General features: G+C 46.0%; 42 protein-coding genes (1 of these 42 running past the window's edge). 18 read left to right on the top strand and 24 right to left on the bottom strand.

The features are described from left to right. Window positions 1-231, top strand: the 3' portion of a protein-coding gene (locus QUA53_RS05330) for a HEAT repeat domain-containing protein (protein ID WP_333095515.1). The gene continues 426 nt to the left of window position 1, outside the view; the window shows 231 of its 657 coding nt (coding positions 427-657); its start codon lies off the left edge, out of view; its stop codon occupies window positions 229-231. Between the two features lie 38 nt (window positions 232-269). Here the strand turns inward: QUA53_RS05330 and QUA53_RS05325 are convergent, their stop codons facing one another. After that, complete coding sequence (locus QUA53_RS05325) at window positions 270-848, bottom strand: phycobilisome protein (protein WP_333095517.1); 579 nt, start codon at window positions 846-848, stop codon at window positions 270-272. Window positions 849-1,093: 245 nt separating this feature from the next. On the opposite strand from QUA53_RS05325, the gene QUA53_RS05320 reads away from it, so the two are divergent. Then, window positions 1,094-1,828 (top strand): 15,16-dihydrobiliverdin:ferredoxin oxidoreductase, encoded by a 735-nt coding sequence (locus QUA53_RS05320; RefSeq protein ID WP_333095518.1) that lies wholly within the window; start codon window positions 1,094-1,096, stop codon window positions 1,826-1,828. Window positions 1,829-1,835: 7 nt separating this feature from the next. After that, complete coding sequence (locus tag QUA53_RS05315; RefSeq protein WP_333095519.1) at window positions 1,836-2,588, top strand: phycoerythrobilin:ferredoxin oxidoreductase; 753 nt, start codon at window positions 1,836-1,838, stop codon at window positions 2,586-2,588. A 2-nt stretch (window positions 2,589-2,590) separates the two neighbouring features. Here QUA53_RS05315 and QUA53_RS05310 read toward each other — a convergent pair whose 3' ends face one another. Next, window positions 2,591-3,421: a pentapeptide repeat-containing protein gene (locus tag QUA53_RS05310; RefSeq protein ID WP_333095520.1), complete on the bottom strand. Its 831-nt coding sequence runs from the start codon at window positions 3,419-3,421 to the stop codon at window positions 2,591-2,593. Between the two features lie 218 nt (window positions 3,422-3,639). Here QUA53_RS05310 and QUA53_RS05305 point away from each other — a divergent pair, with 218 nt between their 5' ends. The 4 genes from QUA53_RS05305 (at window position 3,640) to QUA53_RS05290 (ending at window position 6,051) form a co-directional block, all read left to right on the top strand. Then, entirely contained in the window at window positions 3,640-4,248 is a 609-nt protein-coding gene (locus QUA53_RS05305; protein WP_333095521.1) for a phycobiliprotein lyase, read from the top strand. 157 nt (window positions 4,249-4,405) lie between these two features. Further along, entirely contained in the window at window positions 4,406-4,675 is a 270-nt protein-coding gene (locus tag QUA53_RS05300; protein WP_333095522.1) for a hypothetical protein, read from the top strand. Between the two features lie 9 nt (window positions 4,676-4,684). After that, window positions 4,685-5,566 (top strand): HEAT repeat domain-containing protein, encoded by an 882-nt coding sequence (locus QUA53_RS05295; protein WP_333095524.1) that lies wholly within the window; start codon window positions 4,685-4,687, stop codon window positions 5,564-5,566. An 8-nt stretch (window positions 5,567-5,574) separates the two neighbouring features. Further along, entirely contained in the window at window positions 5,575-6,051 is a 477-nt protein-coding gene (locus QUA53_RS05290) for a DUF2656 domain-containing protein (RefSeq protein WP_333095525.1), read from the top strand. A 509-nt stretch (window positions 6,052-6,560) separates the two neighbouring features. Here QUA53_RS05290 and QUA53_RS05285 read toward each other — a convergent pair. The 7 genes from QUA53_RS05285 to QUA53_RS05255 all read right to left on the bottom strand — a co-directional run bounded on the left by QUA53_RS05285 (window position 6,561) and on the right by QUA53_RS05255 (window position 17,746). Next, on the bottom strand, window positions 6,561-8,342 hold the full coding sequence (locus tag QUA53_RS05285) for an ATP-binding protein (RefSeq protein ID WP_333219190.1): 1,782 nt from the start codon (window positions 8,340-8,342) through the stop codon (window positions 6,561-6,563). Further along, window positions 8,330-9,331, bottom strand: coding sequence for an ABC transporter substrate-binding protein (locus QUA53_RS05280; protein ID WP_333095529.1), 1,002 nt, complete (start codon window positions 9,329-9,331; stop codon window positions 8,330-8,332). Before QUA53_RS05280 ends, QUA53_RS05285 begins: the two co-directional genes overlap by 13 nt. Before the next feature lie 711 nt (window positions 9,332-10,042). After that, window positions 10,043-11,854, bottom strand: coding sequence for a DUF4209 domain-containing protein (locus tag QUA53_RS05275; protein WP_333095532.1), 1,812 nt, complete (start codon window positions 11,852-11,854; stop codon window positions 10,043-10,045). A gap of 311 nt (window positions 11,855-12,165) precedes the next feature. Next, window positions 12,166-13,752 carry a photosynthetic/respiratory NAD(P)H-quinone oxidoreductase subunit D1 gene (gene ndhD1 / locus QUA53_RS05270; protein ID WP_445304918.1) on the bottom strand — a complete coding sequence of 529 codons (1,587 nt, stop codon included), beginning with the start codon at window positions 13,750-13,752 and terminating at the stop codon, window positions 12,166-12,168. Between the two features lie 448 nt (window positions 13,753-14,200). Then, window positions 14,201-16,246, bottom strand: a complete 2,046-nt coding sequence (locus QUA53_RS05265; RefSeq protein WP_333095564.1) for an NAD(P)H-quinone oxidoreductase subunit 5 — start codon at window positions 16,244-16,246, stop codon at window positions 14,201-14,203. 363 nt (window positions 16,247-16,609) lie between these two features. Continuing rightward, the gene (locus QUA53_RS05260; RefSeq protein ID WP_333095533.1) at window positions 16,610-16,987 is read right to left on the bottom strand and encodes a thioredoxin family protein; all 378 of its coding nucleotides are present in this window, start codon (window positions 16,985-16,987) and stop codon (window positions 16,610-16,612) included. Window positions 16,988-17,032: 45 nt separating this feature from the next. Then, on the bottom strand, window positions 17,033-17,746 hold the full coding sequence (locus tag QUA53_RS05255) for an NnrU family protein (RefSeq protein WP_333095535.1): 714 nt from the start codon (window positions 17,744-17,746) through the stop codon (window positions 17,033-17,035). Window positions 17,747-17,975: 229 nt separating this feature from the next. Between QUA53_RS05255 and QUA53_RS05250 the strand changes: the two genes are divergently transcribed. From QUA53_RS05250 to QUA53_RS05240, 3 genes are all read left to right on the top strand, one after another. Then, window positions 17,976-18,980 carry a LysR family transcriptional regulator gene (locus QUA53_RS05250; protein WP_190663891.1) on the top strand — a complete coding sequence of 335 codons (1,005 nt, stop codon included), beginning with the start codon at window positions 17,976-17,978 and terminating at the stop codon, window positions 18,978-18,980. 125 nt (window positions 18,981-19,105) lie between these two features. Next, the gene (locus QUA53_RS05245; protein WP_333095536.1) at window positions 19,106-20,551 is read left to right on the top strand and encodes a serine/threonine-protein kinase; all 1,446 of its coding nucleotides are present in this window, start codon (window positions 19,106-19,108) and stop codon (window positions 20,549-20,551) included. A gap of 91 nt (window positions 20,552-20,642) precedes the next feature. Then, window positions 20,643-22,316: an asparagine synthase-related protein gene (locus QUA53_RS05240; protein ID WP_333095537.1), complete on the top strand. Its 1,674-nt coding sequence runs from the start codon at window positions 20,643-20,645 to the stop codon at window positions 22,314-22,316. A gap of 451 nt (window positions 22,317-22,767) precedes the next feature. Here the strand turns inward: QUA53_RS05240 and QUA53_RS05235 are convergent, their stop codons facing one another. Beyond that, the gene (locus QUA53_RS05235; protein WP_333095565.1) at window positions 22,768-23,772 is read right to left on the bottom strand and encodes a zinc-dependent alcohol dehydrogenase family protein; all 1,005 of its coding nucleotides are present in this window, start codon (window positions 23,770-23,772) and stop codon (window positions 22,768-22,770) included. An 89-nt stretch (window positions 23,773-23,861) separates the two neighbouring features. Between QUA53_RS05235 and QUA53_RS05230 the strand changes: the two genes are divergently transcribed. Both QUA53_RS05230 and QUA53_RS05225 read left to right on the top strand, forming a co-directional pair. Further along, entirely contained in the window at window positions 23,862-25,115 is a 1,254-nt protein-coding gene (locus QUA53_RS05230; protein ID WP_333095538.1) for a transposase, read from the top strand. Window positions 25,116-25,271: 156 nt separating this feature from the next. Then, window positions 25,272-28,817: an EAL domain-containing protein gene (locus QUA53_RS05225; RefSeq protein ID WP_333095541.1), complete on the top strand. Its 3,546-nt coding sequence runs from the start codon at window positions 25,272-25,274 to the stop codon at window positions 28,815-28,817. Window positions 28,818-29,024: 207 nt separating this feature from the next. Here QUA53_RS05225 and ilvN read toward each other — a convergent pair whose 3' ends face one another. The 4 genes from ilvN to QUA53_RS05205 form a co-directional block, all read right to left on the bottom strand. Beyond that, on the bottom strand, window positions 29,025-29,543 hold the full coding sequence (gene ilvN, locus QUA53_RS05220; RefSeq protein ID WP_333095566.1) for an acetolactate synthase small subunit: 519 nt from the start codon (window positions 29,541-29,543) through the stop codon (window positions 29,025-29,027). Between the two features lie 480 nt (window positions 29,544-30,023). Beyond that, complete coding sequence (locus QUA53_RS05215; protein ID WP_333095542.1) at window positions 30,024-30,836, bottom strand: carbon-nitrogen hydrolase family protein; 813 nt, start codon at window positions 30,834-30,836, stop codon at window positions 30,024-30,026. A 245-nt stretch (window positions 30,837-31,081) separates the two neighbouring features. Beyond that, on the bottom strand, window positions 31,082-31,210 hold the full coding sequence (gene psaJ / locus QUA53_RS05210; protein ID WP_333037175.1) for a photosystem I reaction center subunit IX: 129 nt from the start codon (window positions 31,208-31,210) through the stop codon (window positions 31,082-31,084). A 117-nt stretch (window positions 31,211-31,327) separates the two neighbouring features. Next, window positions 31,328-31,816 (bottom strand): Photosystem I reaction center subunit III, encoded by a 489-nt coding sequence (locus tag QUA53_RS05205; protein WP_333037176.1) that lies wholly within the window; start codon window positions 31,814-31,816, stop codon window positions 31,328-31,330. Window positions 31,817-32,146: 330 nt separating this feature from the next. On the opposite strand from QUA53_RS05205, the gene tsaD reads away from it, so the two are divergent. Together tsaD and QUA53_RS05195 are read left to right on the top strand one after the other, a co-directional pair. Then, on the top strand, window positions 32,147-33,220 hold the full coding sequence (gene tsaD / locus QUA53_RS05200) for a tRNA (adenosine(37)-N6)-threonylcarbamoyltransferase complex transferase subunit TsaD (RefSeq protein ID WP_333095543.1): 1,074 nt from the start codon (window positions 32,147-32,149) through the stop codon (window positions 33,218-33,220). Window positions 33,221-33,273: 53 nt separating this feature from the next. After that, entirely contained in the window at window positions 33,274-33,765 is a 492-nt protein-coding gene (locus QUA53_RS05195; RefSeq protein ID WP_333095545.1) for an N-acetyltransferase family protein, read from the top strand. 46 nt (window positions 33,766-33,811) lie between these two features. Here the strand turns inward: QUA53_RS05195 and QUA53_RS05190 are convergent, their stop codons facing one another. The 8 genes from QUA53_RS05190 to QUA53_RS05155 form a co-directional block, all read right to left on the bottom strand. Then, window positions 33,812-34,552: an HAD family hydrolase gene (locus QUA53_RS05190; RefSeq protein WP_333095548.1), complete on the bottom strand. Its 741-nt coding sequence runs from the start codon at window positions 34,550-34,552 to the stop codon at window positions 33,812-33,814. 240 nt (window positions 34,553-34,792) lie between these two features. Continuing rightward, a complete protein-coding gene (locus QUA53_RS05185) occupies window positions 34,793-39,010 on the bottom strand; it encodes a chemotaxis protein CheB (RefSeq protein WP_333095549.1) in 4,218 nt (1,405 codons plus the stop codon). Window positions 39,011-39,247: 237 nt separating this feature from the next. Continuing rightward, entirely contained in the window at window positions 39,248-40,657 is a 1,410-nt protein-coding gene (locus QUA53_RS05180) for an adenylate/guanylate cyclase domain-containing protein (RefSeq protein WP_333095551.1), read from the bottom strand. 530 nt (window positions 40,658-41,187) lie between these two features. Next, window positions 41,188-42,264 carry a 30S ribosomal protein S1 gene (locus QUA53_RS05175; protein ID WP_333067149.1) on the bottom strand — a complete coding sequence of 359 codons (1,077 nt, stop codon included), beginning with the start codon at window positions 42,262-42,264 and terminating at the stop codon, window positions 41,188-41,190. 266 nt (window positions 42,265-42,530) lie between these two features. Next, window positions 42,531-43,088: a transcriptional regulator NrdR gene (gene nrdR / locus QUA53_RS05170; RefSeq protein WP_333095567.1), complete on the bottom strand. Its 558-nt coding sequence runs from the start codon at window positions 43,086-43,088 to the stop codon at window positions 42,531-42,533. 194 nt (window positions 43,089-43,282) lie between these two features. Further along, on the bottom strand, window positions 43,283-43,378 hold the full coding sequence (locus QUA53_RS05165) for a photosystem II reaction center protein T (RefSeq protein ID WP_006635641.1): 96 nt from the start codon (window positions 43,376-43,378) through the stop codon (window positions 43,283-43,285). Between the two features lie 143 nt (window positions 43,379-43,521). Further along, on the bottom strand, window positions 43,522-45,051 hold the full coding sequence (psbB, locus tag QUA53_RS05160; protein ID WP_333073814.1) for a photosystem II chlorophyll-binding protein CP47: 1,530 nt from the start codon (window positions 45,049-45,051) through the stop codon (window positions 43,522-43,524). A 198-nt stretch (window positions 45,052-45,249) separates the two neighbouring features. Next, the gene (locus QUA53_RS05155) at window positions 45,250-45,579 is read right to left on the bottom strand and encodes a hypothetical protein (RefSeq protein WP_039887994.1); all 330 of its coding nucleotides are present in this window, start codon (window positions 45,577-45,579) and stop codon (window positions 45,250-45,252) included. Between the two features lie 215 nt (window positions 45,580-45,794). On the opposite strand from QUA53_RS05155, the gene QUA53_RS05150 reads away from it, so the two are divergent. Both QUA53_RS05150 and mnmG read left to right on the top strand, forming a co-directional pair. Then, window positions 45,795-46,148 (top strand): transcriptional regulator, encoded by a 354-nt coding sequence (locus tag QUA53_RS05150; RefSeq protein WP_333095556.1) that lies wholly within the window; start codon window positions 45,795-45,797, stop codon window positions 46,146-46,148. 83 nt (window positions 46,149-46,231) lie between these two features. Then, on the top strand, window positions 46,232-48,148 hold the full coding sequence (mnmG, locus tag QUA53_RS05145) for a tRNA uridine-5-carboxymethylaminomethyl(34) synthesis enzyme MnmG (protein ID WP_333095558.1): 1,917 nt from the start codon (window positions 46,232-46,234) through the stop codon (window positions 48,146-48,148). A 688-nt stretch (window positions 48,149-48,836) separates the two neighbouring features. Here mnmG and glgP read toward each other — a convergent pair. After that, window positions 48,837-51,395, bottom strand: coding sequence for an alpha-glucan family phosphorylase (gene glgP, locus QUA53_RS05140; protein ID WP_333095568.1), 2,559 nt, complete (start codon window positions 51,393-51,395; stop codon window positions 48,837-48,839). A 381-nt stretch (window positions 51,396-51,776) separates the two neighbouring features. Next, the gene (locus QUA53_RS05135) at window positions 51,777-54,674 is read right to left on the bottom strand and encodes an EAL domain-containing protein (protein ID WP_333095559.1); all 2,898 of its coding nucleotides are present in this window, start codon (window positions 54,672-54,674) and stop codon (window positions 51,777-51,779) included. 790 nt (window positions 54,675-55,464) lie between these two features. Here QUA53_RS05135 and QUA53_RS05130 point away from each other — a divergent pair. Together QUA53_RS05130 and QUA53_RS05125 are read left to right on the top strand one after the other, a co-directional pair. Beyond that, window positions 55,465-56,043, top strand: coding sequence for a hypothetical protein (locus tag QUA53_RS05130; protein WP_333095560.1), 579 nt, complete (start codon window positions 55,465-55,467; stop codon window positions 56,041-56,043). Between the two features lie 352 nt (window positions 56,044-56,395). Beyond that, window positions 56,396-57,433: a M28 family peptidase gene (locus QUA53_RS05125; RefSeq protein WP_333095561.1), complete on the top strand. Its 1,038-nt coding sequence runs from the start codon at window positions 56,396-56,398 to the stop codon at window positions 57,431-57,433. Window positions 57,434-57,671 lie beyond the last annotated feature (238 nt).

Raw genomic sequence — 57,671 nt, 5'->3', positions numbered from 1 at the left:
ACCCAGGAAGCGGCTGTGGATGCACTTGGTACATTAGCCGGAACTAATCAGGAACAGGCTGCACTTTCTCAGTTATTAATGCTGGCTAATTCTGAGTATGAACGTATGCGTCAGCACGTCGCATCTGCTTTACAGCATTTTGATGCTCCGCAGGCTAAGGAAATTTTAGGTCAACTTCGTCAAGACTCAAATCATCGAGTTGTGGCTACAGCTTTAGAAAACCTGCTTTAGACAATAAATAGTAAGGAATCTGATACTGTGAGAGTTGATTAAGCTTGACTAAAAGTTTTTAACTCACTGATTAAATGGTCAAAAGAGAGACTCAATAAATCCCGATCTTCAGAATTAAATTGCTGCAAGCTAACTTCTTTCAACTGTTCTAGTCCACAGAGCATCGCCGAAACAGGAACCCGCAATTCTTGATAGAGTAGCTCCATGTTTTTGAGCCCTTCTTGGCTAGTAAATTGAGGACTGTCACCTGCAATTCCATAGGTGATACAGCGTAGGAACTGCCAAAAATCTCGCCAACAGGCTTCAGCACGTTCGGGAGGATAAAGGTCATTACCAGGCTCAGTTATATCGGGAAAGTCCGCTAATACCTTTTTTCTGGCATCAGCAACAATATTAGGAGCTTGCTCTCGCAATAATCTGGCTTTTTCTAGCATTAAAGAGAGAGGAGGATGAAGATTTTTAATAAGTTCTAACTCTTCATCTGTGAGATATCGACTTTGATTGTCAGCATTTTGAAAAATTGCAATTACTTCATCTGAGTATAAGTTTTTCCAAGTAGCAAAACTGACAATTCTTGCTTGGGGAATTAATTGCTTGGCTCTTTCACTTAATTGCATATTTATTAAATTACACTAACTTAATTTACTAGGATAGACTAAAATTATGAGCGAGTTGGTTAAGATTTATTACAAAGCTAGCCGTTTAATGATGGCTGGTACGCGGTTTTTGTGGGGAATCCTGAGTACACAGCAGATTTGTGTAACGAAATATTACTTTGTTTGTCAAATACAGAGACAAGATTTAAGGTAATCCCGTATGATCTTGTTTTGAGGGAAAGATTGAAGGAGCTAAATTTTAATCTATGTTTAAGCCGTTTCAGGAATTCTTAGAAAAAGAACTGTTTGGACGTTTTGCTCTAGAGAGTCGTCCTATTCCCTCTGGGTTGGAATCGGTGGTGAGTGAAAGAGGAAAAAATCCCGCCACGATTCAAAGTTGGTGCTATCAATGTCCCGAATTGCGAAAGATTCGTTACACTTACATTGATGCTGGAGAAACGGCACAAATTTTCAATAGTGTCATTTATCCGAATTATAATTACGACCTGCCTTTGCTAGGAATTGATTTTTTAGCCTTTGGGCAGAAGAAAATCTTGGTTGTCTTAGATTTTCAACCTTTATTCCGCGATCGAGCCTATATAGACAAATATATCGGGCCCATGAGCGCACTTAAGGAGAAATACAAAGATTTAACGCAAGACTTAGAAATGAAGTTTTACGATGCGAACCAGTATTTTTCTAAGAACTTGCTATTTGCTAAAACAGATGCTGAAACGGTTGTAACTCGTTTGTTTCCAGCCTATAAAGAATATGTCCAGTTGTATTGGCAAATGCTAGAGCAAGCCTCCCCGCTTAACAGTCCAGAAGAGATGCAGCGAATTGTGAAGGCACAGAAAGATTACGACCAGTATAGTGCGGAACGCGATCCAGCATCAGGGCTATTCAGCAGCTATTTTGGGCATGAATGGTCAGAGCGATTTCTGTACGAATTTTTGTTTGAAGATGCTGTTCCCTTAGCAGTTCCAGCGGGAGTAAGATAAGTTCAACATGACTCTTTATCAGCCTTTTTTAGATTACGCTCTCCCAGTTCTAAAAGCACGACTTGACTGGTCGCCCTATCCCATTCCCGCAGGTTTTGAGCGCAAGGAAGCTATAACGGGGAAGGGAAAAAAAGAGCAGTTGGTGGTGACGACAAGTCATGCTTTTAAGTCCTCAAAATTACGCCAAATTCGGGCAGCTCATGTTGAGGGTGGTGATGCTCTCCAGGTACTTAATTTTGTTATTTTCCCCCAGTTAAATTATGACTTGCCCTTTTTTGGGGCGGACTTAGTAACCTTGCCGGGGGGACATTTAATTGCTTTAGATATGCAGCCTCTTTTTCACGATGCCGCTTATCAGAAGCAATATTCAGATTCAGTTTTGCCAATTTTTAACAACTATCAAAAGGAGTTGCCTTGGGGAGGAGATTTTCCTGACGAGGCAAAACCTTTCTTTTCTCCTGCTTTTCTTTGGACTCGTCCCAAGGAAACAGAGGCTGTGCAAACTACGGTCTTTGAAGCTTTTAAGGATTATCTTCAAGCTTATCTCGATTTGGTTGAGCAAGCGCAACCTGTCACAGATAGTCAGCGACTTGGAGAGATTCTTGAGGCACAGCGACGTTATATTAATTATCGTGCTGCCAAAGATCCGGCTAGGGGGATGTTTACGCGGTTCTATGGTGAGGAGTGGACTGAGGAATATATTCACGGTTTTCTGTTCGATTTAGAACGCCACATTCCAGAAGTTCAAAAATCAGTCTAAATTTAGACTACCTGAGAGCGAAGACTCTGAGCTGTATTGTTACGAGTAAAAGCATTCCAAGTTCCTAATTCTTTGCGATCGCGACTACAAAGCATGGCTTTCATCTCTTGGGTTAGTCCTTGTGCTAGGGTAAAATCAGCGCCAGCAATACTATTTAATTGCTCTAAATTTGCCCCGGTTAAGTCAGCTCCTCGTAAATCCGCTCCTTGTAATTCGACTCCAATCAAGATAGCATTTCGTAAATAAGCACCAGTTAGAAAGGCATTCTTAAGACTTGCCCCACTTAAGGCTGCTCCCTCTAAATTGGCCCCAGTTAAATCGGCTCCACTGAGATAAGCACCTCGCAGATTGCAGCCGTGTAAATCTGCTCCTCTGAGGTAAGCTGTATTTAGAAAAGCTCCACTGAGATTGGCTTGGGGACCAATTGCTCCTGAATTTTTGTAATTAAATCCTTCTGGCCAAAGGGTATGAGCATCATATTGAGCTAACTTTAATTTAGCCTCTTGTAGCTGGGCATCGACTAAATTACAGCCCTGTAACTCTGCACGAAAAAGATAGCTTTCTTGTAAATTCGCTCCACTCAAATTGGCATTTCTGAGATTTGCCCTTCGTAAATCAACCCCTTGGAGATTTGCCCCTTGTAAATTGGTTTGACTAAGGTTGGCCCCAATCAAGTTTGATCCAGTGAAATCAATACCAACTAAATCCATCTGGCTGAGGTTTATTCCCGCGAGGTTGCTTTGAGCTAGACTTTTCCCTTGCTGAATGGTTGCCAAGATTTCTGTTGCAGAAAGGGGTTCGGAGAGGAAAGATGAGTGTTGACGAGGTGACATTATGTTTTTCTGAAAATTTATTGATCGAGTTGCTCAAAATTGTCCAGTGTCATTTATCCTAGAATTTGAAGGATTCCAGACTGACGTTTGTTTATTTTTCTTAACCAAAATTAGCTCTGATTCCCAGTTCGGCTAAGCTCAGGTCAAAGCCTAAATCCCCGTTTTTCAATGAGATTTGTCTCAATCCCTCTGATTCCTCTCGCTAAGTTGAAACAGAAATGCTGCTAACACCACCTATGACTATGATGGATTTTTTTCGCAAGAGTGAGGGCGTTTGGTTTACTCAGCGAACAGTCCATAATTTTGATACTGCTGCGGCTGATGAGTCGGGAGAATCCAATGTCATCATTGAAGTTTTGTCAATAGATGATCCCAGACTTTTAGATGTTTGTCAACAGCAGAATGTCGATCCCGCTTTAGTTAGTGGGGGATGCAGTTTTATGTGGCAGGACAATTTAGATGATACAGTTCCGAACCAAAACTATGCTGCTATTCTTTTAGATGTGCCTAATCCTACTAATCCGAGAACAGGCAAGTTTCTGCGAAATCGAGGCTATGTTGAAGGTATTCCGGTCATCGGTGTTTACCATTTTGCGGATGATGGGGTATTGACTATTGAGACGGAATATGAGACTAATCAAGGACAGGAACGCTGTTGGTTTATTAACGATCATTTTCGGGTACGGGTGATGACTGTGCAGATGATAAATGGGGTTAAACAAATGGCATACTGTTCTGAGCGTCGTTGTGTTTCTCACTCTGCTTTAGAAGAGCTGATTGAACACAATCGCTTGAGATTTTCTGGGGTGGGTGTGCTGTCACCTTAAAGCACAAATATCCAGTCTCTTGCCGCAGCTACACACACAGTCAAAATATCCCGGTGATTGAAATTGCGGTAACATAAACAAAAAATATCCAGACGACTGCAATCGCATATACACACAAGGTTCGCCTACGCGGACTAATTATTAAACTCTCAAAGCTATGTCTGAAAACGAAGAATTGAATCCATCGGATAATGATGAGGAAACTGTTGCCACTTCACCAGAGACTAATGTTGAAGAATTGACAGAAGTAATTGCTGAATTTGAGGAATATCGGGAACGTTTGGTTAATGAAACGATGACGGCGGCACAAAAGGCCAAATTACCTCCGAAGGCGGCGATGGCTAAAATTGAGCCGGAACTTGCTAAAATTGATGCGGGATTGGAGAATCTTCGCGCTCAATTGGCAGCTCTAACTACTAATAATTAGGTAATAATTATGGTCAATTCTAATGATCAAGCTGAGGCAGATCCAATTCTATTGGCTCACGAGGAAACCGATGCTTTTCTTCGGGAAGTTACTGAACAAATAGATTTAGATACTTTCGATGCTAATGATTCCAATCTGTTGAAGCGGTTGGTTGAATGTTTGGGCGATACGCGGGGAATGACTCGACTGCGTTTCGCGGAAACTTTGGCTGAAATTGGCGAAGCGGCGACTCCTTTTTTGTTGGATGGTTTGGCAAATCATGTTAATCCGGTTGTGCGGCGTGCTGCTGCTAAAACTCTGACTTTGATTGCCGATCCGACTGCGGTTCCTCATTTAATTCATGCTTTGTTGAACGATGAGGATACGGTGGTTAAGGGTTCATCAATTGGGGCCTTGGCGAGGATTGGGGAGCCGTCTGTGCAGGCTTTGTTGGATATTTTAGGGTCAACTGATCTGCCAGAGAGTACGATCGGTCATGCGGCTTGGGCGTTGGCTTTTATTGGGGCGGGGGCGAAGGAGTATTTGTATCAGGCGATCGCGTCTGATTCGCCTGTGGTGCGCGGTGCGGTGGTGGGTGCGATCGCCAAGGTTGCACAGGAAGAATCGAAGGATGAATTATTCGAGATTTTGGTTAAGTCTCTGACGGATGTTGATGTTGATGTGCGGTGTGAGGCGGCGGCGGCTTTAGGAAATCTGGCTTATAAGCCGGCAATTCCTAATCTGATTGAGTTGCTGGATCGTGGTGATGGGGAAACTCGCAGGGCGGCGGCTTTGTCTTTGATGAAAGTGGGCGATCGGGCTGCGATTGAACCGCTACAAGCTGCATTGGAAAAGGAGTCAGAAGCGGCGATTCAAGGTGTGATTAAGTTGGCAATTTCTCAAATTAAGTAACTAAAAGTATGACTGAATCCGGAACGGGGCGGATGTTGCTTTCTCATAATTTTGATATGCCAGAGGGTGTTTTTCCCACCTTAAGTCGGGAAGAATTTACTCGGGTATTTGCTGAGGGTTTAAGTCAATATCCTGAGATTAAGTGTCGTCAATTAAATCATTCTCATTGGATGGTAGAAGTTTTATTTTCTACTGATGCTTTTTCTCCGCCTCAAGTGGGAGAATTCTGTGCTCTAGCTTTGGTGGATAAGCGGATGAGTCAGGGGAAAACTGATGATTCTTTTCCTGATATTTTGATTTTAGCGGGATTGAAGAAGACGCCTCCTTTGAGTAGCGATGCTGAGGCGTTGCAACCGGGAGAATGGGGGGTGGATGTGGTGGAAACTCAGTCTGCTGAGAGTTTTTTGATGGCGATGGGGTGGGAGGATAAAACGGCTGGAAAAAGTCTTGAGGATGTTTTTAAGGTTGAAAAAAGAAAGGGGTAAAGGGTGAGTTACGGTGGCAGGATATCTTTTTGATTGATACTGTTTTTTATTCTTGAGACTCCGCCCGTTTAAAGGCTTCCCAATAAGCTGTAGCAAACTCAGTTCCCATTTGTAAGACATCAGCTTGATACTCCGGAGCGCTTACCATTTCTGCTGCTAGTGCTGCATCAATTTAGGATGGCTTTAGCGTCGCCAATTCTCGACTCATAGCCCGCACAATAAATTACTCACGACTTTTGGCTTTTCCCTGGTTTACGGGTCGATAAGTGGCTTCTAGTAAATTAACAGGGAGACTGATTTTTGCTTCAATTGTAGGATGCGAAATTCAAGTTACTCCTAACTGAAATCTGAATGTTTTGTAGATCTATATTAACTCTTTTGATCCAAATAGTCATGGGTAAAGTGATCGAGAATGTTTTTAAGGTTGAAAGGAGAAATCGAGCAAGGCTTCAAGGTTGTTTGCAAAGTTGGATATAAGTCCCGAAATGCTGATTTTGACGTTTACCCGGCTAGGATCTATCTCCCGTAGATAAAATCGTCGTTGATTTCGATATTGTCAGCTCCTTCTGATTAACAGGAATAAAAATCTCAAACTCCGTCCCTTTTCCTGGCGTTGAAAAACACCTCAGCGTCCCACCATGTTTTTCAGTAATAATCTGATAACTAATCGCCATTCCCATTCCTGTTCCCTTCCCTACAGGCTTTGTTGTAAAAAATGGATTGAATATCTGGGTTTGAATTGATTCTGGAATTCCATTGCCATTATCGGCGATAGCAATTTTAACCCATTGCGAATCTACCACCGAGGTAATAATTGTAATACAACAGGGCTTTTTCTCGATCGAGCAAGCTACCCGTTGAGTATTTATTTCTTCCAGTGCATCAATAGCGTTTGCCAAAATATTCATAAATACTTGGTTAAGTTGTCCGGCATAACACTCAACTAGCGGTAAATCGCCATAGTCTCGAATGACTTTAATTTCTGGATGTTTTGGGCGCGCCTTGAGACGATGTTGCAAAATTAACAGCGTGCTATCAATTCCTTCATGGATATCAACTTCTTTAAATTCTGACTCATCCATCCGGGAAAAATTGCGGAGTGAAAGCACAATCTGGCGAATGCGATCGGTTCCAATTCTCATTGAAGTCAGAATTTTAGGTAAATCATCTTGCAAAAAATCTAGGTCAATATTTTCTGATTCTTTCTCAATTTCGCCAATTGGGTTGGGATAATGCCTTTGATATAGGTGTAGCAAATTTAATAGACTCTCAGCATAATATTGTACATGAATTAGATTGCCATGAATGAAGCCGACCGGATTGTTAATTTCATGGGCTAATCCTGCAACTAATTGCCCCAAGGATGAAATTTTTTCTGTTTGAATCAGTTGGGTTTGCGTTCGTTTTAAATTCTCAATAGCCTGCTCAAGCTGCTGAGATTTGTCTCTTTCTCTGGCTTCACTATCGCGTAATGTGACTTCTATTTGTTTCCGTTGAGCTATTTCGGCTGTGAGTTGCTCGTGGATTTCCAATTGTCGGAATACTTCCTCAAATGTGCTTGCCAAAAATTGAATTTCGTTAGCTGGAATCGTCTTTGGCATAGGAAATATGCCAGTTTTTTTACTTTGAGAAACTGCTTGATTCAAGTCTCGTAAGGGTTGCAATACATTCTTCTGAAGGAGTATCCCCATCATTAACAAAATTGTGATGATGCCAACTAGCAATAACAAAGTTGAGGTAATGAAGGTTCTGTCGGCAGCTTGCTGCATTTGGTTGAGATCGAGTAGCGCGATCGCCACTCCCCGTCGTTGAGATGCGCCAAACAAGGTACTGCTAAAAGGTAGAATTTGTGCGATCGCAGGCTTGTTGTCCACAACGATATCTTGCCCGACTTCAATGCCTGCGGTTGCCGCCCGATCGATCGCTGGCGCGAGTTGTGGATAGATCGAAGTATATGGCTGATTAGTCATATTGTGAGGACTGCGGGCGATCGCCATTCCAGATGGATTAACAATCGCAATTTCCAGCACACCGGGCATCGTGGCAAAATTTTGCACAACCCGTCGCAGAATGGTTTTATTCTCCAACTCTAGTAAGCCTTCTGTAGAAAACTCTAGAGATTGTGTAATTGATTGAGCTCGGTTATGAACTTGCGTTTCTAAGTCAGACTGCATCAGCCGATAGTTAAGTCCCAGAGTTGCCAGTCCAACTGTGGTAATCGACAACCCAACGCTAACCAGCAAGCGCTGCGACAAGCTATGGGAATGCAGGAATTTCGTCATAATTTCCATTCATTGATTGCTGTAGTTACGATCTCAGTGTTAATCTCCACATCCTGACGCGGTATTTTTCCGGCACGGGGGTCAGATTTTAATAGTTCAGCCATTTGAGCCATGGCCTCTGGCAACCTACCAGACAGAAACATCTTCTGCTGCATAGCAATATCACCCTTTCTCAGACCAGCGTAATCTTTAGCAAAAGCCTCACCCTTTTGTCCCAGGTTTTGAGCAACTTTTTGAAACACGACATTAGGCTTTGTTTCCACCGCACTCATAATATCAAACCAAGCCATAATAAATTGCTTCAATTCAGCTTTATTCGCGCGAGTAATAGTTGACCGAGAAACCAGCATATCAATGACCAAACTATCAACTTCCTGAGTGGTGTAAATGATATTACCCTTAATATTTTGAGCCGTTTCGCCTAGAAGAGGTTGCCAGATCACGGCTGCATCTAAACCTTTCTTCTGCATCAAATCAACCGCTGTTTCATTGGAAACATCCTCAATCTTGACGTCTTCGGGTTTAATCTGGTGCAACTTCAGCGCTTCCAATAAAATCAGATGATTCACTGTTCCCAGTTTCGCTCCGACTCTTTTACCGCGAAGGTTTCCCACTGACTTGATTCCAGGTTGAGCAACAATGCCGTCAGCCCCGTGAGAAACATTTGTTACCATCACCACCGCAGGCTTTTCACTCCGCGAATCAGACTGAACCACATCCCATAAAGACACAAAAGTCGCGTCAAGAGTACCCCGCAGCATGGCGCGAGTAGAATCTTGTTGATTCTCAAACCGAATGAGTTGCACGTCCAATCCCCGCTGTTTGAATAAGCCGGCTTCCTGAGCATAAAGTGCGATATCAAATCCTGCCCAACTGGTGATACCGACGCGCAGGGGAGCTAGTTGCTGTGGTGAAAGGCTACAAGCATTCACAATCAGGCTAACCGCCAGTGTCAAAATGCAGAGGACACTTAGCGATCGCCATTTCGTTAAGGTCAACCAACACCTATGCAATAATTGTCTAGTCCCGGTCTGAGCTTTGCCAGTCATCTATGCAGCCTCAATGCTCTTGTTCGTCGATGATAACAATAACTTTTCTGGATGTCATTCCATAAAAAAACGCCTAACACAAATGTAAAATATAACTATTCTCATCGCTTATAAGTCATGACTAAATCCAACCAAAATCAAGAAATTGTCGCTGATTCCCGCACATAATAATCCAGGAATTCATCGGCTGGTAAATGTGGTTATAACTTCTACACAACGTCGAGCTTGCTATGCGAAGAACTTCCTGGAGTTGAGGCGTTCGTGGCTCTGGCGGTTCCTGGGCCGCTGCAATCAACGGTTCATCCACATAAGAATATTCTGTCCAAGATCGCGGTAACGATATCAGGCGGATGAGAATGCTTCCCACCCTCAACGAATTTTCCCAAACCCATTTTTAAAACTGGATTTTGGGGTTTTATTGTTATGTTTTTTGCCTATAAGAGCCCGATCGCATCAAAACTTTCTCGGTGCGATCGCACTTTCCAAAGATCGCACTCTCCGTATAAGAATAAGGATAGAAACCCGCCAGTGCGAGCGCAATAACGGAATGAAGAGCGATCGACCAAATGGTAATTTTACGGTATAACGGCAAAATGCAGCAGCGAGCAGTAACCTTGAAATCAGCACCAGCGGCTTGCGTCGATTCGCTGCCATGAGGTGTTAGATTGCGTCGGTACTTGTCTGGGATTGCTCAACCCGCTGCTGATGTATCACAATAGGCAAGCAACAAAGCCTTAATGTAAGCCACCAGATGTATGACATCAATGGACTCATAAACTCACCATCATTAATTAGACCATGAGCCATACGATTTCTTAAGTTACTACCAGCATGTTCAACAAGTAAACATTTCAAGTCAAATAGCATATTTTCATCATCGAAGATAGAGGTTATCTCTGGATGGTAAAGAGTAGAGTTCAAATTATGTTCGGTCTGAATACCACTGTCGTCCAACCCCGAAGTAATTATGCCTCTTCGCCACATGATATAACGGACAGAGTTTTCAAGTTGGGGAATTAGGATGTGGGTAGATGTGAAAAAGTCTCCAGTAAGTCCAGCATACAAGCCCTTTGCAAACAGGTATTCACGGTTAGGTGGAATAAACGGACTATGCGACACGATTGAGAAAATATCGTTGAGTCGCACACCATGCTCTAGATTAATTTGAGCTCTAGCAGGCTCAATATATGCTTGAGCTTGTAGGTTTTGATAGTAAATGGCGTTCCGACACATCTCAAAACGAGTTGCAGCCTCTGCTTCTTCAGGATTACTAGAAAGGACGGAACCTGGTTGACGAGCAATAACTTTGCCCATTTCATTCACCATGAAAACAGGAAAAAGATGAGATACTACAAACTCACGAGCTTGCTGTTGTACTTGCTGCCTCAATCGAGAGACATCAGTTGGGGCACCTAAAAGAGCCAAAGCAAATAGTGCTTCTTGAAAGTCTTTGCCCCTGACATGATTTCTTGCTTCCTCTACCTGCTCACTAATGTCAATGTCGTGAGAACTGGTAATCATCTCGTTGAGAGTTTTTTGCTGATACTCAAGAAGAAGTCTATGAACTTCCTCCGCTCTTGCTTTAGCACCTACAGTTTCCTCTCTTGTGCCTCGAATCCTTCTAAATGCCTCAACAGCTTGTTGTAAAAATTGCGATGCAGCCATGTAACTCGGTGGAGTTCTGGTAAGAGCAGCCTCGGCTTCTTTAACATAAGTCTCGGCGGCTGACATCGAAGCATCAAGTTCCTTGGTGTAATCTTTCTCGATGCGATGCCATATGGCTTTAATACTCCAGAGTGTTCTTGCTCTGGGCCAGTGAGAGGTTGATTCTGCTAAAGTTGCTGCTTTTGAGGAAAGAGCTGCATATTTGGCTGGTTCTCCGAATCGATACTCCTGCAATAGCTGCATTAACTTTGCAGATAACCATAGCGGGTCTTCCCCTTGATAGCGATCGAGAACTGCTTCTATGTGGGCAAAAACAACTTTGTCCTGATGTCTGATTTTGCGTGCCAACCGTAGTGCCCGTTCTATTCTGTCAACAAAGTCACTCCAATGGTCAGGGCTTTCTAACGTGGTTGCTGATTGTAAGTAAGCGGAAATTGCCAACTGAGCCATTCGATTGTCACGTCGTCTGACCCAGAGAATATCTGCTACTCGTGCTTGAAGTTCAGGATCTGATATTTTAGGTGCGATTTCAGCAAGAAAGTCTAGCTGCTCGTCTGTAAGATTCTTGAAAATATCAGCAAAAAACTCTTCGGTTGATTCTGGCTTAATTGCAGCGTTAGTCACGGCTGCCAGAATTGCAAAAACTTCTTGCTCCCTAAGATTTCCTGCTCCTTGCGCCTCCTGCGATTTTTCCCAAAAAGCACTATAATAGGTTAAACAATCTTTCCGTTCGCTGCTGTTCACTAAATCATACCAGCAGGTGTTATTAAAGTCATCTTTTGTAAGAGGTTGATTCAAGGGCGACATAGTAATAATTTTTTCTTTAGTTTCTATTATGCCAAATTTTTATCAAGTCAGCTTGACTCCCAGCACTGACACATAACCTTTCAACGACTTCCCTCATCAGCAACTTAAGCAATCTAACTATTAATTAGAGCGCAGTTCCTGTCTAACACTCCGATCGCCCTCATTTACCGCCTGCCCACTTTGTTTATAAAACCCAACTCAAGATTGCTTGAGAGCCAAGTTTCCCTGATTTGTCTATCAATTAAAATAGAAAACCCCCAAACTCTATCTTTCTAAGATTTTGGGGATTTTCTTCCTAAATCTCGTTCAAATTACAACTTGCTCGGCTCGATCGCCGGAGCACGCAGAGACACTGTTTTATCCGCCGCAGCCTTAGCCACCAAAGAAGGCACAGAATCACGCAACTTTGCAGTCAACTGTACAGTAGTCGCATCGTAAACCTGAGTCAGCATCTTCGGATACAAACCAATGCCAATAATAGGCACTAACAGAGCCGCAATAACAAACACTTCTCGCGGTTCCGCATCCACCAATTCCTCGTGTTCCGACAATTCCTTATTCTCAGGCCCGTAGAAAATCTCCCGCAGCATTGACAACAGATAAATCGGAGTCAAAATCACCCCGACAGCAGCTAGAAATACCACGCAAACTTTAAACACGGGATTGTAAGCATCGCTCGTTGCAAAACCCACAAACACCATCAATTCTGCTACAAAACCGCTCATTCCCGGCAAAGCCAAGGAAGCCATAGAACAAGCAGTCCACATCGCGAAAACCTTACGCATTTTCTTGCCGACACCGCCCATTTCATCGAGCATGAGCGTGTGAGTGCGATCGTAAGTGCAACCTACCATGAAGAACAAACTCGCCCCGATTAAACCGTGGGAAACCATTTGCAGCATTGCACCGCTAGTTCCCAAATCGGTAAACGAAGCTATCCCAATCAGCACAAACCCCATGTGCGAAATGGAAGAATAAGCAATTTTCCGCTTCAGATTGCGCTGAGCAAAAGAAGTTAAGGCCGCGTAAACGATGTTAACAACACCCAAAATTACCAAGATGGGTGCGAAGGTAGCGTGAGCATCCGGGAGCATTCCCGCATTCATCCGGAGCAAAGCGTAACCGCCCATTTTTAGCAAAATTCCTGCTAGCAACATATGAGCGGGTGCGGTTGCTTCGCCGTGAGCGTCAGGGAGCCAGGTGTGCAGGGGAAAAATCGGCAGTTTGACGCCGTAAGCTATTAAGAAACCTGTGTACAGGAGCAATTCTATATTGGGGGCGTAATCTTTAGCTGCGATCGCCCGCATATCAAAAGTCACCGTATCGCCGTAAAACGCCATCGTCAGCGCGCCAACCAAAATAAACAGCGAGCCCCCTGCCGTGTACAGGATAAATTTAGTTGCTGCATAAAGGCGCTTTTTGCCACCCCAAATCGACAAAATTAGGTAAACCGGCACTAATTCCAGTTCCCAAACCAGGAAAAACAGCAGCATATCCTGCACAGCAAAAACTGCTATTTGGCCGCCGTACATCGCCAACATCAAAAAGTAAAATAGCTTCGGTTTAAAAGTAACCGGCCAAGCTGCTAAAGTAGCTAAAGTGGTAATAAAACCCGTCAGCAAAATCAGCGGCATCGACAAACCGTCAGCACCCACAGACCAATTTAAATCCAGTTGCGGCACCCAAGAGTAACTTTCTACCAGTTGCAAATCTGGATTGCTGAAGTCGTACTGAGTGTAAAAAGCGTAAACAAGTAGGGCAAAATCGATCAAACCCACAATTAGGGCATACCACCGCACCGTCTTGCCATCCTTATCGGGAATTAAAGGAATCAGCAAGGACGCAGCAATGGGAAACAGAATTGTTGTTGTTAACCAGGGAAAGTTAGCTGTATCCATTGCGTTTTAGAATGATCCATCAGTTATTAGGTTTAAACACATTTTGCCAATTTTGGCGTAAATTTTATACTTTCTTTAGACGGAACATTTTTTTTTGCTATTATTTGGACAATTTATGCGATCGCAACAGTTAAGTTTAATGAAAGATTTATTTCTATTTGCTAATTGTCAATTGTGATTTATTAACCTAATACCATTTCTTCAAATATCTCCTAGTGGGGATACGGCAATGCCCAAAGCGTGTAAACTTGAGCCTAAAAACTTTTGTATCTTTCGTTGCTAGCCCAGTTCAGATAGCCCTAAATCCCCCTTAAGAAGGGGGACTTTGAGAGAATACTCTTGTTCCCCCCTTATCAAGGGGAGTTAGGGGGGATATAGACTTCGAGACAAACAAGAGATACAGTCGGTTTGACATTAAGTTGACACTAAATGCCGTTTTCCTACAGATTTAACCGACTCCAGAAACGATCGCAAAACCCAGAACTGCGACAAACACAATCAGGGCATAAAATTGAGCGCGACCGCTCTCAAAGTATTTCAAACCTTCCCCACTAACCAGGGTGATAAACCCTGTTAAGTTGACGACACCATCGACGACTCGCAAATCCACTTCCATCACTTGCCGTGCCAAACGGCGGCTGCCTTTGACAAAGAGAAAATCGTTGATATCGTCGAGATACCACTTGTTGAGGGAGAACTCGTAAAGCGGTTTGATTTTTTGGGCGATCGCACTTGGGTCAATTTTACGGCTCAAATACATCAGAGAAGCCAAAGTAATGCCTAGCAAAGCAATACCTACAGAGCTTCCGCCCATGATTAGAAATTCCGTCAAATTGAACTCAGCAGCGTGTGCCAAAACTTCTTCAAGAGACTCGCCTGGAGCGCGAACAAACTGCTCGAAATAATTGGCAAACGGCGTACCGAGAAAACCGATAAACACAGAAGGTACTGCCAGCAAGACTAACGGCAGAGCCATTGTCAGAGGAGATTCGTGAGGCAAATGGTCGTGCTCATCGTGACTGTCGCCAGTTGATGCCAATTCCTTAACGTTCATCGCTCCCGGGCCAAAAACAACACCGGGTTGCAGGAGTTGCCGCTTGATAGCGCTGTCATTGCCCCGGAATTCGCCCTCAAAGGTGCTGAAATACATCCGGAACATATAAAACGCGGTCATCCCGGCAGTCAACCAGCTAACAGCCCACAGAGCGGGATTTGCTGCGAAGGCGCTGGCGAGGATTTCGTCTTTTGACCAAAAACCAGCAAACGGCGGAATTCCGCAGATTGCCAAATTTCCGATTAAAAAGCAAGCAGAGGTAATCGGCATATATTTCCGCAAGCCGCCCATGACTCGCATATCTTGAGCGAGAGCGGGGTTGTGGCCTACAACTGCTTCCATACCGTGAATCACTGAACCTGAACACAAGAACAGCATTGCTTTGAAATAAGCGTGAGTCATCAAGTGGAAAAGTCCGGCACTGTAAGCGCCGACGCCCATTGCCATCACCATGTAGCCGAGTTGCGAGATGGTGGAGTAGGCGAGGCCTTTTTTGATGTCATTTTGGGTAATCGCGATCGAAGCGCCCATAAATGCCGTAAAACAGCCGGTGCAGGCAATCAAATTCATGACTGCCGGCAGTCCTTCCAACACTGGGTACATCCGAGCGATTAGGAATACGCCCGCGGCTACCATCGTGGCGGCGTGGATCAGAGCCGAAATCGGTGTGGGGCCTTCCATTGCGTCTGGCAACCAGACGTGGAGGGGGAATTGAGCGGATTTGGCTGCTGGCCCCAAAAATATGAGGATGCCGAAGATTGTCGCCAGAGTCGCCGAGAGATCACCGGATTCGACTAAGGAGTGCAGGCGTTCGCCCATGACGCTAAATTCAAAGCTGCCGGTGGCCCAGTAAATGCCGAGGATGCCCAGCAGCAGGCCGAAGTCGCCGACGCGGTTGGTGACAAAAGCTTTTTGGCAAGCGTCAGCAGCGGGTTTGCGATCGTACCAAAATCCGACTAGCAGGTACGAACACATACCTACGAGTTCCCAAAAAATGTAAATCTGAACGATGTTCGGGCTGACTACGAGACCCAACATCGAGGCGCTGAAGATGCTCAGGTAGGCGTAAAAGCGCACGTACCCGTCATCGTGAGCCATGTAGCCGTCGGTGTAAATCATCACCAAAAAAGCGACCGTGGTTACGATCGCCAGCATGACCGACGTTAGGGGGTCGATAATATAGCCCATATTCAGCGAGAAGTCGCCAGCAGAAGCCCACTGAATACTGCGGGTGTAGGGTGCGTGGCCCTGTAGTTGACTCCACAGCAATGCGAAGGAGAGTACCATTGACCCTCCGAGCGCGGAGACGATTAATATCGCATTCGCTTGTCGGAGCTTGTTGGTTGCCTGGTTAAAGGTGATTAAGCCTAGACCTACTAGCATTGCGCCTGCCAGCGGCAGGACAGGAATCAGCCAAGCATATTGATAAAGCAGTTCCATGACTGATAGGTAGTTTAAAGTTTCTACTAGATATTGACAAAACTGTAAACAATTGTGACACACGCCTGCGCCACTGGGCCAAAATACTTGATCCAATTCTTTAAGTATTGCTATACCTGAGTGCAATCGCGAGCGAGACGATCGCACTACTTTTTTCCTGGCGAGCGAGAAGATCGCACCCTACTCCGAAAATCATTATTCCCGTGGCAAGGGAAACTATGTGATAAATCTCACAGTCCTGTGCGTTCAAGACTGCGAGATTTATTTTGGTGTCCGATGGTTGATGCACAAATGGGGAATGCCTTCTGCTTTCTACATAAAAGCAGAATGCCTTCTACACAAGAGCCGAATGCCTTGGGACCATTACCTGTTGGCGACTTCCTGAAGTTGCAGCCGTTGAGATGGGGAAGCTACGTGAGCTGCGAGCATCCAGGAATCCAGAGTCCGCCGCAGTTCCTCGCGTCCTTGGTAGTCTTCCAATCTAAATCGAACTTTATCGCCCTCAAACAAAATCAGCGTGGGCAGACTTGTCAACCGATAAGTGTGGGCCAATTTGAAACATTGATCGGCATTCACCCCGACCAGCTTGACTTTTTCTGCCCACTGTGATTCAAAAGTCTTAAGCGTGGGGTCGATCGCGCGGCACAAACCGCACCAAGGAGCCGAAAAGTGAACTAAAACGGGGGTAGAGGCTTGAAACACCTCTTTTGCAAAAGTGCGTTCGCTAACCGACAACACCATGAGCCCTCAAAATTTAATAATTTTTTTTCTATCCTAGGGATCATGCTACCAGTATATGTTCCTAGTTACACGCATCAAAAAAGGATGAATTTCCCACAGCAGGCCAGTAAAAATGACTACACCTAGATAGGAAGGGCGCAGAAATTCAAGCAAATCAAGGGTTTGACGCTTTTGTAGGATTGCCAAAAAAGGCATGATTGAGGTTCGAGATTTGATGGTTTCAAAGGATTCTCCAAAACGAGCCTGAAGTCGTCTGTCGCCGTGCCACACTCCGAACAGGTGGTGAAGTACCAAACCGATGGAAGTGACGAGGGTAAAGCTAGTGCCAATCCACAGGGTGTGGGCCACGCACCAAATCACCTGTCCCACCATTTGCGGGTGACGGGTGATACGAATGATGCCAGTTTCGTAGAGGTGAACTTGGGGCTTTTGGACGGCGGCAATTTCTAGGAGGTTGAAAGTTGCTGGGTACAGAAACAGAAAGGAAATTGCCGAAAGTATCCAAACAGCAGGTTTAACTCCGGGTAATCCCTGTACTTGCCAAAGCTGTACGCCGTCGTAGCGGTGGTTGAAAAAGTAGACAATCAGAATGACGGCTAGCGGCAAACTGACAAGGGCAAACAAAACGCGATAAAGTCTCGGCCCGATCAGCTTTTCACCTTTGGGCCGGAGGGCTGCTAAACCGCTGTGGGCGATCGCAAAAACCAGTAATAGACCCAGAATAACTAAGTGGGAGTCGAGCGCCAAGTCGATCGTCATTGCAAATATTAAGAAAAGTTATTGATTCTCGGCCAATTTGTGTCACAAAGTATCTATGGGAGCATTCAGCGGTTATCAGTCAGTTAACTGTTCACTGTTCGCTGTTGACTGTTCGCTGTTCGCTGTTGACTGTTCGCTGTTGACTGTTCGCTGTTTGCTGTTCGCTGCCTACAGTCAACCGTCAACCGTCAACTGACAACTGACAACTGACAACTGACAATTTAGATATATGTCTGACCTTCCTTTCACTTTAGACCAGTTACGCATTCTCAAGGCGATCGCCTCTGAAGGAAGCTTCAAACGCGCCGCGGACAGCCTCTATGTATCCCAGCCAGCAGTTAGCTTGCAGGTGCAAAACTTAGAGAGACAGTTGGACGTGCCGCTGTTTGACCGGGGGGGGCGGCGGGCGCAACTGACCGAAGCCGGACACCTGCTGCTGAGTTACGGCGAGAAAATTTTATCGCTTTGCCAGGAAACTTGTCGAGCTCTGGAAGACTTGCAAAATCTCCAAGGCGGTACTTTGATCGTCGGCGCTTCTCAAACAACGGGGACGTATTTGCTACCCCGGATGATCGGGATGTTTCGCCAAAAGTACCCGGATGTAGCAGTACAGCTTCACGTTCACTCGACCCGCCGCACGGCGTGGAGTGTGGCCAACGGGCAAATTGATTTGGCAATTGTTGGCGGAGAAATTCCTACCGAACTTGTAGAAGCTTTAGAAATTGTTCCTTACGCTGAGGACGAACTGGCTCTGATTCTTCCTCCGTCTCACCCGATGGTACAACAAGAAAGTATCCAAAAAGAAGACCTTTACAAATTGCAGTTTATATCCCTCGATTCGCAGTCTACGATCCGCAAAGTAATCGATCAGGTACTGACTCGCTGCGGCATTGACACGCGCCGCTTGAAAATAGAGATGGAACTAAATTCGATCGAAGCAATTAAAAATGCCGTTCAGTCGGGGCTGGGAGCGGCTTTTGTCTCGGTTTCGGCGATCGAAAAAGAGTTGCTCATGGGCGTCTTGCACAAATCTCAAATGGACGAAGTTTTGGTAACTCGAATTTTGTCGCTGATTTACAACCCCAACCGCTACCGTTCTAAAGCTGCAGAGGCTTTCAGCAATGAAATTTTACCCCAATTTGCTACTTATTCGACCATCCTGGAGAAGAAAGAACCCCCGGCGCTCGATTTGGGATTCATAGAAATAGCAACTCCCAACTCGGCAGGAAGTTAATCTCTTAGGTCGCTGGCAGTTAGCAGTTCGCGGTTAGTTGAGAAATCGAAATCTGATTTAACAATCGCTTTTTCTTCCCTCTTCCCTCTTCCTTCTTCCCTCTTCCTTCTTATTAGCAAACAAAAATGGAAGTTTACTGCACCCGACCGGGCTGCCCGCGCCCTCAAAACTATTTTCCCGACCTCGATGACAGTTCGCGGCTCAAAACGGTGCAGCAAAAGTTTTGCACCGCTTGCGGGATGCCCATGATTTTGAGCGGGCGCTATTTGCCCGTGAGGTTGTTGGGTCAAGGCGGTTTTGGGGCGGCATTTTTGGCCAGAGACCGCTATACTCCCGCGATGCGGCAGTGCGTTGCTAAACTTTTGCAGCCCTCGGTAAATCTGACTCCGGCCCAGCTAAAAATCGCTCAAACTCTTTTTGAACGGGAAGCGGCGGTGCTGGAAGAACTGGGAAACGAACATTCCCAAATTCCGAGTTTGCTGGCTTTTTTTGAGCTGACTGTTACGAGTTTGCAGCCGGGAAAAAACGATCAGTTTTTCTATCTGGTTCAAGAATTTATTGACGGTAAAAATTTGGAGGATGAACTAGCTGTTAAAGGCAGGTTTTCGGAGACGGAAACGGTGGAGGTGCTGCGGGAAATTTTGAAGGTTCTAGATTTTGTGCACTCTCGCGGTTCGATTCACAGGGATATTAAACCTGCTAATATTATGCGGGGTAAAAACGGTCGGCTTTATTTATTAGATTTTGGGGCTGTTAAACAAGTAACACAAAGTGTTGGGAGTGCAAAAGCTTCGACTGGTATTTATTCTTTGGGTTACGCTCCGCCAGAACAGATGAGCGGGCAAGAAGTTTATCCGGCAACGGATTTGTATGCTTTGGCTGTAACTTGTATTACTTTGCTGAGTGGTTTGCAGCCGACAGAGCTTTTTGATAGTTACAGAAACGAGTGGAATTGGCATTCGCGGGTGCAGGTAAGTTCGCGTTTGGCTCACGTTCTCGATCGAATGTTATTATCAGCTCCCAGCCAGCGTTTTCAATCTGCGAGTGAGGTGGAAGCGGCTCTGATGTCTGGGCCTCAACAACATTCTCAACCACCTACAGTCGTGGTGGCGCCGCCTCCGATACCTCTTCAACCGACTCTGCCTCCTCCTGTACGGGTTCCGGCGACGCCTCCGGGAGGGCTGCAACCTTCGCAGAGAGCGACTTTTTCGATTTGGGAGGTTTTGTCGGGGGCGGCGTTTACGGGTTTTGAGGCGGGGGTGCTGGCGATCGCCCTGACGAGTTTGTTGCCCTCTCCTGGCTTGAGTATCGGATTGTTGGGGATGATTGTGGCGGGTTTGATTTACGGGCAGTACCGCAGGGCGATCGAACAAACTGAGATGTTAATTATTGGTGCAGGTACTGTGGCTTTGCTTTGGTTTTTCCCGGTTTTACAGACGGCGGCACTTGCGATTTATCCGAATTCTCCGATCACTGGCGTTTTATTTGTAGGATGGTTGGGTGCTTTGGGTGCGATCGCGGGAACAGCTATTTTTCGCCTGATTTATAAGCTGCTTTCAAACGTTTTTTAATGTAATAGTCATCTATCTCCAGAAAAGCCTGTTTTGAACAGGCAAGATGCCTGTTCCACAATAATTAATTATGGGAGATGTCTAATTTAAAATGCAGACTCAGAAGTCTATCTACCCGAATTGGGTGATTGCTTGGGGCCCAGAAGCCCGATCGCACCCTGCAACTTGGGAAACGTCCGGTTTTGCCATAATCGGAGCTGAACCCACCTTCAGCCCCGATCGGCGATTTGTGCTGGTAGGTGACTGCTGCTTCGATCGCACCCCAATGCTCCAACAACAGATTGATACCGATGGATTGACCGATTTGGCGATCGTCGGGCGGCTATGGGAACAGTCAGGCCCTCAAACTTTGAGCTTACTGGAAGGACAATTTGCCCTTGCAGTGTGGGATCGAGAGGAGCAAACCTTGTGTCTGGGGCGCGATCGCGTCGGAGCCAAAACCCTCTATTACACCCGTACAGGAACGACTCGCTGGATCTCGCCTCGACTGCGATCGCTCAATCCGTATCACGATCGAGAACTCGATTTAGTTGCTTTGCGCGACTACTTGTGCTGTGCGTTTGTACCTGGAGCACAAACGCTGTGGGAAGCCGTGCGAGAGTTGCGGCCCGGTAGCTACCTGTACTTACCGGATATTCAGGCGCAGAGATACTGGCAGCCACAGGAGCAAATTACTAACGCCGATCGCCCTTTGGAATGGCACAGTCAACAAGTGCGATCGCTTTTGGAACAACTGGTGCAGGAAGCGCTACCAGCGGGAGAACCAGTCGCAGCATATCTTTCGGGTGGTATTGATTCAAGTTGCGTCACGGCGATCGCAGCGCGACTGCACGATCGTCCAGTACACACTTTCTCGATGCACTTTGGCGCTCAATATCCCAGCGAGATTGAATTTGCCAACATCGTTGCGGCACATTGTGGCAGTGAGCACCACGTTTTGGAAGTTTCGCCGCAGCAAATTTGGGAATTGCTGCCGGAAACGCTGGCGGCGATGGACGATCCGGTGGGGGAAGGCTTGACGGTGCCAAATTTGCTGCTGGGGCGATCGGCAAAGCAATTCGCAGACGTGGTACTCAATGGCGAAGGCGGCGATCCGTGCTTTGGCGGGCCGAAAAATAAGCCGATGTTGCTGAATAGTTTGTATGGTTCAATTCAGGGTAAACCAGATCCGATCGCAGCTTACTTGACTTCGTTTCAAAAATGCTATGTGGATTTGCCACGTTTGCTGAAGCCGAAGGTTTGGGAAAAGGTGAAGAATGCGCCTTCCGTCTTTGCTGAGGAATTGCAACAGACAGAAACGACGTTTTTGAATCGGCTGATGCGGCTCAACATTGAGTTTAAAGGAGCCGATTACATTTTGACCAAGGTGAATAATCTCACCGCTGCGGCGGGATTGGAAGCGCGATCGCCTTTGTTTGATTCGCGGATGGTGGCGCTGAGTTTGCAAATTCCGCCAGAGTACAAGCTTTCGGGTGCTCAGGAAAAAGCGGTTCTCAAAGCTGCTGTGGCGGATTTGCTGCCCGATGTCATTGTCAACCGTCCGAAAAGCGGGATGGTGATGTCGATGCAGCAGTGGTTTTTGAGGGATTGGCAGCGGCAAGCGCGATCGTTGCTGCTGAATCGTCATGCGGCGATCGCGCCTTACCTCGATCGAACACTAATCAGCGAGTGGCTAAACTATCGTGGAGAAGTTTTTCCCCGCTACGGGCTGAAGCTGTGGCTGCTGGTGACGCTGGAAATTTGGTTACAAGTAAATCGCCGTTAGTTATCCAAAATTAGGATACGGCGCCGTGCCTTTCGTCGTGTCAACTTCAGCAGTTGACGCCCAAATTTGTCGAGCGACAATGGCATTTTCCCTATGCGGTTTTCGCTCTTGTTTATAGAACCGAATTAAACCGCAGAGGGCGCAGAGGATACAGAGAAACGGAAGAGACAGATGAATCATTCCGATGCCAACGGATTGCTATATACAGTGTATTTCATAAATCTGGAATACGCTGTATATAGCAATCCTCGCATCATTTGTGAATTTCTTGCTCCCTCCCATTGGTAAGGGGAGGGTTGGGGTGGGGTAAAAAGTTTACGACTCCTGCAAGGATTGCTATAGTTCTCTTGCGATGATTATGGGATGTTTGGTTTCACCCTTTTTTAATTCGCCACCAGTCTCTTGAAATCGCCCGCAATTCTTCAACCCGCAAATTTAACCATCCGCATTTTCAACCCCCAATTTCAAGCACTATTTTGCCGGTTACTGAGCCTGTTTCTAACAGTTCGTGAGCGGCTTGCGCTTCTTCGAGAGGGAAAGTTTTGCTGACGTGAATTTTTAGCAAGTTGCGATCGCACAAACGAGCACACTTCTGCAAAATATGAGCCTGCTGTTCCTGTTCCTCCACCAAACCTTCTAGCATTGGTGTTAACATTAATTCCAGACTAATTCTCAGATTCCGCATTCTCGCTGTTTTCAAATTGCCCAAAGCTGGATCGGGTTCCAAAATTGTTACCAAATCTCCATAAATCTTCACAGCCGGAATAGTTTGGTAAAAAGTTTCTCCCCCGACTGTATCGAAAGCCAAATCAACTCCTTGTCCTTGAGTCCAAGTCAAAACCTCATCGACAACATTGGTATTTTTGTATAAAATAACTGAATCTGCACCTAAGTGCTTGACAAAATTGGCTTTTTCCGCAGAACTAACAGTCGTGCAAACCTCTGCCCCCTGCAACTTCGCCAACTGTACCGCGACGTGGCCGACACCGCCTGCACCAGCTTGAACCAGCACTTTTTGGCCAGCTTGCAAGCGCCCTCGATCGTACAGCGATTCCCAAGATGTAATTAAAACTAACGGTGCCGCCGCCGCCTCAGCAAAACTTAAAGCAGCAGGCTTGAGGGCGAGAAAGCGTTCGTCTACAACGGCAAACTCAGCATAAGTACCGATCGACCCGCCCAAACCGCCATTGCAGAAAAAAACCTCGTCTCCCACTTGGAAACTTTGCACACCAGCACCGACAGCCTCTACGACTCCAGCACCGTCGCACCCCAAAACGTGAGGAGCTTTATCGGGGTAAAAAGTGCCGCGCGATCGCAACTTAGTATCGATCGGATTGATACCCGCCGCTCGCAACCTTACCAAAACTTCAGTTTCTGTTTGTATAGTAGGGGCGGGGATATGTTGTAGTTTCAATACGGACGGGCTGCCGGGGGTTTGAAAAACGATCGCTTTCATCATGGGTGTTACACTAGATCAGATAATCCCTAGACTTTATTGTACATTGCTTAGCAAAGCCACAAAAAAAATCGTTTATCCCAAAATTTATGATTGTTGTTGAAAGGCCGTACATATATCGGCAGCATCAGTTTTATAAACAACTTGATGACTTATCGTTTCTGTCGAGAACTCTCTACAATTACGGTAAATATTATATGAAGAACCACTTTTTTAATTCTGGATCTAAAGTTTGCGGTACTAGAATTATCAAACAGTTATCTGCTCTCCTAAAACCTACAGACTGCTCTCAATCATTACCTGCTAAAATTAGCAATCAAGTTCTTAATCAATTTGTTGTTATATATTGGGACGATTGCAACAAGTCAATAAGAGGTTACGATCCACCTCTACCTAGATTTTCATTCCTCTCCAGCATGCCCCAATACAAACATAAAATCTGGGAACGTAAATTTTTAATTCAGGATAACCAGTCCATAGAAAAAAAGGGAGGTGACAAAAATAATGGACTACTTCATTTCTCTCAAAGTGACATAATAATTTCTACAAAATCCCAAAATGTCATCAAGGTAAGGATAGGTCTTGAAACAGCGCTCTACTTTGTTGAGGCTGCCCATCAAAAGCTTGTAACTTTGGTGGATTTAAATTATCACCTCATAGCAGGTATAGATTTAGGCTTTGATCGCTTCGTTGCTTTGCCATCCAATAAGCCAACATTTACTCCAACACCATATCATAAAAAACATCTCAAATCAATTAATCCATGTTGCCATCAGCGCCGAGCATTTTTACTGTCAAAACGTGACCAGGGAAAATCTACCACGCGCCAAATCCAGCAAATCACCTTTAATCGAAACAAGCGATTAGAAAACTACCTTCATCAAACCAGCAGTTTGATTGTCAAGCGGTTGGTGGCTGAGAAAATAATCCAGTTAATTATTGGCACAAATGTGAGGGAGAAACAAAATATAAAGTTACAAAAAAAGCCTCATAAATTTGTGAAAGTTCCTCCTGACCAGCTCATAAAATATATTACTTACAAAACTGAGCTATTTGGTATCAAGGTAATAGTTACACAAGCATTTTATACAAATAAGGGCAGCTTTTTGAATTTAGAGCCTGTCGGTAAGCAAGAGTCTTACCAGGGTAAGAGAGGTAAACGAGGGTGGTTTAGGTCTTTTAAGGAAAGTTGGATTAATGCTGATGTGAATGCAGCGTTAAATATGATTATAAAAGTAAACGTAAGCTCACCCTTAGAGGAGTGCCACAACCGTATATATGTGTTTGCAATTTCACCTGTACGGGTTGAACCTGTACAAAAAGAAACACAAAAAGTTGGGTAATGTTAAGTATTGCCCGGTTTTTTGTCAACTCTTAACTCTCTTGTCGCCTTCACGGCGATTTGACCTTGTATTCGTTACCCATCCGTGACGATACTTAGTTATTTTTAAATAGATTGGCTTCAGATAACTACAATAATTGTCGAGCGGTGCTAATCGATGTTCGAGCTAGATTTATTTTTTTACTTTGAGATTCTTGCATATTTTCTGGGATTATCGGCGATTTTAGCCTTGGTGTCCGCGATTTATCTCAAGTGGCACCGACGGCCTTCCAACCTACCACTAACCCAAGAGCAACAGCAGTTGGCAGAATTAAAACCAGACGATTTATCTGCGAGATTGAAAATGCGGAAAAACTTTTTGATTTTCCCCAACCCAAATCAGTGGCCGGCAACTGACAGCTTCTTGGGTAAAGTTTTAGGTATGGGCCGCGCTGTATTCTGGGCCAAGCAAGAACGCCTAAGTGTTAATTCTTCGCCTCTTTTGGGGCCTGGAACTAGCAAAACCCTAAATCTGAGCATTTTGGGTTCGATGGGAGAAAATCCCGCTCGCCCGAATGCCGAGAATCCTCCCAAAGTTACTCCTTCCGAGCAATTAGAGGAAGATTTGCTGGGCGAAATCCTAGCAGGTACTGATTCGCCGGGTGGAGCACAATTCTTTGATGCCTTAGTTTGCCACTTAGCCTCAGCACTCGGAGTTCGCACCGCCGTCGCTGCCAAATCGATTAAGTCGAAGGCACGCACCGATGCTGCTGCCGATAGATTGCAAATTATCAGTTTTTGGAGTGACGGACAGCAGCAGCCAAACTTTGAGTGCGACACCGCCAATACTCCTGAAGCGCGGGTGCTGGAGGCGGGAATGTATTCCTGTCCCGACAACCTCTGGGAAACCTTTCCAGAAGACCGCAGACCGGTAGTTACAGGTGCGCGCAGTTTCCTGGGAGTCTTGCTGAAAAACTCTTACGGCGAACCTTTAGGCATTATTTGTATTTTTCACGATCGACCCCTGGTCGAAGCACATCTTGCCAAATTCCGATTAATTCTCAGCATCTTTGCGGGACGGGCCGCCGCCGAATTAGAGCGGCAGCGCCTAGAAGCAGCACTTTCCACTGTAGAAGCGAAATACTGCGCCCTGGTAGAACAAATGCCCGCTGTCACATACATTTCTCCCCTCAACCGCAAGGCTGCCAAACTTTACATCAGCCCGCAAATAGAGACTTTTCTAGGTTATTCTGTAGCTGAATGGAGAGCAGATCCCGACTTGTGGCTGAAACTCGTTCACCCAGAAGACCGCGACCGCGTGTTAGTTGAAAACGCTACACAGAAATTCACCGATGGAGAAGATATCTTCTGCGAGGGGTCGCTGGTTTCAGAATACCGCGCGATCGCCCGCAACGGTCGAGTCGTCTGGTTCCGCGATCAAGCAACCGCAGTTCGCGATGAAGCAAGCAAGTCTGTCATCCTTCAAGGCGCAATGTTTGATATCACAGAGACTAAAGTAGCTGCCAGCGCGCTGCTAGAAAGCGAATACCGCTATTACACCTTGGCAAAAATACTGCCGGTCGGGATTTTCCGCGCCGACGCTGCTGGAGATTGCTTGTATGTCAATGAGCGATTTTTGGAGATGGCGGGACTGACTGCGCCAAAGGCACTAGGCGAAGGTTGGGCGCAAAGTTTGCATCCGGAAGACCGCGAGCGCGTTTTGAGCCAGTGGTATCGCGCTGTCACAGACAAGTTGCCCTGTAAGTTAGAGTATCGCTTTTGCAACGGTGACTTCACAACCTGGGTATTTTGGCAAGCAGTGCCAGAAATGACCAAAAGCGGGGAAGTTCTAGGCTATCTCGGCACATTGACCGATATCACCGATCGCAAGCAGGCAGAATTCGCGCTGCAACAGGCGGAAGAGAAATACCGCAGTATCTTTGAAAATGCGATCGAAGGCATTTTTCAGACAACGCCCGACGGACGCTACCTCAGCGCTAACCCTGCTTTGGCGAGAATTTACGGCTACGAGTCGGCCGCCGAATTGATCGCGAATATCCAAGATATAGACCGCCAACTCTACGTCGATCCCAACCGACGTGGGGAGTTTTTGCGCGCGATCGAAAAACACGGTTTTGTGTCTGAGTTCGAGTCCCAAGTTTACCGCGCTGACGGCACTACTATCTGGGTTTCCGAGAACGGTCGGGCAGTTCGCGACCCTGACGGAAAGTTACTTTACTACGAAGGCACTGTCGAAGATATTACCCTCCGCAAAATAGCCGAAGATAAGTTAGTACACGATGCTTTGCACGATATGCTAACCGGTTTGCCCAACCGATCTTTATTTATGGATCGCTTGGGACACGCGATCGATCTTTCAAAACGCCGTCCCGAGATTTTGTTTGCGGTGCTGTTTATCGATCTCGATCGCTTTAAGGTTGTTAACGACAGTTTGGGGCATTTAGTGGGCGATAGGTTGCTGATCGCGATCGCGCAGCGCCTGGGAATCTGTTTGCGCGCTGGAGATACCGTTGCCCGTCTCGGCGGCGACGAATTCGCTATTTTGCTGGAAAATATCAAAAGCACCGAGGATGCGATCCAGATTGCCGAACGAGTGCAAGCGGAACTGGCAGAGCCTTTTTACCTTAACGAGTATCAAGTTTTTACCAGTGCTAGCATTGGGATTGTTTGTTCTGGTGTTCCTCCGCGTCCAACGGAAACCCGCAAACTGTCGAGTCCCGAAAATCAGGGAAATATCGATCGGGAAACTTCTTTGTCTTGCTTATCTTCCGACTCTCCTGTTCCCAATGTCCCGTTGTCCATATTGTACGATCGACCGGAAGAACTGCTCCGAGATGCAGATGCTGCCATGTATCATGCTAAAGGATTGGGCAAAGCTCGCCACGAAGTTTTTGACTTAAGTATGCACACTCGCGCCGTCGCCCTTTTGCAACTGGAAAACGACCTGCGACGCGCTTTAGACTGCCAGGAATTTCAGCTTTACTATCAGCCCATCGTCTCTCTAATTACCGGTAAAATCAGCGGTTTTGAAGCGCTGCTGCGGTGGTATCACCCGCAGCGGGGTGTCGTATCTCCTGGCGAGTTTATTTTAGTAGCTGAAGAAACTAGATTGATTATACCTATGGGCTGGTGGATGATGCGATCGGCTTGTCATCAGATCCACGAGTGGCACCAAAAATTCCCAGCCAATCCGCCGTTGACTGTCAGCGTCAACCTTTCTAATCAACAATTTAAACAACCGGATTTAATCGATCGCCTTCGCGAAATTTTACAAGAAACTCAGCTTGACCCCCGCACTTTAAAGGTAGAAATTACTGAAGGCGTCATCATGGAGAATGCCGAATCAGCAGTGGCTATCCTCGCGGAATTGAAAAATTTAGAAATTCAATTATATATTGACGATTTCGGAACGGGCTATTCTTCTTTGAGCCGCCTGCACACTTTTCCAACTGATGCTTTAAAAATCGATCGAGCTTTTGTCAGCCGCATGACTGAAGATGAAGGCAACGAAGCGATTGTACAGACTATTTTAATTTTAGCCAGTCATTTAGGTATGGATGTAATTGCTGAAGGAATCGAAACCAGCGAACAGCTTAATTTACTCAGAGCGCTGCAATGCGAATACGGACAAGGATACTTTTTCTCAAAGCCAATAGACAGCATCGCAGCCACACTTTTGATAGAAAGTCAACCTAAATGGTAATGACTCATGGGTAATTAATCATTAGGAATTGCTAATTCGGACTCGGGAATCGGGAATTGGAAATTGGAAATTAGAAATTAGAAATTAGCAAGTGGAAGTTAAAACCTTCTTCCTTCTTCCTTCTTCCTTCTTCCTTCGGACTGACATCCGTTACATCCGTTACATCCGTTACAGAATCCGTTGCCGAACTTCCTTCTTCCTTCTTCCTTAAACTTTCGCTTCCAAAGACTTGAGAAACTCAGTATTGACCCCCGACTCCCGCGTCAGGGCAATTTTCCCAGTACGAGCAATTTCCTTAATCCCAAATCTATTGAGAACCTGGACGATCGCCACCATTTTACCGGGATCTCCCACAACTTCCAATGTCAGCGTATCATCACCAATATCCACAACTCGCGCTCTAAAAATTTGAGCTAACTCAATGATCTCCGATCGCGTCCCGCTAGCAGCATTAACTTTCAGCAACATCAACTCGCGTTCCACACAGGGAATTTCTGTTATATCCTGAACTTTTAGCACGTTAATCAACTTGTACAGTTGCTTGGTCAACTGCTCGATAACCTGGTCATCTCCGGGTACAACCATTGTAATCCGAGATATTCCCCCTTGCTCAGCCGGGCCAACGGCGAGACTTTCAATATTAAAACCCCGACGGGCAAACAAACCAGCAATTCGAGTGAGGACACCCGCTTCATCTTCAACTAAAACCGAAAGAGTGTGTTTCATTTCTCCAAAAAGACGCATTTCGTGCAATTCTACTTTTGCCAATTCGCCTTTTAGCAGAAGTGCACGCCCATTGAACCTGCATTAGACATTTTATCGCGAGTTATATCATTTCCGGTTACACCGGAATGATGTTGACTGTTGACGGTTGAGTGTTGACGCCGCGAACAGTGAACACTCAACGCCGTGAACAGTTAACTCGAATTTACTATTCCGATGCTGACGGATTTGATATTATTAGCTGTTCATCTACGGGAAAAAACAATATATTAAGCTGTGGGGGCGAGAGTCACCTCCGATCGACAATATCACTCATCGATCAGCGTAAATCCGTCCCCACCCGCTTATTGTTGTCGATCGCACCCACATGAGCTAAGTTTTTTTGTGTACGAACCTACACAATTCCTCGCGACAATAAAAACTTTTCAGGTCTTGTCGCTAACGGGGAATGAAATTTTGAGATTAATTAATCTCAAAATTCATTCACAGAAAAACCCGGTGTTGCAGCGACGGCATCTGGCGGCGGACTTGTTCTAATCTATCGGGATTAATTTCTGCGATCGCCACACCCGGTTCCTCTCCGGCATCCGCCAACACCACACCCCAAGGATCTATAATCATCGCGTGACCGTGAGTTTGACGGCGGCCGTAGTGGCGGCCAGTTTGTGCAGGGGCGATCGTATAACAAGTATTCTCGATCGCCCTAGCTTGCAACAAAACCTTCCAGTGATCCTTGCCAGTGTAAGCCGTAAACGCCGCGGGCACAAACAAAATATCAGCCCCCTTGTACGACAAATGCCTGTACACTTCCGGGAACCGCACGTCATAGCACACCGAAAGTCCCAGCGTCCCCAAATCCGGCGACACATAAACAGGCGGCAAATCTTCACCAGCTTTCACAGTGTTCGATTCCCTGTAAGTAATGCCGTCTGGCACATTCACATCGAACAAATGTACTTTTCTGTACCTTGCCACTTCAGTACCGTTTTGGTCTACCAGCAAAGAGGTATTGTATACCTTCCCCCCCTCTGTCGGCACCGGAAATCCGCCGCCCAGAATCGTTACCTGGAACCGTTGGGCCATCGTTTTGAGGAATTTTTCGCTCAGGAGCCCGATCGCCTCTGCTGAAGCAATCTTTTCCTCCTCTTCTCCCATAAACGAGAAATTTTCTGGTAAGGAAACTAACTCGGCACCCCGACGTACTGCCAGGTCGATTAATTCCTCTGCCTGAACCAAATTTTTTTGCAGGTCAGGCAAGCTAGTCATTTGAATTGCTGCGGCGAGATAAGACTTCATCGATTCACAATATTAGTCATTAGTCATTAGTCATTAGTCAGTAATCATTAGTCATTGGTAACTAATTTGATAACTAAATAGTTGATATCCTTTGATTTTACCCAGTCATAAAGCTGTCTAGCACGAACTGCTATGGTTTGAGAGTTTTGATATTTGAGCTTTAAATTAACCTATAACTCATAATTCAAAAATCAAAACTCTCAACTTTTACCTCCTAGGTTTTGCAACCTAATTGGCCTTAAATCTTAAGGCATTGGATGGAAAAGCAGGTCGGGGAAAAAGCGGTTAAATTCAATTAAAGCCGCAGCTTGAATAGATATCCAAAGGATAGCCAATACTGGTGCTGTCGAAAGAAACTTGACAAAGTATTGCATGAATTCTGCTCCTGAAAATTCGAGACAGTTGGTAATTGCCGATCGGTCTGTGGCTAATTGCTAATTTCCAGTTAATTAATTAACTGTTAGCTATTAGCTCTTCTCCATTTCCCAATTTTAGCGGGGGGAAACAGTAATTTCGTCGTCCTTCGCAAACATTTCACCGCTGGTGATTGATGTGAGAGCTGCCAGAGGCCATAAAACGCCGCTCAGCATACATTTGATTGCCAAAGGAACGTCGATAATAATCTCTTTTTCCTCTGGGGTTGCTGATTTTTTGGTAACTTGCAGATAAGAACGGCCCACCCAACCAATCCAACCTGCGATATACAAGAACAGTATGCTAGGAATCAAAAAGTCCCCTGCTTTGCTCAAGTTGCCGTCTACGATTAAGTGCGGGTATCCTTCCGGGCCGCACATAGCTTGGGAATAGCGATCGAATCTTGCTTTCGCAGATGCCGGGTCGCCATTGGTAGAACGTGCATTTTTAGCCAGTTCCTTGAATTCGGGAGAGTCCTTGCACGGCACTAAATTGTAAGCCGAAGCAACTGGAGCAAAACTGATCCAGACACTCAACACTAAAATTGCAGCAAACAATCGTCGCATGGAATTGTTTCCTTTTGTTACAAAACAATAAGTTTTTGTACAAGCATTTCAACTTGCCGATCTGGAATCCAGATTACCGTGTTTGTTGACAGTGTAAAGTATCCATCATTGATGCGGCAAATCCCAATAGAATGAGGGATTAGCGTTTTCATAGGTCAATGCTGAGCTAGCAATACCGCGAGGATATTCCTTCCTTGCATCAGATGATGACCTTACCTGTCGATCGGTCAAAAATCCCTTAACTATAACCTGAGTACAGGTAGAGGAGGGGACTTGCGCCGAATTAGTTAAGCTAGCAATAACTAACCTATCAAATAAAATTACCAGTTAATGGCAACCATTTTCGCAATCGAAACAAGTTGTGACGAAACAGCAGCAGCAATTGTTAAGAATCGTCAAGTTTGCAGCAATGTTGTAGCATCACAAATTAAAATCCACGAGCAGTTTGGCGGAGTAGTGCCGGAAGTGGCTTCGCGGAGTCACCTAGAAATGCTAAATCAGGTAATTGCCCAGTGTCTCGGTGAAGCAAACCTGAGTTGGTCAGAAATTGACGGCATTGCAGCGACTTGTGCCCCCGGTTTAGTAGGTGCATTGTTGGTCGGGCTGACAGCGGCAAAAAGCTTGGCAATAGTCCATCAAAAACCTTTTTTAGGCGTCCACCACCTCGAAGGGCACATCTACGCTTCTTACCTTACCGAACCAGACTTGCAGCCACCGTTTTTGTGTTTGTTAGTTTCCGGCGGACACACTAGCTTTATTTATGTCAAAGATTGCGGCGTTTATGAAACTGTAGGACACACGCGAGACGACGCCGCCGGCGAAGCTTTTGATAAAGTTGCGAGACTGTTGCAGCTAGGATATCCCGGCGGGCCGCTGATTGACAAATTAGCCGCCCTTGGCAATCCCCAAGCATACCCTCTACCAGAAGGCAGAATTTCCTTGCCTGGTGGCGGCTACCATCCTTACGACAGCAGTTTTAGCGGGTTGAAAACCGCAGTTTTGCAATTAGTACAGAAACTCAAGAAACAAAATAACAATGTGGGTGCTGAAGGCATCTTGCCTGCCTCTACAATTAATGATATTGCGGCTAGCTTTCAGGAAACAGTAGCCAAGGGTTTAACAAAAAGAGCGATCGACTGTGCCGTAAATTTCGGGCTTTCCACTATTGTAGTCGGTGGGGGAGTTGCAGCAAACAGCGGACTGCGAAAACACTTACAAGCAGCAGCAGCAAAACATAACTTGCGAGTATTATTTCCGCCATTAAAATATTGTACAGACAACGCAGCAATGATTGGCTGTGCCGCTGCAGAACACTTGCAACGAGGACACACATCGCCCCTGACTTTGGGAGCAAATTCGCGGATGGCCCTCAGCGATATTATGGAACTGTACAAGAGTCATTAGTTATTAGTCATTAGTCATTAGTCAACAGTCAACAGTTAACCGTCAACCCAACGATGAAAATTCGCGACGCAGAAGAAAGCGATTTGCCAGCAATTGTCCAAATATATAACGCAGCAATACCGGGAAGAATGGCCACAGCAGATTTAAAGCCAGTCTCAGTCGAAAGCCGCCTCCCCTGGTACAGAGAACACTCGCCCAATTACTGGCCGATTTTGGTAATGGAATCAGAACAAAATATTGTTGGCTGGCTGAGTTTTCAGCTTTTCTACGGACGCGCCGCTTATCAGCATACAGCAGAAGTTAGCATCTACGTCGCACCCGATCGCCAACGCTGCGGCATCGGACAAAATTTATTGCAATCGGCAATTGTGCGGTGTCCCGAATTGAAGCTTAAAACTCTCATAGGCATAATTTTTGCTCACAATCAGCCGAGTGTAAGATTGTTTGAGAAATTTGGCTTTCAGCGGTGGGGATATCTGCCACAAGTTGCCGAACTTGACGGCTTTGAAAAAGATGTCGTAATTCTGGGTTTGCGTTGTCCGTAGGAAGTGATATCAATTCCGGTGGCACCGGAATTGATGCGATGTTTGCTCAATCTGCTAAAATTTTAATTTCATCCAAAGATGCGATCGCCACATCAGCATTTTCCAAATGACTAACCTGGGCCTTTCCCCAACAAATCCCGATACAGCCAGCAGCGCCCGCATTTTTACCCATCTGAATATCGCCCGCTGAATCTCCCACCATCAAAGTTGCGGCGGGATTTACTCCGAGTTTCTCACAAGCTTGCAAAAACAATTTCGGATCTGGTTTATGAACCGTTGAATCAACTCCCATTTCTAACTGAATCCACTCGGCTAATGCGTGGTGTTTCACAAATTTTTGCACCGATTCTGTTGTAGCCGCCGAAAGAATTCCCAGTTTTAAACCCGCTTCCGAAAGATATTTCAGCACTTCCAAACTGCCGACAAATAAAGGAGAAACAGCACTATTTTTAAACATTTCGTCAGCTTCGTCAAAAGCGCGGCGCGCAATAGTTAAAGATTCCAGCCATCCCCTGCCGGTTTCGGCGATGTATCCCGCCGCCACAATCTCATTTTCCCTACGACTACCGACTGCTAGCAAGCCCGTGGGGTCAATGCTGCCGCCTTCGATGCCGAAAGCCATTTGTAAAGGCTCTCCAACGCCCGGAATTTGAGCGTCTGCGAGGCGCGATCGCTTAATTCCCAACAATCTCAAAAATTCTTGAGAATCCTCTAGAGTGCCGTCTTTATCAAAGATTACGGCTTGGATATTCGAGAAGGTAATGCCCCGACATTTAATAGTTACCAAGAATCTAAACTCCGTAATTTTTATATTTTTTTATATCTTCCCATATGGCGCTATTTTTGGCAATTTTTAATTGCCCGCCCTCGTTGTGTTCCTACAAAATCATGTCCAACATTAGACATCTCCAAGAATCATTGTGGGACAGGCATCTTGCCTGTTCAAAACAGGCTTTTCTGGAGCTAATTATTGTTGTGTTTATACAAAATTAGGACACAAAATTGTTGTGTTACTACAATCAATCCATTAAAATCGTCCTACTAAATTAGCCACCATTAATCCTAGTACAACCGGCTGGATCGGCTTAACCATATGCCTTTGAAAACCAGCTTCGATCGCCCTTTCGCGTTCTTTATCGCCCGCATAGGCAGTCAGCGCCGCGGCGGGGATTTCTCCTCCGGCTTCCGCAGCAAGAGCTCGCACTTCTCGAATTAAGAAATACCCATCTTCCTCTGGCATTCCGATATCGGAGATTAGCAAATCATATCTGCCCGGATTTTCAGTCAAAGCAGCGATCGCACTTCTGGCAGATTCAACTGCCAAAACCTCCGCCCCGTAGCCTTCAAGCACAAATTGCAAGAAGTCGCGGGTATCGATCTGATCGTCTACGGCTAAGATCTGCAAGCCTTCTAGAGAGGGGACGCGATCGCTAGAGGTGTTTAAAGGCTCTACCAAATCAGTTGAGTTTAAATCGATCGCCGATGTCAACTCTTGAGGCAGCGATCGCAACGGCAATCTCACAGTCATTGTAGTTCCTTGTCCCTCACCCGGACTTTCGGCTTGCACCGTTCCCCGGTGCAATTCAACCAGGTGACGCACGATCGACAAACCCAATCCCAGCCCTTGATTGGTCTTAGTGCTGCTGGCATCGCCTTGATGGAAACGATCGAAAATATACGGCAAAAATTGTGCCTCAATGCCTTTTCCCGTATCGCTGACTCGAAGTTGAGCATGATTCTCGATCGCCGATAGCATGATTTCCACTCGTCCCCCCGCCGGAGTGAACTTAATCGCATTAGACAGAAGATTCCACACAACTTGCTGCAAGCGATTGATATCCCCTAAAACACTCGTAGAAATCAACTCCGAAACAATTTGAATGTTTTTTGCTTCGGCGGATAATTGCACCCCGTCCAGCGCAGCTTGCACCACTAACCGCAGATCGATCAGACAAATGGACAGTTGAAGCTTGCCACTCGTAATCCGGGAAATATCGAGGATATCTTCGATTAACTGAGATTGTGCCCTCGCGCTGCGCTCGATCACCTCTAGAGCGTTAGTAAAGGCTACTCCCTCAAGCTTGCCAGAACGCAGAACTTGTAACCACCCCAGGATCGGAGTCAGGGGATTGCGGAGCTCGTGGGAGAGATTCGCGAGAAATTGATCTTTAGCACGGTTGGCTGTTTCTGCTTGTTGGCGGGCCAACTGTTCGTGCTCCAATAACTCCGCTCGTAGGGTGTCAAACTGCTTGCGATCGGTGATATCCTCGATCGACAACAGAATCATTAAAGCTTGGTCTTCTCGTTCAAGTTTACAAGCATTCAGCAGCATGGTTTTCTGCCCGCTCTGCTCAAACAAGTGATCCAACTCAAAGTTTTCAAGCTGAACATCACTCACCAGAATATCTTCCAGAATCCATCGCAATTGGGGGATATTCCACTGCCCGTTGCCTAGCTCAAACAGCGAAGATTTTGCTGTTTCTGACGGTGAAACCTGAAACATTTCATAGAACGAGCGATTTGCTTTATTCACTCGGAAATCAGCATCTAGGACGACTAAGGGCGTTCGCACAGTTTCCACAATGGTTTCAGAATAATTTCGGGCCTCCTCCAAGGTTCTGGCACTGCGTTTAAGAGCATCAATATCGAGCAAAACAATCACCACACCGTCAATCTGGTTTTCCGTTGTCCGGTAAGGACGAATGCGGAGGTTGTACCAATATCCCGATAAAGTTTGAACTTCTTGTTCTTTCGTCTGCAGAGTATCAATCACCTCCAAAATCATCTGTTCCAAGTCAGGAACGTTCAGAGTTGAGCGGATGTCGCTAAAAGGTCGTCCAACATCTGTGGGAATCACACTAAAAATTTGCTGTGCCGTTGGCGTAAAGCGTCGAATCTGTAAATCGTTTGTCAGCATTAAGATAGGGATATTGATACTGGAAAGCAAATTTATCAGATCGTTATTGACCAGGTTTTGTTCAATATTTCGGCTGCGAAGTTCCTCGTTAGTGGTAGTCAGTTCCTCGTTAGTAGCTTGAATCTCTTCTTTGGCAGTTTCTAACTCCTCGTTGGTGCTTTGCAACTCCTCGTTGCTCGATAGGATTTCTTCGTTGGCAATTTTGATGTCTTGGTTGAGATTTTCGTGTTCCTGGATCACTGCTTGCAGTTGCGCTTGCACCGCAGTTTTGTCTTGGTAAGCGCTTGCAAGTGCCTGCCTCAGCAGCTCAATTTCGCGCACTAAATCAGCTTGCTCGAAGCTTTCAGAAGGGAGGGCGGTGAGGTTAAGCACGGGGGGTGAAGCCTGTTCAAATAGCACCAAAAAGTAGCGTCCTTCGACGGCCTGTGGCTGAAACGGAATCACCTCAAAATTGACGGTACTCGATCGTCCGGCCGATTCAACAACCGATACCCCTTCTTTCCTAACGGTGACGTTCTGCGTTTGTGCCTGATAAATAGCGGTGCGAAGCTCAAGCAGCAAGCCTTCCCTGGCCATTGTCAGCAAGTTTAAGTCGGGCGTTCCGAATGCCAGTCTCAAGTAAGGATTGAGGTCTCCCCGCACTTGCAGGATGTTCATGAGCTCGTTGACAACCACACCTGCTAGGGGATAGCGATTCAAAATCAGTTGGTCTGTTTCTCGCTGTAAATCAAAGCTATTTGTCAAATTTTCCTTCACCCCCTGGCGTTCGCGTGCTTTAGCTACGGGATAGGAACTCGGCGTAAACGAAAAAGTCGGACGAGTCGCCGTCAAGTTTTTAGCATAAATTTTAGAGTTTTTATCCACTGAAGTAAACAAGTATGAGAATTTTCCGGTGCTTTCAGAAGTGCCTAACAAGAGAAAGCCATTTGGGTTAAGACTGTAATGAAAAATGGGCATCAATTTTTTTTGCAAAGACTCTCCCAAGTAGATGAGTACATTGCGACAGCTAACTAAATCGAGATTGGAAAAAGGCGGGTCGCTGCCTAAGTCTTGTCGGGCAAATACACAGAGTTCGCGGACTGCCTTGCTGATTCTATAGCTACCTTCTTCTTGGGCAATAAAGTAGCCAGTACGCCGTTCTGGTGAAACATCTACCATCTGGTTTTCTGAGTAGACGCCAGACCTCGCTTTGCCAATTGCCTGTTCGCTAATGTCTGTGGCAAAAATCTGGATCGGTGGCTGGATGACTCGATCGCTCAAAAACTCTAACAAGCAAATCGCGATCGAATAAACTTCTTCACCTGTGGAACATCCCGCCACCCAAATCCGAATCGGAGTTTCGGCCGATTTATTTTGGGTAATCCTGGGGAAAACCAGTTCTTTTAACTTTTCAAAGGCTTCGGGATCGCGGAAGAAATTGGTAACGTGGATCAGAATTTCTTCATACAGGGCTGTGACTTCAGCCGAATTGTGTCGAAGGTGTTGGGCGTAATCGTTCAAGCTTTCCAGCTTGTACAACACCATCCGCCGCTGAATGCGTCGAGCGATCGTGGTGGGTTTGTAGTGGCTAAAATCAACGCCTGTGCTCGATTTTAGCAGCGCAAAAATAGTTGCCAGGGCATCTCCCTGTTCGAGCGATTCCTCAACTTTTGTCATGGGAAGCGAGCCAGTGAGAAGGGGATTGTGACTGTAGTTTGCCAGTTCCTCCGCAATTTTTTCCGGTGGCAGAACGAAATCGACATTGCCTGTGGCAACAGCGGTATTCGGCATACTATCAAATTTTGCTGTGTCTTGACATTGAGCAAAAGTCATGCCTCCGGCTGCTTTGATTGCCTTGAGCCCGAGTGAACCGTCTCCGTCTCCCCCGGATAAAACTACGGCGATTGCTTTGTGCCCGCGATCGATCGCCAATGAGGTAAAAAACGCATCTCCCGGCATATATTTACCATAAATCTTCTCGCGCGGTGATAGTTGCAGCACGCCTTTAGATAGCACCATCTTGGTATTGGGCGGAATAACGTAGACTTGATTGGGTTCTACAGCTACACCGTCTTTTACCTCATTAACAGGCATTTGCGTCGTTCTCGCGAGAATCTCGCTCAGCAAACTTTTGTGATTGGGATCTAAATGCTGAATCAGCACAAACGCCATACCCGTATCGATGGGTAAATGGCTCAGTAACCCCGTGAATGCCGCCAAACCTCCTGCTGAGGCAGCAATCCCAACAATGGGAAACGGGGCATCGGTTTCGGCTAATTGTTCGGAATCGAGGGCGACTGGTGCGATCGATTCGAGTGTATTTTCTGGAGATTGTTGAGGAGAAGTCATGATGGGAAGTCCTCGACTTCAGTTATTTAGTAGAATAGATACCGCGCCAGCCTAATGCTGAGTAATTCGGGCTATTTTTATCAAAGCGTACTTAAGTGATGGGCATTATGAAGCTCCATTAAGGATGAGCTACACTGTGGGAGCCATGAGCTGAGCGCTATCGAACACTTCTATATGCTGTTGGAGCGATCGCAACAACAGGCTGGCAATAACCAAGTAGTATATTTGCTTGCCTACTTAGCTTCTGTCAGCAACCAGTGTAGAAGAAAGTGCGATTACTGATTCGGTATTAATTCTAGCAGTATAAGCGATTTGTGCGCCTTGTATTCCTTTTAAATCTTCTACTCTTTTTTGAATTTCGGAGACTCCAGCAGCTTTTAATGCTGTTAAAAATGCTTCGTCGCTGTAAACATCTTCGGAAAACGAAACTTCGTCACTTTTAGAAAGATTTTGAATGCGGGCGGCTTTGTTGACTGTCGAGCCAAAATAGTCGATCGAATTATTAAGATTTACCAGCAAAGCCGTACCTCGGTGAATGCCAATCCTGACTTGAATCCACTCTTGTGCTTGGCGAGTGGAGTTATACTCTCTCAAACACGCTACAGCACCAGCGGCAGCCATAATTGCTTGTTCGTTGCTGATAAAGGAAGCCATGACGGCATCGCCGATGGTTTTAATGACTTTACCGTTAAATTTCTCGATCGACTCAAAGAAAATTTCAAAATGATCGCGCACAATATTGTAAGCTTTGGTATCTCCCAGTGTTTCGTACATTCTGGTAGAACCGGTAATATCAGTAAACATAATAGTAATCGCCCGAATCTTGACTCGCTCTCTTTCCGAGATTACTCGATCGCCGAACAAACGCTTATAATCCGGGTGATGAAGCAGTTGCATTCCTGACAGCCGCAGGGGCAGTTGTTCTAATGTCAATTCATCGGGCAATTCATCTGAATGCAAAATTAGCCCCGACAAATTGTGTTCGCTATTAGTTAATTCTATCTTGAGTTTTCCCGGACGCACGGCCAGGTCTTTTTTATCGAAATCTGGGCCGGCCAACTGCTGGAGTTTAATTTCTTGTATCTCTTCTGTTTTTTCGCCTTCAACCTTTAAAATCCCTTTAGCTAAAGTCAAGGGACAGCAGTAGCGGTATCGACCTTCTTCTAAGGTGACAGTCTCGGATTCGGTGCAGTATAAAGGCGTTACCAGTTGCAGTTTGCTCAGGAGTACGGGAGGGGGAGCGCAGACGGGCCGCAGTTGCGGGTCTTCGATTTCTTTGTTCAGGGAAAAAGTAACTTCGACGCGATCGAGCAAATCAATTTTAAACTCGCGCTCGCACATCGGGCAAAAAGACATTTCTGATGTGTCTGCCAAATCCTTAAATTCTTCTGTAATCATGTTGCAGTGGGGGCAGTGAATATCCCAGTGCAAGTCGAAGGCACCAGCTTTCACTCCGTGCAGAAATTCCGAAGTAATTCTTTTAATATTCTTGACTGTATCCCCTGCGACGTAGTAAGGGTTAATCCGCAATCTCTGCAAAATGTGGGAACCGATTAACCATTTTTCGATTTGGTCGATCGTTCCTTTGCTAGAATTAGGACGTTTTTTAAGCTGTTCTAATTTTTCTTTTAATAGTTCGATGTTCATTATCGGCTTGCCTCTGAGCGTTAGGGCAAGAAATTTATAAGGATTATGATGTGTGATTTGCTCGTCGGGTTTGTTCTTGCCTGAGAATTCTGATGAGTTTGCACTTGTGCGGATGTCCCTGATGTTTGTAAATCTTAACAAATTAGCAGCATAAAGGCTATGCCTATTTAGGCAGAGCGATCTGCAACTTGTAATAATTCAAAGTGCGATCGCTGCATTGGTCTACAGAAATAAGTTAAATCTCGGTAATTAAGAATGGGGAATTGGCAATTGGGAATGGAAAATGCAGAATTGGGAATTGTCAACCACCCGGCAGCGACTAATGACTAATATCGATTCGCGCTGCGCCGGAATGATATCAAATCCGCGCTTCCGCAGTCTGGCGTGTCGAATCCCGATGCCAACAAATAATTCGCGCAATTTTCATTTTTTTGCCTCACAGTCAACAGTCAACAGTCAACAGTCACAGATCTATATAACTAAAAAAAAAAGAGGGAAAATTCCCTCTTTTAATTACACTAACTGTGAGGTTATTCTTCAGTCGCAGGAGGGATTTCTTCCTCTACATCTAATACTGCTTCGGGTGCTGCTTCGGGTGCTGCTTCCGGCAGATCCTCTTCCATTGCTGACGGTACGTCTTCGAGTTCGTCGGAGATATCATCAGCATCAATGGAGTCTACAGGAATGTCTATGCCTGCTTTAGCTTGCTTTTGAGCCAGCATTTTCTCCCGGAACTTAGCTGCCATTTCCTCAGCTTTTTCGTATACCAATTCGCGATTTTTGACCATCGCGCCCGGTTCCGGTTCCAACTGCTTGGTGGAGAGAGAAATCCGGCCCCTCTCGGCATCCAAGTCAATGATCATCACTTTCACTTCGTCGTTAACATTGAAGACGCTATGAGGCGTATCGATGTGATCGTGTGAAATTTCCGAGATGTGCAGCAAGCCGCTGACGCCGCCGATGTCGATAAAGGCACCGTAAGGCTTGATACCGCGTACTGTACCGATGACGACTTCCCCGACTTCGAGGCGGTTCATCTTGCGCTCAACTAAGGCGCGACGATGACTCAACACTAGGCGGTTGCGGTCTTCGTCTACCTCTAAGAATTTTAATGGTAATTCTTCGGCGACTAATTCTTCCTTCGGTTTGCGGGTACTTATATGAGAACCGGGAATAAAGCCTCGCAAGCCTTCTATTCTCACGAGTGCGCCGCCGCGGTTGGTGGCAAATACTTGCGATCGTACTGTGGCATCTTCTGCTTGCAGTTGTCGCACTCTTTCCCACGCCCGCATATACTCGATGCGCCGAATGGACAGGGTTAATTGTCCGTCTTCATTTTCATCGGTTAGAATGAAAAATTCTCTGGTTTCGTTTGATTGCAATACCTCTTCTGGGCTTTCGACTCGATTGATCGACATTTCCTGAATGGGAATGTACGCTGCTGTTTTAGCACCGATATCAATCAGAGCGCCCCTGGGTTCTATACTAAAAACTGTACCCGCTACTACATCGCCCGGGCTAAAGTGATAGTCATATTTATCAAGTAGGGCTGCAAAATCTTCGTGAGTAAAGCCGATGTCTTTGACTGTGGTTTTGAGATTGACCATGCGAATAGTTTCCTAGGATTTCTCTCCTTCATGTTTTTCGTTTGTGCCGGCAGATATTAGAGATTTTGGTGAAAAAGCGGTTAACTTTTTTCAAAATCTTTTACTAAAGTCAGTTTTTGCTAACTTTTGCCGGGTGCAACTGCACACCAGCGCTTGCCATTACTGTTACTCCATACTCTGTGTTAAAACGTTGAATCTTAACATTCCGAGTCAAGTAGACTATTATAACTTACACGCATACGGGTTTAAAATTAATTTAAGCGAGCTTAGCTGGGACTAGCGCAGGATGCTGGGCTTTCTCGATCGACTGCTTCCAAATCCGGCAAATCTGCGTCAAAATTTGTCCCAGTTGCTGCATCTTCAGCTTCGTTGAGGGGATTCTGAAGGTGATTTAGGGTATCTACAAAATCTCGGATGCCTCGAAATTGCCGATATACGGAGGCAAAACGGACATAAGCGACTTCGCTAAGCGGTCGCAGGTGCAACAACACAAGTTCCCCTATTTCTGAACTGGCGATTTCTCGGAGCGATCGACCTTGGAGTTGGGCCTCGATTTCTTCGGCTAGGGTTTCGAGATGCCCGGAAGACAAACCTGTTTTTTCGCAGGCCCGAATCAATCCCCTGACTAATTTTGACCTGTCAAAAGATTCGCGCTTGCCGTCGCGCTTGATCACCGTAATCGGTACAAATTCTATGCGTTCGTATGTTGTGAAGCGGTGCTGGCAGCTCAAACACTCACGCCGCCGACGGATGCTTTGACCTGATTCGGCTGAACGCGATTCTAAAACCCGGCTATTTGTGTGTTGGCAGGAGGAACAGCGCATGATTGCTGATTTTAACAGGCATTGCCAGCAAATTGCCATTCATCTAACCGCCTGGGGTCTGATGAATGGCTGGACTAGAAAAATCACTTAGCACACAGCGGTGAAATAGTCCCGCACCAAATTAGATCACTATGATGCGGGCTAACCGCAGTCCGGTTCAAGATATTTTGGACTTGCTGGAGGCGTATAGCTAATTATTTGCCAATTCGGGGAGGTTCCCGAAAGGCGATCGCAAAAAATAGTACGCCTATGGCTAAAGCCAGAATCAAAATGTAAGCAACGCTTTCCATGTTAAATTTTCCCTATCTTCCCTTGCCGTATTATTTTATCTTAATTGCTGGTTTTATTATTAACTAAAAAAACCCGGTTTCTTCAAGAAACCGGGTTTTTGTGTAGCGGGGAAGTTTCCCCCCTAGCCAGAGGCTAGCGAAATTTAGAGAGGTTCTTCTCTTCTGGTGGTTACGTCGCCCAGTTTTTGGAACAAGCCCCACTCGACTTGTTCTTCCATGTCAGCCTCAACCCCAGCAAACACGTCGCGGAAGATTGTCCGAGAACCGTGCCAGATATGGCCGAAGAAGAACAGCAAAGCAAAGCAAACGTGTCCGAAGGTGAACCAACCGCGAGTCGAAGTGCGGAAAACGCCGTCAGAATTCAAGGTTTCGCGATCGAATTCAAACACTTCACCTTTTTGAGCAGCGCGAGCAAACTGCTTAACATCTAGAGGATTATTAAAGGTTTGACCGTTAAGTTCGCCGCCGTAGAAGCTGACGGTAACTCCGCTTTGTTCAAAGCTGTATTTTGATTCAGCACGGCGGAAGGGGATATCAGCGCGAACGACCCCATCTTTGTCCGTCAAAATCACTGGGAAAGTTTCAAAGAAGTTGGGAAGGCGGCGAACCGACAATACCCGACCTTCGCTGTCAGTAAATACTGGATGGCCCAGCCAAGATTTAGCAATACCGTCGCCATTGACCATCGCGCCGGCCCGGAACAAACCGCCTTTAGCAGGAGAGTTGCCCACGTAGTCGTAGAAAGCCAATTTTTCGGGAATTTGTTCGTAAGCTTCTTGGAAGCTAGCGCCACCGGCCAAGCTAGCTTGAGCTCTGCGATCGATTTCTTGTTGGAAATAGCCGCTGTCCCACTGATAGCGAGTCGGGCCAAAAAGTTCGATCGGAGTAGCAGCAGAACCGTACCACATCGTACCTGCAACCACAAAGGCTGCGAAGAATACGGCAGCGATACTGCTAGAAAGTACAGTTTCGATATTCCCCATCCGCAGGGCTTTGTAAAGACGTTCCGGCGGCCGCACTGTCAAGTGGAACAAACCGGCAATTACGCCGACTACGCCCGCTGCAATGTGGTGAGCTACGATGCCGCCCGGATTGAACGGATCGAAGCCTTCAGGACCCCAAGAAGGCGCCACTGGCTGGACGTGACCGGTCAGGCCGTAGGGGTCGGACACCCACATTCCCGGCCCAAAAAGTCCCGAAAGGTGAAATGCGCCGAAGCCGAAGCAAAGCAAGCCGGAGAGGAACAGGTGAATGCCAAACATTTTTGGCAAGTCGAGGGCTGGTTCACCGGTGCGAGGGTCTCTGAAAAGTTCTAAGTCCCAAAATACCCAGTGCCAAACTGCTGCTAAGAACAGCAGGCCCGAGAGGACGATGTGAGCGACGGCGACGCCTTCAAAGGACCAGAAGCCCGGATCGACGTTACCTTCGCCGGTGATGCTCCAACCGCCCCAAGAGCCCGTAACTCCCAAGCGAGTCATGAAGGGCAACACGAACATCCCTTGACGCCACATTGGATTCAGAACTGGGTCTGTGGGATCAAAAACTGCTAGTTCATAAAGGGCCATTGAGCCGGCCCAACCTGCCACGAGGGCAGTGTGCATTAAGTGTACAGAAATCAATCGGCCTGGGTCATTTAAGACGACTGTGTGTACGCGATACCAGGGTAGTCCCATTGACTGCGGTTCTCCAAGGTGTAAGTGATGATGTCTATTTTTACGGAAAAATCAGATTCTGAATCCCCAGCAGTTACCTGCAGGGTTTAAACTCTGCCTTTTGCCGACTGCCATCTACCTTCAAAGGTGGAGGCATAAAAATGAAAGTTATTTAAAGAAGTGTATCGAGTGTTAGAACCGATTGCAATATGTTGAGCATTACATTAGTTGCGGGTTGCCCATTTCGCAGCGGGCGGCGATCGTCCCGAGGCGTTCGAGGACTTGTTCGGCATCGATCAGTCTGGTGAGGGTGACGTTGCCGATATTTTTGGCAGGATCGGCGGGATCTGGACGGACTGCTGGTTGGACTTCTACCATTAGTACGGCGTCTTCTACGCGGTAGAGCCACATTTTTTCGTTGCGATCGGAAAGGCAGAGGTTGAGCTGTTGGATGTCCGGTGCCCGCCTCCAGGCGGCGTGACTCCACTCGCCACCTACCCCCCAGACGCGCCCAACTTTCCAGCCGTCGGATAAGAAGAAGTATTTCACTTGTGTACGCTTGTTGAGATTTTTTTGTCTAACATAGCGCAAAACAGCAATAGTACGGAATTATTGAACTGCGAAGACGCGAAGGGTGCATATAAATATTGTTATTCGATCGACTATTGCCTATAATATGCTATGTAAGGCATAATTTACTCAAATTAAGATAGCAGATAGTAGATTTACCGGTTATTTGAATAAATTAATGGAGCTAGAAACAGATGACAATTAGCCTGAAGACTATTATGGAGAATTTGCCTCCCGAACAACGAGCAATAGTCGAAAAGCGATCGGTTGAATTAATGGCTGAAGAAATGACATTGCAAGACTTACGAAAAGCAAGGAAATTTACTCAGATTCGCATGGCAGAATTATTAAATATGCGTCAAGAAAATGTCTCGCGACTCGAACGCCGTGCGGATTTGTTGGTATCTACTTTGCAAAGTTATATCGCGGCAATGGGTGGGGAGTTGTCATTTGTCGTAGAATTCAAAGATCGGCCACCCGTAAAAATTACTGGATTAACATCGATGTTTGAAGAAAACAGCTACACTAATGGAGAGGAAGAGTTTTAATTAAGGAAACTAAAACCTAATTTGGCCAGATGTCTCTTATTCAATCTAAAATCTAAAATCTAAAATCTAAAATCTAAAATCGAATGACCGCACAAACACCAGTAGAATTCCAAGACAGTTTCGACATCATCGTAGTAGGTGGCGGACACTCCGGCTGCGAAGCCGCCCTCGCCACTTCTCGCCTCGGCTGTCGCACCCTTCTCCTCACCCTCAACCTCGACAAAATTGCGTGGCAACCTTGCAATCCGGCTGTCGGAGGCCCGGCTAAAACCCAACTTACTAACGAAGTTGATGCGTTAGGCGGGGAAATTGGCAAAATGGCCGATCGCACCTACTTACAAAAGCGCGTCCTCAACGCTTCTAGAGGCCCCGCAGTGTGGGCCCTGCGAGCACAAACCGACAAGCGGGAATACGCCGCTGTGATGAATAATATTGTCGAAAATCAACCGAATTTGACCATCCGCGAAGCGATGGTAACAGACTTAGTTTTGGGCAAAAACGAAGAAGTTATCGGAGTAGAAACATACTTCGGCGTCGCCTTTGAATGCAAAGCAGTAATTCTGACCACAGGCACTTTTTTAGGTGGCACAATTTGGGTGGGCAATAAGTCGATGCCCGCCGGACGTGCGGGAGAATTTGCCGCTGTTGGCTTGACGGAAACTCTCAATCGTTTGGGCTTTGAAACTGGCAGGTTAAAAACAGGAACTCCGGCAAGAGTTGACAAGCGTACTCTCGATTATACCAACCTGGAACCGCAGCCGGGAGATGCAGAGGTTCGCTGGTTTAGTTTCGATCCAGAAGTTTGGATCGAACGGGAACAAATGCCTTGTTATTTAACTCGAACTACGCCAGCTACTCATCAGTTAATTAGAGACAATTTGCACCTTTCTCCAGTCTACGGCGGCTGGGTTGATGCGAAGGGGCCGCGCTACTGTCCGAGTATTGAAGATAAGATTGTGCGGTTTGCGGATAAGGAAAGTCACCAGATTTTTATTGAACCGGAAGGTAGAGATATTCCTGAACTTTATATCCAAGGATTTTCTACTGGTTTACCGGAAAATTTGCAATTGCAAATGCTGCGGACTCTTCCGGGTTTGGAAAAGTGCGAGATGATGCGCCCTGCTTATGCTGTGGAGTATGATTATTTGCCGGCAACTCAGTGCTTTCCAACGCTGATGACTAAGAAGATCGAAGGGCTGTTTTGCGCGGGTCAGGTGAACGGTACAACCGGATATGAGGAGGCGGCGGCACAGGGGATTGTGGCGGGTATTAATGCAGCCCGGTTTGCGAAAAATCAGGAGATGATTGTGTTTCCTCGCGAGCAAAGTTATATCGGGACTTTGATCGATGATTTGTGTACGAAGGATTTGCGGGAACCTTACCGGATGTTGACTTCGCGATCGGAATATCGGCTATTATTGCGATCGGACAATGCTGACCAACGCTTGACGCCACTGGGACGGGAAATTGGTTTGATTGACGATCGGCGCTGGGAGTTGTTCGATCGCAAACAAGCTAATATTGTGGCAGAGAAGGAACGCTTGTACTCGACGCGGGTGAAAGAGCACGAGGAAGTAGGCAAGGCAATTTTTGCTGACACTCAACAAGCGATTAAAGGTTCAATTACTCTGGCTGATTTGTTGCGTCGTCCTGGTTTTCATTATGTGGATTTGGAACGCTACAATTTAGGCAATTCTAGTCTGAAGTTGGCTGAGAAAGATGGTGCAGAAATTGACATCAAATATTCTGGCTACCTGCAAAGACAGCAAAATCAAATCGATGACATTGCCAAACATGAACGCCGACAATTGCCTGCAGATTTGGATTACATGGCAATTACAACTCTCTCCAAAGAATCGCGGGAAAAGTTGGCTAAGGTGAAACCGCTGACGATTGGCCAAGCTGCCAGAATTGGTGGCGTAAATCCGGCTGATGTTAATGCTTTGTTGATTTTCCTGGAAGTGCGAAACCGTCAGCAGCCAGCGGGTGTAGGTAAATAACCTAAACTAGAGGTGCCTCAAGGCTTCCTTCAATTTTAGGAAATCGCAGTATGAAAAAGTGTGACTATTGTGGAACCACTATTTTCTTCTGCGGATTTCATATTAAGGGATATAGATTCTAAGCTTTGCTGATTCACGGTATAAATCAACTTTTATCGGAAGTTACAAAAGTCACCATACTGGGCTTATAAAAATTCCTAAATCTTGCATTTATACCTGTATTCAGCAATGCCATAAAAAAGGAAAACTGGCAGAATGTCAACTCTAAGTGATGCAATTATGCCAGTATATTGTAGATATTTATAAATCCTCGAACCAAGCCTGAATTTCGCAAATATTCCGCATAAGAATTAGCATTCATCTGTGGTTCAAACGTCCCCGCAATCCCCACCAGTGTTGCCACCCTCAAAGCCTTAGAAGAGCAGCTAGATGCCTTGCTGTATGCTTATATACGCGCTCACTGGTGGTATTAGGGAATAGAGCGGAATTTGGTATTGGGCGATCATTTCACAGCCGGCTACATAATCATTCCCCAACTTCCATAAAGAGTTCGAGAGAGAGGGGGAGACAGCGAGAGGGAGAGGGGGAGAGGGGGAGAATTGGGAAACAAAGTTAAATTCATCCCTGTATCCGTGTCCGAATCCGTGTCATGCCCTTGTTCCCTCTTCCTTCTTCCTTCTTCCTTCCTTTAATGTGCCCAGAGAATCACGCCAGCTTCATAAGGACTGCTGAGATTATCGTGCTTCGGCAAAACCCGCAACGACAAACCTTGCAAACCACTAGAAGTATAAGTAATGTCAGCCGTATAAAGGCTAGCATTGTTAGCATCTTCTCCCAAATACTCCATCACCACCGGCACGCCGCCGACAATATCTCCGTTAGCATCAACCGAACCTTGATAAAGTTCGACTTGCACGTCCGCAGGCGTCAATCCCATCAGATTAATCCGAGATTTAACAGAGATCGACTCATTGACCTTAACTTCTTTATCCTGGGAAATATCAACAGCCTCAATCTTAATATCCTTCCACTTCGCGAGAACGTGCTTCTTCCAGTGAGACAATTCCTTGGCGGGAGCGCAATTATCCGAAGTCATCGTGAAGAATCGATCGCTCACCGGGAAATAAGCCCGCCGCGCGTAATCCTTCACCATCCGAGCAGTATTGAAGAAAGGACAGTTCAAGCGAATAGAATCCTTCATTTTCGCCGTCCAACCGCGGGGAATTCCATCAGCATCCCGGTTGTAAAATAGGGGTACAACTTCCTTTTCCATCAAGTCGTACAAAGCATTCGCCTCGACTTCATCCTGATACTTAGTATCTTCGTAAAATTCCCCATGTCCGATCGGCCAACCGGTACGAACATAATCAGCCTCATCCCACCATCCGTCAAGAATGCTCAGATTCGGCAAACCATTCATCGAAGCTTTCATCCCGGAAGTACCCGAAGCCTCACGCGGGCGGCGCGGCGTATTCAGCCACACATCGCAGCCAGACACCATCATCCGAGCGACGTTAATGTCGTAGTTCGGTAAAAACACCATCGAGCTCATCGTCTCGTGCTCGCGGATGAAGTGAACGATATCTCGAATCAATTCCTTACCCGGAATATCCATCGGGTGAGCCTTCCCAGCAATCACAAACTGCACGGGGCGATTTTGATCCCGCATGATCCGCATAATTCGATCGACATCGCGCAAAAATAGCGTCGCCCGCTTGTAAGTAGCGAAGCGGCGCGCAAACCCGATCGTCAGCACCTTCGGATTGAGTGCCTCCCGCGCGTGTTCGATTTCCGTTTGGGCCGCACCGCGCTCGCGCAAAGTCTTTTCCAGCCACTCCCGCGCGAACACCACCAACTCCGATCGACAGCGTTCGTGATTGCGCCATAGTTCCTCATCAGGAATCGACGACATTCTGTCCCAGAGTCGATCGTCCTTGCGAGTCATTTCCCAATCCGGGCCGAGGTATCGATCGTACAACTCCTGAGTAGACTTCGCCACACAACTGCGAGCGTGCACCCCGTTGGTAATCGAAGTAATCGGTACTTCTTCCTGCGGCAAACCCGGCCACAAACCCTGAAACATCGGGCGCGACACCACGCCGTGCAAAGCCGCCACCCCGTTGACAAAACTCGACATTTTAATTGCCAAAATTGCCATATTCAGAGGTGCGGACAAATCGCCAGTATTCTCCCGCCCCAATCCTAAAAACTCATCTTGCGACAAGCCAAACATCTTGGGATACTGACCTAGATAGTGCATCACCATATCCGGCTCGAACAAGTCAAACCCTGCAGGCACCGGCGTGTGAGTCGTAAACATACTGCTCGAAACCACCACCTGTTCCGCTTCCACGAAACTCAGGTGATATTCCTCCATCAGCATCCGAATGCGTTCCAAAGCCATGAAAGCCGCGTGGCCTTCATTCATGTGATAAGCCGTAACTGTCAGCCCCAATGCCTTGAGCATTTTCACGCCGCCGATGCCCAGCATGATTTCTTGGTGCATCCGCAGAGTTTTATCACCGCCGTACAGTTGGTCGGTAATATCTTGGTCGTAGCGGCTGTTAGGTTCAATATTTGTATCCATTAGGTACAAAGGAACCGTTCCCACTTGTACCCGCCAAATCCGGGCATACACCTTGCGGCCGGGATAGTCCACCTCAATCCGCAATTCCGAACCGTCGGGATTGCGTTCTGGGTGCAGCGGCATATTGTAGAAATCGTTGAGCGGATAGCGTTCTTGCTGCCAGCCGTCGGCGTTGAGATACTGCGAAAAATAACCTTCTTGGTATAGCAAGCCGACACCGACTAAGGGCAAGCCCAAATCGCTAGCTGATTTGAGGTGGTCGCCTGCGAGTACGCCCAAACCGCCCGAATAGATCGGTAGGGCTTTAACTAAGCCGAATTCCATCGAAAAGTAAGCGTAGCATTCTTGCTGCTCGGTGCCGCGCTGTTTGCGGTACCAGGCGCGATTTTTGAGATAATCGTCTAACTGCTGGGCTGCTCGGTTCATTTGGGCAATGAAGCCTTCGTCTTCTGCCATTTCTTGCAGTCGCTCTTGAGATATGGTTCCGAGCATCAGCACCGGGTTTTGGTTGCTGGAGTCCCACAGGTCTCGATCGAGGCGGCGGAACAGGTCTTTAGTATCCACATTCCAATCCCAGTGCAAGTTGTAGGCAAGCTTGCGCAGGGGTTCGAGAATTGTCGGTAGCGAAGGGGAAACGTTAAATGTGCGAATTGGCTGCATAGACAAAGCCTTTATGTTGGGGTAGCGATATTTTCCTCTGTCTTTAGGTACAAGTCCGTTATTCTGCACACTATTTTAAGTTTTAACAAGGGCGGGCGATCGTGATCGACCATCATTAAGCACACGGCGCCGTGCCGTGTCCCTAACCAAGCTAAGCTTTTAACTGCGGTGGCGGGAACGAGGACTTGATGCCTCGGAGTTGAAAATCCCTCAAGTTAAGAGCGCTGTGTCACTTTTTGGGCAAGCATCTTAACGAATTGCCGGACAACTTAGGCTCGCTGCAGCGCTCTAGCAGTGATGATGTTGGGGGTGCAGCGGAGGAAAATAAGTCGGGAGACTAAGATTCGCGGTCAAGAACCATAACTAATAACTAATGACTCATTAAGCAATTTGCACTTTCCTCAACATAGAATTTACCAAAAGTTTGCTAGCCTCACCAACCGAGAGGGCAGGGCTGAAATAATAACCCTGAATTTCTTGACAGTGGAGTTCGCGCAAACACTCCAACTGCTCTTTAGTTTCTACCCCTTCGGCTACCACGCTCAAGTTCAAATCTCGCCCCAGCGTCGCTACAGCCTTGGCGATCGCCAGTTCGCAGGGATCGGTCGTCAATCCGCTGACAAAGGATTTATCTATTTTTAAGATATTCAAGGGAAACTTTTTGAGATAATTTAGAGAACAATAACCCGTGCCGAAATCGTCCAACGCAATTTGCACTCCCATATTCTGCAACTCCCTGAGAACTTTTGTGGTATAATCCACATCTTGCATGGCTGTAGTCTCGGTAATTTCTAACTCTAAATACTTGGGTGCTAAACCGCTTTTTTCCAAGCTATTCGCTACCATTTCTAATAAATTAAATTGCTGGAACTGCCGAGCCGAAACGTTGACTGCTACCCGCAAATCTGGCTGCAAAGCATCCTGCCAAGCTTTATTTTGAGTGCAGGCTGTTTGCAGCACCCATTCCCCAATAGCTACAATTAATCCGTTATCTTCGGCGATCGGAATAAATGTAGCGGGAGTAACTAAACCTAATTGTGGATGTTGCCAGCGCAGCAGGGCTTCCATGCCCTGAATTTCCCAAGTAGTGATGTTGACTTTTGGCTGGTAGAAAACCTCAAATTCTCCCTGTTCTAAAGCCTCGTGCAGCCTGTGTTCTATAGTTAGTAACTGGCTGCCTTGGGGATTAATTGTTGAAGTATACAACTGATAGTTATTTCTTCCCATTTCTTTAGCGTGGTACAAGGCAGCATCGGCATTTTTGACTAAAGTTTCGGCATCTTCACCATCATCTGGATAAAGAGCAATGCCGATGCTGCTGCTGACGTGAAACGGTTGTCCTTCTAGTTTAAATGCTGGCTTTAAATTGTTGAGTATTCTTTGAGCTGTTTTAACTGCATCTTCTAAGCAATTGATATCGGGAAGTAGTATGGTAAATTCGTCGCCTCCCCAGCGGGCAACCGTGTCAGTCGATCGCAAAGTGTCGCTGATGCGTCCGGCAAAACCTTCTAAAAGGCGATCGCCCGCAGCGTGACCTAGTGTATCATTAATCTTTTTGAACCTGTCTAAGTCTAAAAACATCACAGCTAGCATTTTTTTTGTTTTTTTAGCTTCTCTTAATGAGGCCAGCAGCCGCTCGTTAAACAGTATCCGGTTCGGTAAACCGGTGAGTTGGTCATAAACAGCTTGATAGCGAATAATTTCTTCAGCTTGCTTGCGCTGAGTAATGTCCATCATAGTACCGATCGCCCTTACTGCTTTGCCACTTTCATTACGGATGATATAGCCACGATCGAGCACAAAAACATATCCCCCATCTGCACGGTGAAAGCTGTATTCTTCCGACCAACATTGAGCGTCTGAGTTCATTGTTTTGTTGAAGCTTAACATCACTCTTTCCCGTTCTTCGGGGTGAATATTTAACCACCAAGATTCTAATTCTATCGTCTGAGTTTCGTTGAGTTTATATCCAAAAACTTTTTCAAATTCTTCGCTCAACCAATACTCATTTTTTAACAAATCAAAATCCCATACGGCGTCATTTGTCGCCCGCGTCAGCAGGTGAAAACGTTCTTCACTTTTGCGGAGTTTTTCTTCGGATTGCACACGTTCCGTTACATCCCGAAAACTGAATACTCGACCAGTAATTTTGCCTCCGGTGCGCTGGGGCAACGAGTAGCGCTCGAAGATTCTGCCATCTGTCAACTCAATGAGATCGTAACTTTCTTCTGTGGGGCTATTAGACAGTTCTTTAGCACGGTTGAGAAATATTTCCGGATATTTTAACTGGTTGATTCCAAACCCCACAATTTGGTGGTTATCTCTCGAATCAACCAGCAGATCCGGCAACTGCCACATTTCGGCAAATTTGCGGTTAAAGGTGAGCACTGTGCCCCCACTGTCAACCGCCAGAATACCGTCAGCAGTAGATTCAATGGTTGCTTGAAGCAATGAAACAGATGTTTCTAGTTCTAACTCTGCTAATTTGCGATCGCTGATGTCAAATGCTGTGATTAAGATGGAAGCTTTTTTTTCAAATTTTATAATATCTACAGTTGCTTCAATCCAGCGCATTTTTCCGCTTTTCGCGACTATTATTAATTCATATTTTGACCCTGCATTTGAGCGTGCGTGGCTGGATTTACCCCAGTTTTTAACTATTTCTATAAAATCTCGATGAATTATGTCGTATAAATCCAATGCTAGTAATTCTTCGCGAGTATATCCTGTCAGAGCTTCTGTCTGAGCATTGACATAGCGGAACTGTCTGCGGTGATAGATAAACGCAACAGCATTAACAGTTTCTATCAGTTGGCGAAACTTTTTTTCACTGCGCCGCAAATTTCTTTCAGCTCGCTTGCTATCGGTAATATCTTGTGCTATGTATAACTTGCCGCTGACCTTGCCTTGACCGTCGCGAATAATTAAAATAGAAAGGTGTACAATTATTTTTTTTCGGTGTTTAGAAAGATAAACTTTTTCGACGTGGCGGACAGAACCTTCGACTGTTAAACTTGCTAACTCTAACTCGGGTGGCGGTGATTCAGTTTTCTTAAAAAGTCCAGCTATTGGTTTGCCTAACAACTCTTTTTTAGAGTATCCCAGAAGTTGACAGGTAGCTTGGTTTAACGACAGGATATGGCCGCCCGGGGTGGTCGCAATTATCGAGACGTTCATTTCCTCGCAAATATCGAGAGCATATTCGGCAGTTTGCTGCAAATCTTGGGTCATTTGGGCAATAGTATGCCAGATATCCAGTTCTTTTTTTGGATACAACACTTTTTCTCCTTTTGGTAGCTTGTCCTTATCTGTTTCAGACTTCGTTTTAATTAACCTCATAGTCTTGGATAATATATTTACTGTTTTACCCCTAATGAATAATGAGATTAATAAAAAAATAAAAACCAGATAATTACCCATTATTTTTAAGCTAAAATTAGGTTCTTTTATCTGGCTTTCCTGAGATTGTATATAATTGTAAGTCGGTAATTGTACTGGCTCAATTGGGGATAATTTATCCAAAAATAATGGGGCGCTTGCAGAAGTAAGCGGGGGAGATGCCGAGCGCAAATAGCTATGTTTCTGAGACCTAATCAAAATCCATTCTACAACGAGAGTGCCATGCCCATCTCCTAGACTTGTCGGTAACATTTTTGGATTTATGCCACATTCCACACCAAAAATAGCAACCGTGAAATATCCCAATATTAATGGAAAAATTATTTTCATTTGCTCTATTTCCTAATTTTAAATATTTTTTTTAGCTATCAGAAATCTCCAAAATTTTAGGAGAACTTTATCTACCATAGGAAAACCCAGCCACCCGGAATTTATGTGGATTTGTAAATTAAGTATTACAAAAATAATAATTTAGCTTTATAACTAATTACAATTTTAATCTTAATCTAAAATATGTCATCAGCCATTGTGCCACAAATTATCCGCCATTCTGCCTAGACACCGGATGGGAGCGCTAAAATTAGATAATTCCCGCAAGGAGGCGACCGGGACTTGTTAGAAAAATAAACAATTAGCTTAAAATCTATGCAGAGGTCCACTAATTGAACCCATGAGTCAGACCATCCCAGAACTCCAAAAAGAAGTCCGCGCGCTGCAAGCAGAAGTTGCCACCCTGCAAGAGGCGCGGGAAAAACTTGCCGTACAGCGCTCAGAGTGCCGAGTGGCAGTCAGTTTTCCCAAAAATAATACTCCTGAAGCCATTGCCGAGTTCCACAAGCAAACTGCTGCTTTTGGGGAGCAGTGGTTACAGCAAATCCAGGAAATTGACCGAGAGACTAAAAATATTGAAAAGCAACTGCAACAAAAACAGGGTTTACTCAATTACAAGCAAGGTGAACTAGAAAAATTGCTTGCCGGACAGCACTGGCAAGAAGTGGAAAACCACGTTCAAACCGGGGAAAAACGCTTGCAAGCACAAGCTCGTAGAATCAATCAAGCAGCAGCGCAGCTAGAGGCAGAAATTCAAGCTTTGAAAGCACTGTACGACCAACTCAACCCGAGTTATTCCGAGTGGTTTCAACAACCAACTCAAATAGTTGAATTTTCTGCAAAAACTATTCCTTATGCTTTTCCCAGTAGCAGTGGCTTAATCTTGGATAATAAGGAGATTGAGTGGGAAAAAAAGTAGTTTTGACTTGTAATTTTTAAAGGTAAATTAGTGACTTGAATGTCGCCGTCGAACGCTCCAATAAGCAAGACAGATTCGACGGCAACATCCCAAGACTTTTACCTGTTTGTTGAAATTAAAAATACAAAACTGCCTCTGGCACACCTAATTTTAATATTTTTGAGTTTCATTTTTTGAAACAGGTTTATTTGTAGCTCTGGTGTCAACCTAAAATCTAAAATATAACAGTTCTGGACCCATCAACCGGGTTTGACAAAAAGACTTTTTTGCAGCCGTCGCTTCTGCTAAAACACCCGGTTGATGAGAGCAAGGAGTACGTAAGCTCTGTCTAAAATCTCACATAGACTTACTGATGAAACAATTGATTTGGATAGCGCTATTTATTCTAGTTGCGGTGGTGGCTGTGGGTTGGCATTCTGACTCGTGGCAGCGGTTGTCGGCTGTACCCGAAGTTGGGATCGATCGCAATATCCACACTTCCCAAAACCCTTCTCCGTTACCGCTTCCTGCTGAAAAAAATACTTTTTTTCAGCCGCAAATTGACCCGTCCAGGCTGTGGAAACACGTCGAGACTTTAGCAGGAGAACGCGATGGAGAACGATCTCGCTCCTTTACTAGAGACTACATTTCCCAGCAATTGCAAACATTAGGATTTTCCGCAGATTTGCAGCGGTTCGATCGCGGAATCAACGTCTTCGCTGAGAGAAAAGGCACTGACTCAAACGCCGGTGCAATTTTAGTCGCAGCACACTACGATACTGTACCCAACTCGCCCGGGGCTGACGACAATGCGACGGGAGTCGCTGTAGTTTTAGAAGTAGCAAGATTGCTGGGTTCTCGGCCCACGCCTCGGACGCTGCAATTAGCATTTTTCGACCGGGAAGAAATGGGACTTTTAGGCAGTTTAGCATTCACAGGTAGCGACGCGCGGTTAAAAAATTTGCAGGGAGCGATCGTCCTGGATATGGTAGGTTATGCCTGCCGCACGCCCGGATGCCAGCAATATCCCGAAGGATTAACAGCGCAACCTTTTTTAGAAGCATCGGGGGTAAAATCTCCCGACAAAGGTGAGTTTATCGCTGTGATTGGGGATGCGGAACATCCGCTGCTATTGAAAAGTTTTGCAGATTCTGGAAAAGCCGATTTACCTGCGGTGGTGGCGCTGCCGGTTCCCCTCAAAGGGTTGCTGACTCCCGATGTTTTACGCAGCGACCACGCGCCTTTCTGGTATAAAGGAATTGGTGCTGTGTTGGTGACGGATACTGCAAATTTGCGATCGCCCCACTATCACCAATCTAGCGATACATTAGCAACTATCGATCGACCTTTTTTCGCCGGTTCTGCTCAAATTGTTGTTAATGCCACGGCTAAATTATTGGAAATTAGATAATTGGTAACTACTCGTTACCAGGCAGAGCCTGGTAACGCATATCCGGAGGATCTGCCTCCAATTTTCCCACGCCAAGCAAGCGAGGCAGATCCTCTGAAAATCGGTTCCTAGGCTCTGCTTAGGAACTAGGTAAATAACTAATAACTAATAACTAATAATTAATAACTGGAGTTTAGACTAACAAGGGAAAGAAAAGGGAGCCTGTGATTGGCACAGGCTCCCTAAAGGCAGAAAATTG

Origin of the sequence: Microcoleus sp. Pol12B3, from assembly GCF_036701355.1 — a bacterium.
Lineage (GTDB): Bacteria > Cyanobacteriota > Cyanobacteriia > Cyanobacteriales > Microcoleaceae > Microcoleus.
The sequence above is the reverse complement of the archived record's forward strand: the minus strand, read 5'-3'. Positions and strand labels throughout refer to the sequence as shown.

Bases quoted from the DNA above. Each gene is read 5' to 3' on its own strand.
- QUA53_RS05325 (WP_333095517.1), bottom strand. From the start codon at position 848: ATGCAATTAAGTGAAAGAGCCAAGCAATTAATTCCCCAAGCAAGAATT.
- QUA53_RS05320 (WP_333095518.1), top strand. From the start codon at position 1,094: ATGTTTAAGCCGTTTCAGGAATTCTTAGAAAAAGAACTGTTTGGACGT.
- QUA53_RS05315 (WP_333095519.1), top strand. From the start codon at position 1,836: ATGACTCTTTATCAGCCTTTTTTAGATTACGCTCTCCCAGTTCTAAAA.
- QUA53_RS05310 (WP_333095520.1), bottom strand. From the start codon at position 3,421: ATGTCACCTCGTCAACACTCATCTTTCCTCTCCGAACCCCTTTCTGCA.
- QUA53_RS05305 (WP_333095521.1), top strand. From the start codon at position 3,640: ATGCTGCTAACACCACCTATGACTATGATGGATTTTTTTCGCAAGAGT.
- QUA53_RS05300 (WP_333095522.1), top strand. From the start codon at position 4,406: ATGTCTGAAAACGAAGAATTGAATCCATCGGATAATGATGAGGAAACT.
- QUA53_RS05295 (WP_333095524.1), top strand. From the start codon at position 4,685: ATGGTCAATTCTAATGATCAAGCTGAGGCAGATCCAATTCTATTGGCT.
- QUA53_RS05290 (WP_333095525.1), top strand. From the start codon at position 5,575: ATGACTGAATCCGGAACGGGGCGGATGTTGCTTTCTCATAATTTTGAT.
- QUA53_RS05285 (WP_333219190.1), bottom strand. From the start codon at position 8,342: ATGGAAATTATGACGAAATTCCTGCATTCCCATAGCTTGTCGCAGCGC.
- QUA53_RS05275 (WP_333095532.1), bottom strand. From the start codon at position 11,854: ATGTCGCCCTTGAATCAACCTCTTACAAAAGATGACTTTAATAACACC.
- ndhD1 (WP_445304918.1), bottom strand. From the start codon at position 13,752: ATGGATACAGCTAACTTTCCCTGGTTAACAACAACAATTCTGTTTCCC.
- QUA53_RS05265 (WP_333095564.1), bottom strand. From the start codon at position 16,246: ATGGAACTGCTTTATCAATATGCTTGGCTGATTCCTGTCCTGCCGCTG.
- QUA53_RS05260 (WP_333095533.1), bottom strand. From the start codon at position 16,987: ATGGTGTTGTCGGTTAGCGAACGCACTTTTGCAAAAGAGGTGTTTCAA.
- QUA53_RS05255 (WP_333095535.1), bottom strand. From the start codon at position 17,746: ATGACGATCGACTTGGCGCTCGACTCCCACTTAGTTATTCTGGGTCTA.
- QUA53_RS05250 (WP_190663891.1), top strand. From the start codon at position 17,976: ATGTCTGACCTTCCTTTCACTTTAGACCAGTTACGCATTCTCAAGGCG.
- QUA53_RS05245 (WP_333095536.1), top strand. From the start codon at position 19,106: ATGGAAGTTTACTGCACCCGACCGGGCTGCCCGCGCCCTCAAAACTAT.
- QUA53_RS05240 (WP_333095537.1), top strand. From the start codon at position 20,643: ATGCAGACTCAGAAGTCTATCTACCCGAATTGGGTGATTGCTTGGGGC.
- QUA53_RS05235 (WP_333095565.1), bottom strand. From the start codon at position 23,772: ATGAAAGCGATCGTTTTTCAAACCCCCGGCAGCCCGTCCGTATTGAAA.
- QUA53_RS05230 (WP_333095538.1), top strand. From the start codon at position 23,862: ATGATTGTTGTTGAAAGGCCGTACATATATCGGCAGCATCAGTTTTAT.
- QUA53_RS05225 (WP_333095541.1), top strand. From the start codon at position 25,272: ATGTTCGAGCTAGATTTATTTTTTTACTTTGAGATTCTTGCATATTTT.
- ilvN (WP_333095566.1), bottom strand. From the start codon at position 29,543: ATGAAACACACTCTTTCGGTTTTAGTTGAAGATGAAGCGGGTGTCCTC.
- QUA53_RS05215 (WP_333095542.1), bottom strand. From the start codon at position 30,836: ATGAAGTCTTATCTCGCCGCAGCAATTCAAATGACTAGCTTGCCTGAC.
- psaJ (WP_333037175.1), bottom strand. From the start codon at position 31,210: ATGCAATACTTTGTCAAGTTTCTTTCGACAGCACCAGTATTGGCTATC.
- QUA53_RS05205 (WP_333037176.1), bottom strand. From the start codon at position 31,816: ATGCGACGATTGTTTGCTGCAATTTTAGTGTTGAGTGTCTGGATCAGT.
- tsaD (WP_333095543.1), top strand. From the start codon at position 32,147: ATGGCAACCATTTTCGCAATCGAAACAAGTTGTGACGAAACAGCAGCA.
- QUA53_RS05195 (WP_333095545.1), top strand. From the start codon at position 33,274: ATGAAAATTCGCGACGCAGAAGAAAGCGATTTGCCAGCAATTGTCCAA.
- QUA53_RS05185 (WP_333095549.1), bottom strand. From the start codon at position 39,010: ATGACTTCTCCTCAACAATCTCCAGAAAATACACTCGAATCGATCGCA.
- QUA53_RS05180 (WP_333095551.1), bottom strand. From the start codon at position 40,657: ATGAACATCGAACTATTAAAAGAAAAATTAGAACAGCTTAAAAAACGT.
- QUA53_RS05175 (WP_333067149.1), bottom strand. From the start codon at position 42,264: ATGGTCAATCTCAAAACCACAGTCAAAGACATCGGCTTTACTCACGAA.
- nrdR (WP_333095567.1), bottom strand. From the start codon at position 43,088: ATGCGCTGTTCCTCCTGCCAACACACAAATAGCCGGGTTTTAGAATCG.
- QUA53_RS05165 (WP_006635641.1), bottom strand. From the start codon at position 43,378: ATGGAAAGCGTTGCTTACATTTTGATTCTGGCTTTAGCCATAGGCGTA.
- psbB (WP_333073814.1), bottom strand. From the start codon at position 45,051: ATGGGACTACCCTGGTATCGCGTACACACAGTCGTCTTAAATGACCCA.
- QUA53_RS05150 (WP_333095556.1), top strand. From the start codon at position 45,795: ATGACAATTAGCCTGAAGACTATTATGGAGAATTTGCCTCCCGAACAA.
- mnmG (WP_333095558.1), top strand. From the start codon at position 46,232: ATGACCGCACAAACACCAGTAGAATTCCAAGACAGTTTCGACATCATC.
- glgP (WP_333095568.1), bottom strand. From the start codon at position 51,395: ATGCAGCCAATTCGCACATTTAACGTTTCCCCTTCGCTACCGACAATT.
- QUA53_RS05130 (WP_333095560.1), top strand. From the start codon at position 55,465: ATGAGTCAGACCATCCCAGAACTCCAAAAAGAAGTCCGCGCGCTGCAA.
- QUA53_RS05125 (WP_333095561.1), top strand. From the start codon at position 56,396: ATGAAACAATTGATTTGGATAGCGCTATTTATTCTAGTTGCGGTGGTG.